Source organism: Cedecea neteri (assembly GCF_000758325.1).
In the GTDB taxonomy this organism is placed as follows: domain Bacteria; phylum Pseudomonadota; class Gammaproteobacteria; order Enterobacterales; family Enterobacteriaceae; genus Cedecea; species Cedecea neteri_B.
This window is the reverse complement of the sequence record NZ_CP009459.1, coordinates 1,833,801-1,891,471: the sequence shown is the minus strand read 5'-3', so window position 1 is coordinate 1,891,471 and position 57,671 is coordinate 1,833,801. Positions and strand designations below refer to the sequence as shown.

Genomic DNA, 57,671 nt, shown 5'->3' with positions numbered 1-57,671 from the left:
ACGCCTTTGCCGCTCAGTGCGTTTAGATAAGCTGGCAGCGTAGCCGTCAGGGTTTTACCTTCACCAGTACGCATTTCCGCGATGCAGCGATCGTTCAGGACCATGCCGCCCAACAGCTGCACGTCGAAGTGACGCATACCGAAGACGCGCTTACTTGCTTCACGAACAACGGCGAAAGCTTCCGGGATCAGGTTTTCCAGCACTTCACCTTTTTCCAGGCGCGCGCGGAACTCACCGGTTTTAGCCTTCAGCTCATCATCCGTGAGCTTTTCCATCTGCGGTTCCATGCTGTTGATCACGGAAACAACTTTGCGCATGCGGCGCAGTGTACGATCGTTACGACTACCGAAAACTTTAGTTAATAATTTGATTAGCATAATAAATTCTCAAACGCCTGCCGTCAGTACGGTCAATAAATTGTTGTTAGTCTGGAAGATGAATTAGCTGAGGCAAAGCGGGCCAGCGCGGATGCCCTGTACCTGACGGATCCACACTACGGTGCTGAAAACGTCTCCTACAGGAGATGCCCTAAACGCTGTCTGGCGGACAATAACGGGAGGTTTACTTTCCTGCGTTAACAGCGCGCTAAGCGTGTCCAGCAGGGCAAGGTGTTGTGCCTGAAGCGGCACGCTTTCCTGTGCAACAGGCAAAGCCTGAGGTGCCATAGCAAAGGAAAGATGACGGATAACGGTGCGGATTGCATGCTGGTGCCAATAGTCCACACTAAAGGAAGGACGGCGAGTGCTTTCTTGCAGTTGAACAAGGCTATCAAAACGCAGTTGCCGTGCCGAATCGTGACGGCTGGCGGAAGCTTCAGCGGGCACGCCGGTTTCTGTGTTACCGTTGAGCGCAGGCATGCCAAAACTCGCCGCGACCATCCCCAACAGGAGATGCGGCCAGAAATAACGTCTGCCAAATTGTCGCCAACGATTTAGAATACCAATCACTTTTTCCGCCGGAGCTTAATGTATGCGCGACAGTCGCCCGCAATCTTTAGAAAATCTATTTGACGATGCCGGTCAGGAAAGCATGCTGCAAAACGTGCAACAACGTGCCGTTGCTCTGCTACGCCTTAACCGGGCAGTGAAAGGCATTTTGCCTGCTCCACTGCATCCCTGGTGCCGGGTGGCTAACTTCCGTCAGGGCATTCTCGTCCTTGAAACCGCAAATGCCAGCTGGCTGATGCGCTTACGCTATGAACAAGCCACGCTGCTGAGTGCATTACGCGCCCAAATATTACCATCATTGACATCAATCGACATCAGGATTAATCCTTCGCTGGCGGTAAAAGGGCAGGAATTTGTTCAAGAAAACGCCACTCAAACAGGGACTGAGAAATACGAAGTTAATCGTCAACTGAGTAAGCAGAGTGCTGAAGTGTTGAGAGAGGTGGCTAAACGTAGCCCGGAGAAATTAAGAGCAACAATAGAACGACTGGCTTCACTGGCCGGAGAGGGTACCAGCAAAACCAGTCGTAATCGCTAATTTAAGCGTTACGCCAGCACCATTTTAGGTGCTTTAAACGCCAGCGGAAGTTCGGCTTCGTCTTCGAAGGTCGCCCATTCCCAGGCTTCCTGCTTAGCCAAAACAGCCTGCAGCAGTTTATTGTTCAGGGCATGACCAGATTTATAGGCGGTAAACGCGCCGATAATGTTGTGGCCACACATGAACAGATCGCCGATCGCATCCAGCATTTTGTGACGAACGAATTCATCTTCAAAACGCAGGCCGTCTTCGTTCAATACGCGATAATCGTCAACAACGATGGCACAATCGAAGCTGCCGCCCAGGCACAGGCCACGGGACTGCAGATATTCGATATCACGCATAAAACCGAAGGTACGCGCACGGCTAATCTGACGCATGAATGCTTCAGCAGAGAAGTTCATGGTGTAGCGCTGGGTGCTGGCATCAATCGCCGGATGGTTAAAGTCGATGGTAAAGTCCAACGAGAAACCATTAAACGGTGACATTTCAGCCCATTTATCGCCATCTTCCACGCGAACCGTCTCTTTCAGACGTATAAATTTCTTGGCCGAGTTCAGTTCGTCGATCCCTGCATCAAGCAGCAGATAGACAAACGGCGCCGCACTGCCGTCCATGATAGGGATTTCTGGCGCATCGACTTCAATAATAATGTTGTCAATACCCAGCCCTGCCAGGGCAGCGTTGAGGTGCTCTACGGTAGAAATCCGTACATCATGCTCGTTTACCAGACAAGTACAGAGCATGGTATCCCGCACGGATTTGGCATCAGCCGGAAAATCTACCGGAGGATTCAAGTCGGTGCGACGATAGATGACCCCGGTATTTGCCGGCGCAGGGCGCAGCGTCAGTGTGACTTTCTTGCCGGTATGTAAACCGACGCCAGTCGCCTGAACGATACGTTTAAGTGTCCTTTGTTTGATCATCGTATAATCCCGCCAAATTACTAAGCTAGCCGAGAGTGTATATCACTAACGGCAGGCCAGTTTAGCACAAAGAGCGAATATTCCCAACTTCCGGTTTATTCTTAATCAGCTTGCTTACGCAGGAACGCTGGAATATCCAGATAATCAGGCTCTTTCGCCGTCTGCGGTGTATTGTCGTTTACCACTTTAGCGGCCGGCTTTTGCTCTTGCGTCAGCGGAGCCATACCGTGCTGCTGGTAGCGATCCATCACCGGCTGCTGTACCTGCTTGTTAGTCACCAGGGTGATCTCAGGACGTTTGTCCATGCCGATCCCAGTAGCAACAACAGTTACGCGCAGTTCGTCGTTCATCTCTGGATCCAGAGAGGTACCGATAACCACAGTTGCATTGTCAGACGCGAACGCACGAATGGTGTTACCCACGGTTTCGAACTCATCCAGACGCAGGTCGAAGCCAGCGGTAATGTTAACCAGCACGCCACGAGCACCAGACAGGTCGATATCTTCCAGCAGTGGGCTGGAGATAGCCATTTCTGCTGCTTCTTCAGCGCGGTCTTCGCCGCTGGCAACGCCGGATCCCATCATGGCGTAGCCCATTTCAGACATCACTGTACGCACGTCCGCGAAGTCAACGTTCATGAGGCCCGGACGGGTAATCAGCTCGGCAATACCCTGCACAGCGCCTTTCAATACGTCGTTTGCCGCACCAAATGCGTCAAGCAGAGAAATGCCGCGACCCAGTACTTTCAGCAGCTTGTCATTCGGAATAGTGATCAAGGAGTCAACGTGCTTGGACAGCTCGGCGATACCCTGCTCCGCGAAAGCCATACGCTTCTTGCCTTCAAAGTTGAAAGGCTTAGTCACGACGGCAACAGTCAGGATACCCAAATCTTTAGCTACTTCGGCAACAACAGGAGCAGCACCCGTACCGGTACCACCGCCCATACCAGCAGCGATAAACACCATGTCTGCCCCGTCCAGCGCAGCGCGTAATGCTTCACGGTCTTCTTCCGCCGCGTTACGACCCACTTCTGGATTTGCGCCTGCGCCCAGACCTTTAGTGATCCCATTACCGATCTGGATCGTCTGGCCGACAGCGGTTTTACGCAGTGCCTGAGCGTCAGTGTTAACCGCAAAGAATTCAACGCCTTCGATGCGCTCACGCACCATGTGTTCAACGGCATTACCGCCGCCGCCACCGACGCCGATGACTTTAATCACCGCGTCGTTGGTCAGTTCCATAGGTTCAAACATAGTTTCTCTCCGTTTTGTGCCTGTCGCCTGAGACCGCTAATTGTCTCCGGTCTCTTATAAAAATTAAAATTCTTTTCTCAGCCAGCTGTTCAGTCGCTTAAACCATGAGCCAACAGAGGTCCTTTTTTCCACTTCAGCTTCACCACTGAGATGTGATTCTTTCCCGTAGTGCAGCAACCCTACTGCGGTCGAGTAATACGACTCCTGGGCATAATCAGTAAGGCCAGTAATATTCAACGGCTGGCCGATACGCACCTGCGTATGGAACACACGCTGAGCACAGGCTGCCAGGCCTTCAATTTGTGCCGCGCCGCCGGTTAACACAATCCCCGCCGCCAGGTGGTGTTTCACACCCTGCTGGCGAAGCTGTTCCTGTAACTGCAAAATCTCTTCGTTGACCAGGTTGAGCAGCTCTGTGTAGCGAGGCTCAATCACTTCGGCCAGCGTCTGACGCTGAAGGCTGCGCGGCGGACGTCCACCTACGCTAGGAACTTCAACGTTCTCGTCTTTACCGACGATAGATCCCAGGGCACAACCATGGCGAACTTTAATAGCCTCCGCATCGCTCGGTGGCGTCCCGAAGGCGTAGGCGATATCGCTGGTGACCACGTTCCCTGCATAAGGGATAACTTTGGTGTGGCGCAGCGCACCGCCGGTATACACCGCCATGTCCATGGTACCACCACCGATGTCTACAACACAGACACCCAGCTCGCGTTCATCTTCGGTCAGTACCGCATAGCTTGCGGCCAGACCGGCGAAAATTAATTGGTCAACTTTCAAACCACAACGTTCAACCGCTTTAACGATGTTTTTCGCCATATCGTTATGGCAGGTAATCAGATGCACTTTGGCCTGCATACGGACACCGGACAGGCCTACCGGATTTTTGATCCCTTCCTGGTAATCAATAGCGTATTCCTGTGGAATCACATGCAGAACGCGGTGTTCATCGCGAACACGCACTGATTTTGCCGTATGCACCACATTTTCAACATCTTCCTGCGTCACTTCCTCTTCCGAAATCGGCACCATGCCTATCTCGTTTTGGCAGCTGATATGCTTGCCGGACAGCGCCAGATAAACTGAAGATATCTGGCAGTCTGCCATCAATTCAGCCTGGTCAATCGCCCGTTGAACACATTTAACCACCGACTCGAGGTCGTTTACTCCGCCTTTGTCCATACCACGCGAAGGGCAACTCCCCACGCCAATAATATTGACCATACCGTCGGGCAGAACTTCCCCTACTAAAGCGGCAACCTTCGCGGTGCCAATCTCCAGTCCAACTACCAGTTTTCTGTCCGTCGCCTTGATCATTGTTGTTCTGCCTGTGCCTGATTCTGTTGCTGATTCGGATTAGGTACCGGAGGAGGAAGTGCCTCCCAACCTACCGCGGCGCCTGAATCGTATCGCAGGTCGACATAACTGATCCGTTTGTTATCAGCCTGCGCCTGCTGCTGCAGAACCGGGTACAGTTCTACAAAACGATCCAGACGTTTCATCGTGTCGCCCCGACCAAGGTTGAGCTTAATTCCGTTATTCAGCGTCAACTGCCAGGAGCGGCGAGCGGTCATAGCCGCTTGTTTCAACGTAAATTTATCCTTTGCCAGCACCATGCCCATGTCACGGTAACCTTGCAGAACTTCATTTTCGCTGCCTTCCGGGCCGGAAAGCATTGGCAAAGTCTGCTTGCTGGTGCGTTCTGCTGGTACGCTGAAGGAATTTCCCTCTGCGTCAACCATATGCTGGTCATTCCAACGTGCTATCGGCACATATTCAACCAGATGAATCTTCAATTCGTCCGGCCACTGCTTTCTAACGCTTGCCTGCTTGATCCAGGGCAAGCGTTCTATCTGCTGTTGGATGATATTCACATCCTGGGTCATAAAAGTACCCGGAGGCCCCAGGGCCAGAATCGACTGGCGTATATCATCATTACGTGTGTAGTGCCGCTCCCCGGTCACCACCAGCCTGGAGAGTGGTAAACGCTGGGCATCTTCCATCCAGCCCACCACAATCCAACCGCCGATAAACACGCTCAACAGTACCGCACACAGGAAAATCATCCCTGCCAGGCGGGACCCGTTGCTGCGCCGAGCGCTGGCATTTTCCTCGGCACGATTACGCGCATTCAGTGCAGCCTGCGACATATCAGTCCGCCAGTTCCAAAATACGTACAACTAATTGTGAGAAGCTCATCCCTGCCTGGCGAGCCGCCATCGGCACCAGGCTGTGGCTGGTCATCCCCGGAGAAGTATTCACTTCTAACAGGTAAAACTGACCATCGCTATCCAGCATCACATCGACCCGGCCCCAGCCGCTACAGCCGAGAATCTGCCAGGCCTGCAGAACTAATGCCTGCAATTCCTGCTCTCTTTGTTCAATTAATCCGCCAGGGCAGAAATATTGAGTTTCATCAGAGAGATACTTCGCCTCATAATCATAGAAGGTTCCAGCGGGTTGGATGCGAATAGACGGTAAAATTTCCTCGCCTAAAATCGCAACCGTATACTCCGGGCCACTCAACCATTTTTCAATCAGCACTTCTTCGTCATGCTCAAAGGCCAGTTCAAGCGCGGCTGGCAGCACATCTACGCTGTCCACCTTAGACATACCTACGCTGGAACCTTCACGGCTCGGCTTGACGATAACCGGCAAACCTAATGCAGTAATACGCTCAACCAGCGCTGCGCTCAGGCCTGCTGCGAAATCCTGACGATTGACGGCAACCCATGGCGCAACGGGTAAACCTGCTCCCTGCCACAGCAGTTTGCTGCGCAGCTTATCCATCGTTATCGCCGAGGCCATAACACCACTACCGGTATAAGGCAGTTGAAGGAACTCCAATAGCCCTTGCAACGTCCCGTCTTCACCACCGCGACCGTGCAGCGCGATAAAAACCTTGTCAAAACCCTGAGCCTTTAGCTCAAGTACAGACTCGTTTTGTGGATCAAAAGCATGCGCATCAATACCCGCTTCTTTTAATCCCGCCAGCACCGCGCTGCCGGATTGCAGAGAAACCTCGCGCTCAGCAGAGGTTCCTCCCAGAAGAACGGCGATCTTATCAGCCATGACGCCCTTCCTCTTTAGTTTGAGGCTGCAATTTGATTTCAGCCAGGTTTCGGGCGATTTTGCCGATATTCCCGGCACCTTGAACGAGGATCAAATCATTTCCCGTCAACACAGGGGCTAAAATTTCCGCCACTTCCGCGTGATCGGAAACCAAAATTGGATCAACTTTGCCACGGCCGCGAATAGTGCGGCATAAAGAACGGCTATCCGCTCCTGGGATAGGTGCTTCACCTGCGGGATAAACCTCCAGCATCACCAGGGAGTCAACCTGGGACAGCACTCCAGCAAAGTCATCATACAAATCACGCGTACGTGTATAGCGGTGCGGCTGGAAAATCATCACCAGATTCTTATCTGGCCAGCCTGCGCGCGCTGCCTTAATGGTGGCATCCACTTCCGTTGGGTGGTGGCCATAGTCGTCCACCAGCATAGCGGTGCCCGCTTTGCCATTTACCGGCGCCAGCGGATATTCGCCCAGGAAATCGAAACGACGCCCCGTCCCCTGGAAACTTTCCAGCGCACGCAAAATAGCATCGTCTTCGATACCCTCTTCCGTCGCAACGGCAACAGCGGCAGCTGCATTCAGTGCGTTGTGACGGCCAGGTGCATTCAGCACCACATGCATCTCAGGCTTGTCCTGGCGCACGATGGTGAAAAAGCCCTGAGCGCCTTTCTGCTGATAATTTTCAACGCGGACATCTGCATCGTCGCTAAAGCCATATGTGGTGATTTGACGGCCCACGCGCGGCAGAAGCTCACGAATCACCGGATCGTCTACGCACATCACCGCACGTCCATAAAACGGCAAGTTGTGCAGGAAATTAATAAACGTCTGCTTTAAATTTTCGAAGTCGCCCTGGTAAGTATCCATGTGATCGGCTTCGATATTGGTCACAATTGAGACCATCGGCTGCAGGTGCAGGAACGAAGCATCGCTTTCGTCAGCCTCTGCAATCAGGTAGCGGCTGTTGCCCAGACGAGCATGGACACCTGCGGCTTTCACCAGCCCACCATTTACAAACGTTGGGTCCAGGCCCGCTTCGGCATAAATGCTCGATACCATCGCCGTTGTCGTGGTTTTGCCATGCGTCCCCGCAATCGCAATGCCGTGACGGAAACGCATCAATTCAGCCAGCATTTCAGCACGGCGGATGACCGGAATACGTGCTTCATGGGCAGCAACAATTTCCGGGTTATCCGCAGAAATTGCCGTAGAAACAACAACCACGCTTGCATCGCGCACGTTTTCCGGGCGATGGTTGAAATAAATCGTGGCACCCAGTGCCGACAACTGCTGCGTGACCGGGTTCGGTGCCAGATCGGAGCCGCTGATCTGGTAGCCTTCATTAGCCAATACTTCAGCAATACCGCCCATACCGGCGCCGCCGATGCCAACAAAGTGAATGTGCCGGACGCGACGCATCTCGGGCACAATTGAACGCAGTTTCGCCAGTTGTTGTGTATTCATTCTCTAAACCTGCAAGCGGCATGCCGCCATTACATCAAATTTACGGGCGACAATTTGCCACCCACAAGTATTACGCGCGCGCTGCGGCGCTGACTTCGTTTGCTACACGTTCAGTTGCATCAGGAATGGAGGCAGCTCGCGCTCGCTCGGCCATTGCCAGCAGCGTTGCTCTGTCCCACCCGGCCAGGGTACGGGTAACGGCATCCACGGTAAACTGCGGTTGCTCCAGTATTTTCGCAGCGCCTGCCTTTTCAAGCGGCAGGGCATTCCAGTACTGCTGCCGATCTTTGTGCTGGAAAGGAACGAACAAGGCTGGTAACCCTGCAGCCGCGATTTCACTCACGGTTAATGCCCCGGAGCGACAGACCACAACATCAGCCCATTCGTAGGCTGCTGCCATATCATCAATAAACTCGGTGACCTTGTGCTGAGGCTGTCCTGCTTCAGCGTAAGCCTGCTGCACAACTGCCTGGCCGCCCTTTCCGGTTTGGTGCCAGATAGTCACGGATTCACCTAAACGCCCAGCAGCCTGCGGCATGGTTTGGTTCAACACTCGAGCGCCCTGAGATCCACCAACAACCAGCACGCGAACCGGGCCTTCTCTTCCGGTAAAACGCACTTGCGGAAGCGGTAAAGCAAGCACATCTGTCCGCACCGGGTTGCCAACCACGTCCGCTTTAGGGAATGCGCCAGGAAAGGCTTGCATTACCTTGGTGGCGATCTTTGCCAACCATTTATTCGTCAGACCGGCAATGCCGTTCTGTTCATGCAAGACAACCGGAATGCCAAGAGACCACGCAGCCAGGCCACCAGGCCCGGAAACATAGCCGCCCATGCCCAGCACTACATCCGGCTTCCACGCTTTCATGATGGCGCGAGCCTGGCGCCACGCGTTAAAAATACGCACAGGAGCCATCAACAAGGCCTTTAGGCCCTTACCGCGCAGGCCAGAAATACGGATAAAGTCGATCTCAATCCCGTTTTTCGGCACCAGATCGGCTTCCATACGGTCCGCAGTACCAAGCCAGCGAATATCCCACCCTTCCGCCTGAAGGTGATGGGCAACGGCCAGGCCTGGGAAAACATGCCCACCTGTACCACCCGCCATCACCATCAATCGCTTCGCTTTGCCCGTCATTTGGCACTCCGTGTAAACGCCTGAGCCTTAGCCAGACGCGTTTCATAATCTATTCTCAACAGCAGCATGATTGCCGTGGACATAATCAGCAGGCTGGAACCGCCGTAACTGATAAGCGGCAGCGTCAGGCCTTTAGTGGGCAACATCCCCGCCGCAGCACCAACGTTAACCAGCGCCTGGAAGCTAAACCAGATCCCGATAGAACATGCCAGGAAACCGGAGAAACGCTGATCCAATTCCAGCGCACGTTTGCCGATGGACATCGCGCGAAAAGCGACGAAGAATACCATCAAAAGTGCAAGCACCACACCGATATATCCCAGCTCCTCACCGATGATCGAGAAGATAAAGTCAGTGTGTGCTTCGGGCAGATATTCCAGCTTCTGCACCGAGTTCCCCAGCCCTTGTCCCCACAATTCACCGCGCCCAAAAGCCATCAGTGATTGCGTTAACTGGTAGCCGCTGCCGAATGGATCTTCCCACGGGTTCCAGAACGACGTTACGCGGCGAATACGGTAAGGCTCAGCGAGGATCAACAGGATAACCGCCGAGATCCCCATCCCGATGATCGCGATAAACTGCCACAGTTTTGCTCCCGCGAGGAACAACATTGCCAGCGTAGTGACAAACAGCACAACTACGGTACCAAGGTCTGGCTGGGCCAGCAGCAGGACGGCCATCACCAGAATTACGCCCATTGGCTTCAGGAAGCCGCGCAGGTTATTTCGAACTTCATCCACCTTGCGCACAAGGTAGTTTGCGAGATAACAGAACAGTGACAGCTTGGAAAACTCTGCGGGCTGAATACGCAGCGGGCCGAAAGCAATCCAGCGCGATGCCCCGTTAACCGAGCTACCGACGACCAGTACAATCAGCAGCATCACGATCGAAGCCAGCAGCATGGCCGTACTGTGGCGCTGCCAGAAATCCATCGGCAAACGCAGCGTCACCATCGCCAGCACAAACGCAACAATGATGTAGAGCCCGTCGCGTTTGGCAAACAGGAACGGATCGTTTGCCAGACGCTGGCCTACCGGCATCGACGCCGAGGTCACCATAATAAAACCGATCGCGGCCAGGCCTAAGGTTAGCCAAAGCAGCGTGCGGTCATACAGCACCATGCTGTTGGCGTCGGCCTCGCGGGAACCCATTACCCACCCTTTTAACGCCGAAGCGACCCAGGCCAGGATACCAAATCCTGGAATGCGGGGGACGCGAAGGCGAGGGAGAGATAAACGCATCAGCCTAGCTCCTTCGCTAATTGAGTAAACATGTCACCGCGCTGTTCAAAGTTTTTAAACTGATCGAGGCTGGCACAGGCTGGAGAGAGCAGTACCATATCGCCAGATTCCACTCGGCCCGCGGCCAGCTTCATCGCCTGTTCCATGGTTTCTGTCTGCTCGGCAATATCCGGGCGTAACTCAGCCAGTTCAGCACCGTCGCGACCAAAGCAGTACAGGCGAACGCGATCACCTTGCAGATAGCGAGCTAAAGGTGAGAAGTCGGCAGACTTGCCGTCGCCGCCTAACAGCAAATGCAGCGTCCCTTCCACATGCAGGCCATTTAGCGCGGCTTCAGTACTGCCGACGTTGGTGGCTTTAGAGTCGTTAATCCAGCGAACGCCATTACGTTCCCAGGCCAGTTGGAAGCGATGAGCCAGGCCAGTATAGGTGGTCAACGCTTTCAGGCTGCTGGAACGAGGCAGATTCACCGCATCCGCCAGCGCCAGCGCAGCCAGCGCGTTGGTGTAGTTATGCTGCCCAACCAGTTTCATTTCTTTGGTGTTGAGGATTTTCTCCCCCTTCACCCGCAGCCAGGTGTCACCCTGCTGGCGATTAAGATGATAATCGCCGACATCCACACCGAAACTGATACAGCGCTCGTCCGCGCCGCGTACCGGCATCGTCAGCGCGTCATCTGCGTTGACCACGCAAACTTTGGCATTTTCATAAATACTCAGTTTTGCCGCACGATACTGCTGCATCCCAAACGGATAGCGATCCATATGATCTTCAGTCACGTTCAGAACGGTCGCCGCCGCCGCTTTCAAACTATGGGTAGTTTCCAACTGGAAGCTCGATAGCTCAAGAACATAAAGCTCACAGCCTTTGTCCAGCAGCATCAGCGCCGGTAGACCAATATTTCCGCCAACGCCCACATTCACACCAGCGGCTTTCGCCATCTCTCCCACCAGGGTGGTTACGGTACTTTTCCCGTTGGAGCCGGTAATCGCGACAATCGGAGCCTGGGCCTCACGGCAAAACAGCTCAATATCACCAATGACCTCAACCCCGGCATCAACCGCCGCGCTCAAGGCTGGAGTAGCAAGCGCCACGCCAGGACTGGCAATAATTAAATCCGCCGCCAGCAACCAGTCCTCATTCAGCGAACCGGTATGGCGATCAACGTTCTCAGGCAACTTATCAAGACCAGGAGGGGAGATACGGGAATCCATTACGCGTGGCGTAATGCCGCGCGCAATAAAGAAATCCACGCAGGACAGGCCCGTCAGGCCCAGTCCAATGATGACAACGTTTTTACCCTGGTAATCTGCCATGTTTAGCGAACCTTCAGCGTAGCCAGGCCAATCAGCACCAGCATCAGCGAAATAATCCAGAAGCGCACAATCACGCGCGGCTCCGGCCAGCCTTTCAATTCATAGTGATGGTGAATGGGCGCCATACGGAAGATACGCTGCCCTCTGAGCTTGAATGAGCCCACCTGCAGGATCACCGATAGCGTTTCAACGACAAACACGCCCCCCATAATCACCAGCAGGAACTCCTGACGCAGTAGCACTGCGATAGTCCCCAGAGCCCCGCCAAGAGCCAACGAGCCAACGTCGCCCATGAAGACCTGAGCCGGGTAAGTGTTGAACCACAGGAAGCCCAGGCCTGCGCCGACAATCGCCGTACAGACGATGACCAGTTCACCCGCATGGCGCAGGTAAGGAATGTGCAGGTAGCCCGCAAAGTTCATGTTCCCTGTCGCCCATGCCACCAGTGCAAAACCAGCGGCAACAAACACGGTCGGCATAATCGCCAGGCCATCAAGGCCATCGGTCAGGTTGACCGCATTACCGGTACCGACAATAACGAAGTACGCAAGCAGCACGTAGAACAGGCCAAGCTGTGGCATCACATCCTTGAAGAACGGCACAACCAGTTCGGTTGCAGGCGTCCCTTTTCCAGCGGCGTACATAGTGAAAGCAACAACCAGCGCAATCACCGACATCCAGAAGTATTTCCAGCGAGCAATCAGACCTTTGGTGTCCTTACGAACCACCTTGCGATAGTCATCGACAAAGCCAACGATGCCGAAGCCTATCAGCACGAACAGCACGCACCAGACGTAAGGGTTAGAGGGATAAGCCCACATCAGCACGGACACCACAATGGCGGTCAGGATCATGATCCCGCCCATGGTTGGCGTTCCTTTCTTGCTAAAGTGCGACTCCGGGCCATCGTTACGCACAACCTGTCCGAAGGAGAGTTGCTGTAAACGCGCGATCATCCGCGGGCCCATCCACAGGGAGATAAACAGAGCGGTCAGCAGGCTGACGATGGCGCGAAACGTCAGATAGGAAAAGACGTTAAAGCCGGAATAATATTTGACCAAATGTTCGGCCAGCCAAACTAGCATGCTTGTTTCTCCTGTAATGCGCGAACCACCTCTTCCATGGCCGCACTACGTGAACCTTTCACCAAAATGGTTAAAATTGAATGTTCCGCGATAAGCGCTTTCAAACGCGCGACCACGGCCTGTTTATCGGCAAAATGTTCACCAACTTCTGATGCGTCACTCAGCGTCTTGCTTAACACGCCGACGCTCAAAACACGGTCAATACCTGCAGCTTTTGCCGCTTCCCCCACCTGACGATGGCAGGCTTCAGCTTCATCACCCAGCTCGCCCATGTCGCCAACGACCATCACGCGGTAACCCGGCATTTCTGACAGAACCTGCGCCGCCGCGGTCATTGAACCCACGTTAGCGTTGTAGCTGTCGTCCAGCAGCAGCTGATTCTCTGCAAGCTGGATAGGGAAAAGGCGGCCCGGTACGGCTTTAAGCTCAGCAAGCCCTGCTTTTACGGCTTCGAGCGGCGCGCCAACGGCCATCGCTAATGCGGTAGCCGCCAGCGAGTTAGCAATATTGTGACGACCCGGCAACGGCAGCACGACATCAACATCGCCTTGAGGCGTATGCAGAGTGAATTCGGTACCGTGGGAGGTAATATGGATATTCGTCGCGGTGAAATCGCTTCCTGCCGCGTTGGGCGAGAACCGCCAGGTTTTGCGATCGCCAATGATCGCCTGCCAGTTCAGCCAGTCGTTGTTATCTGCGTTAAGGATCGCCGTGCCGTTTGCCGCGAGGCCGGTAAAGATCTCGCCTTTGGCTTTCGCCACACCGGCCAGGGAACCAAACCCTTCAAGATGCGCGGCCGCCAGGTTATTCACCAGCGCAGCTTCTGGCCGTGTCAAACCTACGGTCCAGGCAATTTCGCCCTGGTGATTTGCACCCAGTTCGATAACGGCATAATCGTATTCCGGCGTCAGGCGCAGCAGCGTCATTGGCACGCCAATATCGTTATTCAGGTTGCCAGCGGTATAAAGCGTGTTGCCGCACTGGCGCAGAATAGATGCCGCCATTTCCTTCACGGAGGTTTTGCCGGAAGAGCCGGTTAGCGCCACAACGCGAGTAGGCACCTGCTGGCGAACCCACGCGCCTAGTTCGCCAAATGCAAGGCGGGTATCGGCCACAACCAATTGGGGAACATCAATATCAAGCTTGCGGCTAACCAGTAACGCGCCTGCCCCGCCTTTCACCGCATCGGCGGCAAAGTCATGGGCATCAAAACGTTCGCCTTTCAGCGCAACAAACAGACAGCCAGCTGTCAGCTTACGGGTATCCGTTGTGACATCAATAATGTCCGCGTCTGCGCCATGTAGCTGCCCATTAAGAATGGATGCCAGTTGCTTCAGGGAGACGCGAATCATGCCACAACTCCTAGCAGACGCGCTGCGGTGACGCGGTCGGAGTAATCCAGACGACGGTTGCCAACAATCTGATAGTCCTCGTGGCCTTTACCCGCCAGCAGAACCACATCATTTTCTTTGGCCTGCATAATCGCGTTGGTCACCGCTTCTGCGCGGCCCAGTACAACGTGCGCGCGGCCAGCATCCAGCATACCGGTCAGGATATCGTCGACAATGGCCTTCGGTTCTTCAGTGCGTGGGTTGTCGTCGGTCACCACCACCACATCGGCATATTGCTCGGCAATACCGCCCATAATTGGCCGCTTACCTTTATCGCGGTCGCCGCCGCAGCCGAATACACACCACAGTTTGCCGGAACAGTGCAGGCGAGCTGCCTGTAGCGCTTTTTCAAGCGCATCCGGCGTGTGGGCATAATCCACAACCACGGTCGGTTTGCCGGCAGAGCTGAACACTTCCATTCGCCCACAAACAGGTTGCAGACGTGAGCCAGTTTCAATTAATGCTTCGAGCGGATAACCCAGCGCCAGCAGCGTGGCTAAAGCCAACAGCAGGTTACTGACGTTAAACGCGCCCATCAGCCGGCTTTCAATTTCGCCATTGCCCCACGATGAGCTGAAGCGAATCGTCGCCCCACCATCGTGATAAACCACTTCATCAGCTTTCAGCCAGCGCCCATGCCCCCCCGGCTCAAGGTTATTTTCCATGGTGACCGCTACGGCATCCGGCAGGCGCGCCAGCCAGCGGTGACCCACTTCGTCATCGGCGTTGATGATCGCCTGACCGCAGTCATGCTCGGAAAACAACAGCCACTTAGCGGCTTCGTAATTCGCCATGTCACCGTGATAATCAAGGTGATCGCGGCTTAAATTGGTAAACACCGACGCAGCAAACTTCAGAGCCGCCACGCGGTGCTGAACCAAACCATGAGATGAAACTTCCATGGCGCCAAAGGTTGCGCCTTGAGTCTTCAGGCTCGCCAGCACGTGCTGCACGTCTACCGCAGAGCCCGTGGTATTTTCTGTCGGCACAACCTGCCCGAGCAGGCCATTGCCTACGGTCCCCATCACGGCACCGGTTTCACCCAACAGCTGCGCCCACTGTGCCAGCAGTTGAGTCGTTGTCGTTTTGCCGTTGGTGCCGGTGACACCAACCAGACGTAAGGATTCAGAAGGCTGATGATAGAAACGGCCAGCCAGCGCAGACAGCCGTTGATGCAGTTGGCTCAGGTAAATGACCGGTACGCCGTGCATTTCGCGGACTTCACCATCCGCCGCTTCACCGTCCGCTTCTGCGATCACGGCAGCCACACCCTGTGCTATCGCCTGCGGGATATAACGACGCCCGTCCGCCTGATGACCGACCACGGCCACAAAAAGATCGCCCGCAGCCGCCACGCGACTGTCGAGTGTCATCTCTCGCAGCGCTCTCGCAGGTAGCCCGGCTACCCACGGAGCAAGAAGGTCGCTCAAATTACGATCTGCCACCTGATGCCTCTTTCTGATTAATTACAAATTCGCTTTTCTCACCGGTTGCCAGCGCATCCGGCTCGATGTTCATGGTGCGCAGTACGCCGCCCATGATGGCACCGAACACAGGTGCAGATACGGCACCGCCGTAATACTTACCGCCCTGCGGGTCATTGATAACCACCACCAGCGCAAATCGCGGCTGGCTGGCTGGCGCAACGCCTGCGGTGTAAGCAATGTATTTGTTGATGTACTTACCGTCCGGCCCGACTTTTTTCGCAGTACCGGTTTTAATCGCAATACGGTAGCCCTTAATGGCCGCCTTCACGCCGCCGCCGCCGGGCAGCGCCACGCTTTCCATCATGTGCACCACGGTGCGGACGGTTGATTCAGCAAAGATACGCTCGCCGGGAACCGGCGGGTCAACTTTGGTTATCGACAGCGGCCGATAAATGCCGTAGCTGCCGATCGTTGCGTAGACTCGCGCTAACTGTAACGGGGTTACCATTAGCCCATAGCCGAAAGAGAAGGTGGCCCTCTCTATGTCAGACCACCGTTGTTTTTGAGGATATAAGCCACTGCGTTCCCCGACCAACCCCAAATTGGTCGCTTTTCCCAGTCCAAAACGTGAGTAAGTATCTACCAACGCTGAGGAGGGCATCGCTAACGCCAGCTTAGAAACACCGACGTTACTCGACTTCTGTAATACCCCGGTAAGGGTCAATTCGCTGTACCGCGCCACATCTTTGATCTCATGACCATTAATGCGGTACGGAATCGTATTCAGTACGGTATTTTCATTCACCACACCCCGCTGCAGCGCGGTCATCACCACCATTGGCTTAACGGTGGAACCCGGTTCGAAGACGTCGGTGATGGTACGGTTACGCATTACGTCTTTTGCCGTGCCGGTCAGATTATTCGGGTTGTAGGACGGGCTGTTCGCCATCGCCAGGACTTCACCAGTGTTCACATCAACCAAAACAGCGCTGCCCGATTCGGCTTTGTTGAAGGCAACGGCGTTATTCAGTTCACGGTAAACCAGCGCCTGCAGGCGTTCATCAATGCTCAAAGCCAGGTTATGGGCGGCCTGGCTGTCGGTAGAGGAAATGTCTTCGATAACGCGCCCGTAGCGATCTTTACGCACAATGCGCTCGCCAGGCTGACCGGTGAGCCATTTATCAAAGCTTTTTTCCACCCCCTCGATCCCTTCGCTGTCCACGTTGGTGAAGCCGATGAGGTGAGCGGTCACTTCGCCGGATGGATAGTAGCGACGAGACTCCTGCCGCAGGTGAATTCCCGGAAGCTTAAGCTTTTTGATGTAATCGCCAATATCCGGGTTAACCTGACGCGCGAGATAAATAAACCGCCCATTGGGATTACTGTTCACGCGAGATGAAAGCTGGTCGAGAGGAATTTTTAGTGCATCTGCCAGCGCCTTCCAGCGGTTATCCAGCGTCACTCCGCCAGCATCATGCAATTCTTTCGGGTCAGCCCAAACGGCATTTACCGGCACGCTAACTGCAAGAGGGCGTCCCGCGCGATCGCTTATCATGCCGCGGGAGGTAGAGACCTCCTGTACGCGCAGTGAACGCATGTCACCCTGACGTACCAGCATGTCCGGATTAATGATTTGCAGCCAGGCGACACGGCCCAGAAGGAAAGCCAGCGCCAACAGAATGCAACCGCAGAGCAACGCAAAACGCCAACTCACAAAGTTGGCCTGTTCTTCCTGACGTTTTGGTTTAAGCGTTTTTGCCGCTGCTCTCATCTGCCGCACGATTCCTTATTGCTGAACTACGATGTTTTCCTGTGAAGGATCGACATGCTGCAGTTGCAGCTTCTCCGTCGCGATCCTTTCTACCCGGCTATGATCGCCGAGCGCGTTTTCTTCAAGAATCAGGTTGCGCCATTCAATATCCAGCGCATCACGTTCGAGTACCATCTGCTCACGCTGTGCGGTAAGCAGACGGGTATGGTGCGCCGTTGTGACCACGGAAACCGCGGTCACGATAATGGCAACGAACAAGCAAAGTGCCAGTTTCCCATGGCGCAGAAGATCGCCACCAATCACGGCAGGCAACGCATGTCGCTCGTTGCTGCCGAGCTGCGTCACTCTGCTGAGGGTTTCTGTCACCCGATTGATCATGCGTTAGTCCTCTCCGCAATACGCAAAACAGAACTACGGGCGCGTGGATTTTCCGCCACTTCTTCTTCACCTGGCATCAGCTTACCTAGCGCCTTCAACTGGCGACCGCCCAGCTTATTCAATTGTGCTTCCGTCATCGGTAAACCAGCTGGGACCTGTGGCCCCCGGCTGTTTTCACGCATGAAGCGTTTAACAATGCGATCTTCCAGAGAATGGAAGCTGATGATCGATAACCGACCGCCGGGAGATAACGCCTCCAGCGAGCCATTCAGCGCTTTTTCAATTTCATCCAGCTCGCTGTTGATCCAGATCCGGATGGCCTGAAACGTTCGGGTTGCCGGGTGTTTGAATTTATCTTTAACCGGCATAGCGGCAGAGACGACGGCCGCCAGCTCTTTGGTACGCGTCATCGGCTCTTCGCGGTTACGCTCCACGATGGCGCGTGCAATGCGCTTACCAAAACGTTCTTCACCAAAGGTTTTAATAACCCAGGCAATATCGGCTTCTTCCGCCGTCATCAGCCATTGGGCAGCGGATTGACCTCGCGTTGGGTCCATACGCATATCCAGCGGCCCATCACGCATAAACGAGAAACCACGTTCTGCATCATCCAGTTGAGGAGAAGAGACGCCGAGATCCAGCAAAATGCCGTCGATCTTGCCGTCCAGTTCGCGCTCACGTGCGTAATCTGCAAGCGCAGAGAATGGGCCATGAATGATGGAGAAGCGTGGGTCATCGATAGCGGCAGCCGCAGCAATCGCCTGCGGATCGCGGTCGATCGCCAGCAGCCGTCCTTGCTCACCGAGCTGGGACAGAATCAGGCGTGAATGGCCACCGCGACCAAAAGTGCCATCAATGTAGATGCCGTCGGGACGAATATTCAGGCCATTTACGGCCTCGTCCAGCAGCACCGTAGTGTGTTTAAAATTTTCCATCATTTCTAAAGTGACAAGTCCTGCAGACGATCCGACAAGGTGTTTGTCGAACCCTGCTCAGCGTCGATATCTTCCTTGACCTGTTGATGCCAGGTCGCTTCATCCCACAGCTCAAACTTATTGAACTGGCCGACCAGCATAACTTCTTTGGTAAGCCCGGCGTGCTGCCGTAAAACGGGCGCCAGCAGCAATCGCCCGGCGTTATCCATCTGACATTCACTGGCATGCCCTAATAACAGACGCTGTACGCGGCGTTCTGCGGGGTTCATGCTCGACAGACGGGCAAGCTTTTGTTCAATGATTTCCCACTCAGGAACGGTATAAAGCAGCAGGCAGGGGTGATGGATGTCGATGGTACAAACCATCTGACCTTCTGAGGTTTCGATCAGCTTTTCCCTGTAACGGGTAGGTACGGCAAGCCGCCCCTTGCTGTCGAGATTGACTAACGTTGCCCCACGGAACATGCCAGCCTCACCCTTTAATGACCCATTTCACCACTTTAACCCACAAATTCCCACATAAAGGAGTTTACGGAGGGGAGGAAAACCTTGTCAAGCCAGCCAGGCCGCTTACGGGAATAAATTCCCGCGCCTAAGCGATTGATAAATGGCTGGCGTGAAAAAGCCCGCAATAGCGAGGCAAAATTAACGTTATGAATATTTGAAAGAAAAAGACCAATAAACATCAACAGCGTTAAAACGACCGAATACTTGTCAGGAGAAATATTAAGTACCCAGTTTGCGACGCGGGCGGCATTTTAAGGTATTTCAAAGCGAGTGAACAGCGCCAGATGCCCGTCTGGCGCTGGCTCTGCGCAAGACAGACGTAAAGAGAGGTTGCTAATGATTAATAATCCAACATTTCTTAACAGCGGGTGTGTAACAAAATAATACAAAGAAGAGATTTATTTCTCGATGGGGATTTTTTTACCCGATTTTTCCCGCCTAATTAATTGCCTTAAAAAATAAGGGTAAATATACGGGAAAAATCTTAATTAACTTTAAGTGGCTGATAATGATCTCTTTATCAGTAACGACTTAAGCTACCCCGGCGATAAAGATTGCGGCGAATTCGGGTTAACCCAGGCTTCGGCTTACGCGGCTCATCAAGGCTTGCCAGCACCAGTTCCAGCACACGCTCAGCAACATCGCGGTGACGCTGTGCCACCGCTAATACCGGACACTGCAGGAAATCCAGCAGCTCATGATCGCCAAAGGTGGCTATCGCCAACTCCGAAGGCAGCCGCCCCTGACGGCGCAGCGTGACATCCATAACACCCTGCAGCAGTGCGAAGGAGGTTGTGTACAGCGCATCAGGCATCTCGTGAGTTTCCAGCCACTTTTCAAAAAGCTGAGCGGCAGCCTCACGCTCATAGCTGTTAGCGTAGAGATAATTGACGGTACGAGGATCGTCTTTCCAGGCAGTACGGAACCCTTGCTCACGCAGGAAGCTCACGGACAGTTCAGGTAACGCACCGAGATAAAGGATATTTTCACCGGGGAATTTCCGCAGCTCTTCAGCCAGCATTTCTGCATCGTCCTGATCGGCACCGACAACGCTGGTGAAGTGTTCGCGATCTAACGCACGGTCGAGCGCAATAATCGGGAACGAATCGTTTGCCCAACGCTGATAAAAAGGATGCTCCGGCGGCAACGAGGTAGACACAATAATGGCATCAACCTGCCGCTGCAGAAGGTGTTCAATACAGCGCATTTCGTTGTCGGGTTGATCCTCAGAGCAAGCGATCAGCAACTGATAGCCGCGCTGGCGAGCCTGACGCTCAAGGTAATTTGCTATACGGGTGTAGCTGGTGTTTTCCAGGTCTGGGATCACCAGCCCGATAGAACGCGTGCGTCCTGCACGTAGCCCGGCGGCTACCGCATTAGGGTGGTAGTTATGCTCACGTACCACCGCCATGACTTTCTCAACGGTTTTATCGCTGACGCGATACTGTTTTGCTTTTCCGTTGATAACATAGCTTGCCGTGGTGCGCGACACGCCAGCCAGACGCGCGATTTCATCCAATTTCACTGTAGCCCCTTACTCTCCAGGTGATCCATAACCATGCCCTGGCTATGGTTAACGACATTCACATCTAAGCGCAGAATAATAACTCCGGCAACCGCTTTTGCGGGGAGTTGTTTTCTAATTTGCAAAAAAAAGCCCGGCGGTGATTGCCGGGCATGTGAATTAGATCACATTAGTGACTAGCGCATGATCTTATCGCCGCGCGAAACGCCAACAATGCCCGAACGGGCCACTTCGACGATTTTGGCAACGTCGCGGATCGTATCAAGAAACGCGTTGAGTTTATCGCTGGTGCCGGCAAGTTGGACGGTGTAAAGCGTTGGCGTCACATCAATGATTTGCCCACGGAAAATTTCCGCGCTGCGCTTCACCTCTTCTCGACCGTATCCGCTGGCCTGCACTTTCACCAACATGATTTCACGCTCAACGTAGGCCCCCTGCCCCAGCTCGCTGACGCGTAACACATCCACCAGCTTATGCAGTTGCTTCTCAATCTGTTCCAGTACCTTCTCATCACCCACGGTTTGGATAGTCATACGGGAAAGCGTGGGATCGTCCGTAGGCGCTACGGTAAGGCTTTCAATGTTGTAACCGCGCTGGGAAAACAGACCAATAACCCGGGACAGCGCACCTGATTCATTTTCCAGTAATACAGATAATATCCGGCGCATAATCAGGTTCTCTCCGTTTTGCTTAGCCACATTTCATCCATACCGCCACCGCGAATCTGCATCGGATAAACGTGTTCAGTACCGTCAACTGTTACATCGACAAACACAAGTCGCCCGCCGCGCACGGTTTCCAGCGCTTCGGCAAGTTTGCTTTCCAGTTCTTCTGGCTTAGTGATACTAATCCCCACGTGGCCATAAGCTTCAGCCAGGCGAACAAAGTCCGGGAGCGACTCCATATAAGACTGAGAGTGACGGCCCGAGTAAATCATGTCCTGCCACTGTTTCACCATGCCGAGGTAGCGGTTGTTAAGGTTCAAAACCAGAACCGACAAGCCGTACTGCAGTGCGGTGGAAAGCTCCTGAATATTCATCTGGATACTGCCGTCACCGGTAACGCAAATGACCGTCTCATCCGGCAATGCCATCTTCACGCCAAGCGCGGCAGGAAGACCGAAGCCCATGGTGCCTAAACCACCGGAATTTATCCAACGGCGTGGTTTATCGAATGGATAATAAAGTGCGGCAAACATTTGGTGCTGGCCCACATCGGAGGTGACATAAGCATCACCGTTCGTCAGGCGATAAGCGGTTTCAATAACAGCCTGCGGCTTGATAGCCTGGCTATGGCGATCGAACTCAAGGCAGTGACGAGCACGCCACTGTTCAATCTGTTGCCACCAGTCCCGAATATCATCCCCGGATTGCTGAATGTCTTCCTGAGCAAGCAAGTCCAGCATTTGTGCCAGAGCTTGACGCGCATCCCCCACAATAGGGATATCCGCCGCTACTGTTTTGGAGATAGACGTAGGGTCGATGTCAATATGCAACACCGTCGCATTCGGGCAATACTTAGCGAGATTGTTAGTGGTTCGGTCATCAAAGCGAACGCCAACGGCAAAGATAACGTCCGAATAATGCATCGTCATGTTGGCTTCGTAGGTGCCGTGCATGCCCAGCATACCCAGCGACTGCCGATGTGTAGCCGGGAATGCACCCAGTCCCATCAGCGATGAGACAACCGGAATATTGAGCTTTTCAGCAAGCGTCAACAATTCTGTTTCGCAGGCTGAATTGATCGCCCCGCCACCTACATACATCACCGGTTTTTTAGCCGCAATCAGCGTCTGCAGGGCGCGCTTGATCTGCCCTTTGTGGCCCTGCGTCGTTGGGTTGTAAGAGCGCATACTGACAGCATCTGGCCAGGCATACGGCAGCTTATTCAGCGGACTCATGATGTCTTTGGGTAAATCGACCACAACAGGTCCCGGACGGCCGCTGGAAGCAAGCCAGAAGGCCTTTTTGATAATACCCGGAATGTCCTCGACCTGTTTCACCAGGAAGCTATGTTTAACGACAGGTCGGGAGATACCGACCATATCGCATTCCTGAAAGGCGTCGTAACCAATCAATGAAGTTGCGACCTGCCCGGACAACACAACCATCGGAATAGAATCCATATAGGCGGTTGCGATGCCGGTAATAGCATTTGTAGCACCAGGTCCTGAAGTCACCAGCACAACGCCGGTTTCCCCCGTAGCACGCGCCAGGCCGTCGGCCATATGCACGGCAGCCTGTTCATGGCGCACAAGCACATGATCGATCCCACCCATAGTATGAAGCGCATCGTAAATATCGAGTACTGCGCCTCCCGGATAGCCGAATACCTGCTTTACGCCCTGATCGATTAACGACCGGACGACCATCTCGGCTCCTGACAACATCTCCATGGTTTTGCCTCCAGGCTCACGTTTTTGACCGCATGCAGAAGTCATTTCCGCACCGTCGTTGCGACAGGTTGTGTCTCTGCCTGTATCATTTTTATAGGTTTAGCCCATTAACATAACCGCTCAAGATCCGTCAGGCAATTGCCCGCCAGAGCAACCTGAAGAGAAGAAATTGCACTCACCTCTATAAAAATCAGGCATAGCGGAGCGATCGACTAAATAGAGAGGGTGACTAATGACAAATATGCCAAAGATGCGGGTAAACACAGTGCATTATGTATTAATTTAGAATTAATACGCTGTGAGGGAGGGGCCACCAGAAAATGCTAAAGTACAAAATACTGCCCTTCTTACATAAGAAAGTGAAAATGGGCTGTTTAGGCCCGAGATTCCATAATACTGGTAACGTTATTGACATAAGCTTTTTGCTATCTGATTTTGCATCCACAAATGCCCCTTGTCTTGCCCGGCTGAGCCATACCAGGATAAATAACAAGTACGCTGCCTTTTGATAAAAGGCACAGGAAACACTCTTAGATTCAATTCATTAGGAACACTATCAACAAACCAGCGTGGTGTAACAGCCACCAGCCGTGTTTGTGAAACCACGTTTAATACACAGGTCATTGTCATTCCCAGGTAGACAATAGCGTTTTGCTTATTCAACGTGTCATACCATGGCGAACTGAAGGAACCAAAGCATTCAGGGGAAGCCACCGCATGTTGCTGATTATAGAAATCACGCGTCGTTAGCGGAGAAAAAAAACCAGGATGATCCTGACCAGTGACTAAAACTATTTCATCCTCAAACAGTGGGATTTTTTTAAACTCAGGCCGCGAGATTTCATCATAACAAATCAAAAAATCAACTTCCTGATAGCGCAACTGCCGCTCAATATCTTCATTGAAATAAGATTTGAAAATTAATTGAACATTCGGCACCGTATATTTCATAGTATCTAAAATACGTGACATTATTTTACTGTCCAAAGGACTGGCAACGCAAAGCGTAAACTGCCGCTTGCTCCTCAGAGGATCAAAGTCCCCTTCCGGTAGCTCATTCTGGACCATCTGTAAGGCGTCACGAATCACGTCATAAAGCTGAACCGCTCTGGCTGTTGCCTGTATATTCCGCCCATTGCGAACAAATAACTCATCGTTAAAGGTCATTTTCAACCGGGACACGGCGTTGCTGACGGCAGGCTGAGACATCCCCAACAGCCTGGCGGCACCGGTAATACTTTGTGCTCTCATCACCGTATCAAAAACAGTCAGCAGGTTTAGGTCTACATTACGTAGTCGAGGTTTTATTGCATCCAGAGTCTCCCGACTCTTATTTATTTTATGTTCCATGTTTACTCCAGTAATGAATTGAAGTCCATTCCACAATGCATAAGTTGCAAATTCCATCTTAATATTTATCAGGCAAACATCTTTTATAACGATTCAGTTAACCAGAACACTTATAATTGAAGTAATAAAAAACCTCCCAAAATCGCCAGATAAAAACCTGTAACGCATTTAGCTAATAATAAAAAACATGTCATACCAGGAACAATACATCAGTTCTATCATGCTCATAAGATAAATTTTTAAATTCAGCCTATTATCAGACGATATTGTGATCTTTAATATTAATTAATATATTAAGAAAAGGCACTTTCTCGGCATCTTTCACTGAACAAACACAACTAACCCGTCGACCCAATGCTCACCCATCCTGCCTAAAGGTTGACACCTGCGTTGAGATCAAGTACCAATAAATACATCACGAAATTGCACAGGGCTTGAAACATGAATCGCACCGTCCGCCTACTTGGTCTACTACTAAACGCATCTTATTTGCGCGGTAGACTGGTGGGCGACAATCAGCGTTGATTCAAGCCTCCAGACAGAAAAAACCCGCGCCAATGCGCGGGTTTTTTTATGCTCGTCGCGAAGGCACCCAAAGAGATAAAGGACCGAACCATGAGCCAGCAAGTCATTATTTTTGATACTACATTGCGCGACGGCGAACAGGCTTTACAGGCAAGCCTGAGCGTAAAAGAGAAGTTGCAGATCGCTATGGCGCTGGAGCGTATGGGCGTCGACGTCATGGAAGTCGGCTTCCCCGTCTCTTCCCCTGGCGATTTCGAATCCGTACAGACTATTGCCCGCAATATCAAAAACAGCCGTGTTTGCGGCCTGGCTCGCTGCGTTGAGAAAGATATCGATGTTGCCGCTGAATCCTTAAAAGTCGCTGAAGCCTTCCGTATTCATACTTTCATCGCCACCTCTCCAATGCACATCGCCACCAAGCTGCGCAGTACGCTGGACGAAGTCATTGAGCGCGCCATTTATATGGTGAAGCGCGCCCGTAACTACACCGATGACGTAGAATTTTCCTGTGAAGATGCTGGCCGTACGCCGATTGCCGACCTGGCTCGCGTAGTCGAAGCCGCGATCAACGCCGGTGCTACAACCATTAATATCCCTGACACCGTCGGCTACACCATGCCGTTTGAGTTCTCCAACATCATCACCGGTTTGTATGAGCGCGTGCCGAACATCGATAAGGCGATTATTTCCGTGCACACACACGACGATTTGGGGCTGGCCGTAGGTAATGCCATGGCGGCAGTTCACGCGGGTGCTCGCCAGGTGGAAGGCGCAATGAACGGCATCGGTGAACGGGCGGGTAACTGCTCACTGGAAGAAGTCATCATGGCTATCAAGGTGCGCAAGGACATCATGAACCTGCACACCAATATCAATCATCAGGAAATCTGGCGCACCAGCCAGATGGTTAGCCAAATCTGCAACATGCCAATTCCGGCCAACAAAGCTATCGTCGGCACCGGCGCCTTCGCCCACTCCTCCGGTATTCACCAGGACGGCGTGCTGAAAAATCGCGAAAACTACGAAATCATGACACCGGAATCCATCGGCCTGAATCAGGTACAGCTGAACCTGACCTCACGCTCCGGCCGTGCTGCGGTTAAGCACCGTATGGACGAGATGGGTTACAAAGAGGCTGATTACAACCTGGATAACCTGTACGACGCCTTCCTGAAGCTGGCAGATAAAAAAGGCCAGGTGTTTGACTACGATCTGGAAGCGCTGGCCTTCATCAACAAGCAGCAGGAAGAGCCGGAGCACTTCAGTCTGGATTATTTCAGCGTGCAGTCGGGTTCTAACGGTATCGCGACGGCATCCGTGAAGCTGGTTTGCGGCGAAGAGGTCAAGGCTGAAGCAGCAAACGGCAACGGCCCTGTGGATGCGGTCTACCAGGCCATTAACCGCATCACCGATTACAACATTGAGCTGGTGAAATACAGCTTAACCGCCAAAGGTCAGGGCAAAGACGCCCTGGGCCAGGTAGATATCGTGGTGGATTACAACGGCCGCCGCTTCCACGGCGTAGGGCTGACAACTGACATTGTCGAGTCATCGGCCAAAGCCATGGTCCACGTGCTGAACAACATCTGGCGTGCCGGTGAAGTCGAAAAAGAATTGCAACGCAAAGCTCAACATCAGAATAAAGAACAAAATCAGGAAACCGTGTAATGTCGAAAAATTACCATATTGCAGTTTTGCCGGGTGACGGTATTGGCCCGGAAGTGATGGCTCAGGCCCTGAAAGTACTGGATGCAGTTCGCAATCGCTTTGATATTCGCATCAGCACCAGCACCTATGACGTCGGTGGGGCCGCCATTGATCGCCACGGCAGCCCGCTGCCGCAGGCTACGGTCGAAGGTTGTGAACAGGCCGATGCGATTCTGTTCGGTTCAGTAGGTGGCCCAAAATGGGAACATCTGCCGCCAGCAGAACAGCCTGAACGCGGTGCCCTGCTGCCGTTGCGTAAACATTTCAAACTCTTCAGCAACCTGCGTCCAGCTCGCCTGTACCAGGGCCTGGAAGAATTTTGCCCGCTGCGCGCCGACATTGCGGCAAACGGCTTCGACATTCTGTGCGTTCGCGAACTGACAGGCGGGATTTACTTCGGCCAGCCGAAAGGCCGTGAAGGTAGCGGCATGCACGAGAAAGCTTTCGATACCGAGGTTTACCACCGCTTTGAGATCGAGCGCATTGCGCGTATCGCCTTTGAATCTGCCCGCAAGCGCCGCAGCAAAGTGACCTCCATTGATAAAGCAAACGTGCTGCAAACTTCACTGTTGTGGCGCGAAATAGTCAACGAAATCGCTAAAGAATACCCGGATGTGTCGCTGTCCCACATGTATATCGACAACGCCACCATGCAGTTAATTAAAGATCCATCGCAATTCGACGTTCTGCTGTGTTCCAACCTGTTCGGCGACATCCTGTCCGACGAATGCGCCATGATCACCGGATCTATGGGCATGCTGCCTTCCGCCAGCCTCAACGAACAAGGCTTTGGCTTATACGAACCTGCGGGTGGTTCAGCACCGGATATCGCCGGGAAGAACATTGCCAACCCTATCGCGCAGATCCTGTCGCTGGCGCTGCTGTTGCGCTACAGCCTGGATGCCGAAGAGGCCGCGCAGGCTATCGAAAGCGCCATTAATCGCGCGTTAGAAGAAGGCCACCGTACCGGCGATTTAGCCCGCGACGGTCAGGCAGTCAGCACCGACGAAATGGGCGACATCATCGCCCGCTACATCGCTCAGGGGAAATAATCATGGCCAGAACTTTATATCAGAAGTTATACGACGCCCACGTCGTGTATGAAGCCCCGGAAGAGACACCGCTGCTGTATATCGATCGCCATCTGGTGCATGAAGTGACTTCCCCGCAGGCCTTTGACGGATTGCGTGCCCATGGCCGCCCGGTTCGCCAACCGGGGAAAACCTTCGCCACGATGGACCATAACGTGTCGACCCAAACTAAGGACATCAACGCCTCCGGCGAGATGGCCCGTATTCAGATGCAGGAACTGATGAAGAACTGCAAAGAGTTTGGCGTTGAGCTGTACGATTTGAATCACCCTTATCAGGGCATCGTTCACGTTATGGGGCCTGAACAAGGGATCACCCTGCCGGGCATGACCATCGTGTGCGGCGACTCCCATACCGCGACTCACGGCGCATTCGGCGCGCTGGCTTTTGGGATTGGGACTTCCGAAGTTGAGCATGTCCTGGCAACGCAGACCCTGAAACAGGGTCGCGCGAAAACCATGAAAATTGAAGTTCAGGGCAAGGCAGCTTCGGGGATCACGGCCAAAGATATCGTGCTTGCCATCATCGGCAAAACCGGCAGCGCAGGCGGCACCGGTCACGTGGTTGAATTCTGCGGCGATGCTATTCGTGCGCTGAGCATGGAAGGTCGCATGACGCTGTGCAACATGGCTATCGAAATGGGGGCAAAAGCCGGGATTGTTGCGCCGGATGAAACCACCTTCGAATATGTAAAAGGCCGTCTGCATGCGCCAAAAGGGGCTGACTGGGATGAAGCCGTCGAGTACTGGAAAACCTTCAACACCGACGAAGGCGCGAAATTTGACACTATCGTCACCTTAGACGCCGCCGACATTGCTCCGCAAGTGACCTGGGGAACCAACCCAGGCCAGGTGATTTCTGTTACCGACAATATCCCTAACCCAGAATCTTTCAGCGATCCGGTTGAGCGTGCATCGGCAGAAAAAGCGCTGGCTTACATGGGCCTGAAACCAGGTATCCCGCTGACCGAAGTGGCTATTGATAAAGTATTTATCGGCTCCTGCACCAACTCACGTATCGAAGACCTGCGTGCAGCAGCTGAAGTCGCCAAAGGCCGCAAAGTCGCGCCTGGCGTGTTAGCTATGGTTGTGCCAGGCTCCGGACCGGTAAAAGCTCAGGCCGAGTCTGAAGGGCTGGATAAGATCTTTATCGAAGCCGGTTTTGAGTGGCGTTTGCCGGGTTGCTCCATGTGCCTGGCCATGAACAACGACCGCCTGAATCCTGGCGAGCGTTGCGCCTCCACCAGCAACCGTAACTTTGAAGGCCGTCAGGGCCGCGGTGGGCGTACTCACCTGGTCAGCCCGGCGATGGCAGCCGCAGCCGCCGTTTCCGGTCATTTCGCCGATATTCGTACACTGAAATAAGAGGAACCACCATGGCAGAGAAATTTATCCAACATACCGGCCTGGTCGTTCCGCTGGATGCGGCGAACGTCGATACCGATGCCATTATCCCGAAGCAGTTTTTGCAGAAGGTCACCCGTACCGGTTTTGGCGCACATCTGTTTAACGACTGGCGTTTTCTGGACGATGCAGGACAAGTCCCTAACCCGGAATTCGTGCTGAACTACCCGGAATTTAAAGGTGCCTCAATTCTGCTGGCGCGCGAAAACTTCGGCTGCGGTTCATCTCGCGAGCACGCCCCGTGGGCATTAACCGACTACGGTTTCAAAGTGGTGATTGCGCCAAGCTTTGCGGACATTTTCTACGGCAACTCGTTTAATAACCAGCTGTTGCCGGTTATCTTGAGCGATGAGCAGGTGGATGAGTTGTTCAAACTGGTCGACGCCCAGCCTGGCATTAAGTTTGTCGTCGACCTGGAAGCCCAGACGGTTCAGGCGGGCGAGAAGCGTTATACCTTTGAGCTGGATAGCTTCCGCCGTCACTGCATGTTGAACGGCCTGGACAGCATCGGCCTGACGCTGCAGCACGAAGCCGCTATTTCTGGCTACGAGCAAAAACTGCCGGCATTTATGCGGTAGTACATTTTCCCCTCTCACCCATGAGAGGGGAAACTCTTAAACGTTCTTAACCCGGCTAGTCAGGAACAGCGCGACCACCGCAAGCGCCGCCATCAGCCAGTAAACGGAATAGTGACCAAAACCTTCTGCCAGCGCCCCTTGCAGTATCCCGGCCAGAATCACGCCCGTTGAAATACTGTTGGTGAATAACGTCGTCGCAGAACCGGGCCTTCCCGGCATCAAATCCTGGAACCACAGCATACCTATCCCGGCGATGATCCCGATAAACACCGCATTGAACAACTGTAAGACCACCAGCGCCGCTTTAGAGTGAAACAGGGTCAGCCCGACATAAAACAGGACACCCGCAGCCACGGCCGCGACCATCATGTTACGTTTTCCAAAGCGCTTCACGTAGTAGCCAGCGAGGATCATCGCGGGGATCTCCAGTCCTGCCGCCGTGCCCATTAATAATCCCGCCAGCTCATCCGGCAGCCCGAGATCCTGGCTTATCCACAGCGGCATATCGATGATGTACATGGTGTTGCAGGTCCACATCAGCATTGAGGCGATAAACAGCATCCGTACATTGCTGTCTTTCCAGCCGCTGACCTGCGTTATCGCCACCTCTGCGGGCTGTTCAACTCTCGGCACGGACGGCAACGCGAAAATAATCAGCGCCAGTGAAATGACAAATATTCCGGCAGCGATAAGGAACATTGTGGTAAAGCCGTATTTCAGCGCCAGCATAAAAGAGAGCGGCGGCCCGATAACCCACGCCAAAGAAAGTTGCGCACGCATGATCGAGCTAAACATCACGACTTCACGGGCGGAACGATCGGCGTATTCACGCGCCAGGGCAAAGATCTGCGGCATTGCTGTATTGGCTACCGAAGCAAACATCACGCCAAGCGTAATCAGCGTCAGATAATGACGATTGAAGGCAAAAAGAACGCTGTTTGCCACCGCCATCACGCAGCACACCATAATCAGCCTGCGCCGGTCGCCCCGACTGTCCGACCTTTTGGCCAGCAGCAAACTGACGCCAATCCCGGCAATCGCATTCACGGTATAAAACAAACCTACCCAAAACGGCCTCACTTCGACTTCTCGAGTTAAAAAGAGGCTAAGCGTCGGAGCTTGTAGCGCCCCGGCCACGCCAATCATAAAAGAGACGGCCATAAAGGCGGCGTATACAGGGTTAAAACGGCGTGCGCGGGTCAAAAACCAGAGCATGGAATGTCCTTAAAAGGAGATGTAGTCCGAGGTATTTGTTAAATGCGTAAAGATTAAACGAAAAAAGCCAGCAGTAAACAGCTGCTGGCCGGTGAAAAGCACCAATACTCAGTCACACATGAGTCGGCGCGTTGGCGTTCTCGGGCATCGGGGTTGTAACCTCCCACTGCATCAAGTCTTCGAGCATCCTTAGTCTTTGCTCCACCGTCAGGCGAGCCAGCCATCCAGAGCAAACAAACTGTGTTGCGGCAAAGTACTGTTGGAAAAACTTCGCAGGTGATGACCGCTTCATAAACACCTCCTCGCTTCATCGAGGATGATTATTGGCGTAATATAGGGAAAGTTAAATTGATGAGTTTCCGCCAGGAGTTCCTCTTTTATGTCTTCGTCTCGCCTGCAACAACAATTCATCCGCCTGTGGCAATGCTGCGAAGGCAAACCTCAGGAAACCACGCTGAATGATTTAGCGGATTTGCTGAGCTGTTCCCGCCGCCATATGCGTACGCTGCTTAATGCTATGCAGGAAAAAGGCTGGCTTAGCTGGCAGGCGGAAGCCGGACGAGGCAAGCGCTCGCAGCTCACTTTCCTCTATACCGGGCTGGCGCTTCAGCAGCAGCGGGCGGAAGATCTGTTGGAGCAGGATCGCATCGATCAGCTAGTCCAAATCGTCGGCGATAAAGCCGCTGTCCGCCAGATGCTCATTTCTCATCTTGGCCGCAGCTTTCGCCAGGGTCGACACATTCTGCGTGTCCTTTACTATCGGCCGCTGCTGAATCTGCTGCCCGGCTCGGCGCTTAGGCGCTCCGAAACCCACATTGCCCGCCAGATTTTTAGCGGCCTGACGCGTATAAATGAGGAAAATGGGGAACTCGAAGCGGATATTGCTCACCATTGGCAACAAATATCCCCTTTACGCTGGCGTTTCTTCCTGCGCCCCGGCATCCATTTTCACCATGGGCGTGAGTTGGACATGCTGGATATTATCTCTTCCCTACAGCGCATCAACGCCCTGCCGCTTTTTGCTCATATCACGCAAATCACTTCACCGACGCTCTGGACGCTGGATATTCACCTTAGCCAGCCGGATGACTGGCTGCCGTGGCTGCTGGGCAGCGTCAACGCCATGATCCTGCCGCGAGAATGGACAACGATGACAAATTTCGCCAGCCAGCCTATCGGCACAGGCCCCTATTCCGTCGCGAGAAACAATCGTAACCAGCTAAAGATCCACGCGTTTGATGATTACTTTGGCTTCCGGGCGCTCATTGACGAGGTCAACTTTTGGGTATTGCCGGAAGTTGGCGAGGAGTCCAGCTGCGGCGTGCAACTCCAGGGCATGCCGGACAGCGAAAAAGCCGTGGAAAGCCGCCCGGAAGAAGGCTGCTACTACCTGCTGTTCGACAGCCGATCCAGCCTGGGCATCAATGAAGACGTGCGCCAGTGGATTGGGCATATCCTCTCCCCGGTTAACCTTATCTACCGCGCTACCGAGCAGTATCAGCAATACTGGTTCCCGGCTTATGGATTGCTCCCGCGCTGGCACCATTCGAGGCCCGGGCCATTGCTCCCTAAACCTGCTGGACTTGAGAGCATTACGCTCACCTACTACCGTGACCACGTCGAGCACCGGGTGATCAGTAGCATCATGACCGAATTACTGGCGGAACAGGGCGTGAAGCTGGTTGTACAGGAGATAGACTATGCTGAATGGCATCAGGGCGAGGCCGAGAGCGATATCTGGCTGAACAGCGTGAATTTCACCATGCCGCTGGAATACTCCCTGTTTGCCCAGCTTTACGAAGTCCCACTGATTCAAAAATGCATCCCTGGCGACTGGCAGGGCGATGCCCGTCGCTGGCACAGCAAAACGCTGGCCCTGCCGGAATGGTGCAAGCAAATGCTGGAGCGCAATGATGTTATCCCATTGATTCACCACTGGTTGCGCATTGAAGGCCAACGCAGTATGCGCGGGGTGCGGATGAACACGCTAGGCTGGTTTGATTTCAAGTCCGCCTGGTTTGCCCCACCGGGCCCATAACGCTTTCGTAACATGACTTCCGTAACCCAAAGGAAATCAGTAGAATCCTCCCTGCTCAACGGGGTGCCAGGACAGTTTGTCCGCGCTGAGATAATACCCGTCGAACCTGATCCGGATAACGCCGGCGAAGGGATTTGAGACACTCAACTCAATTCCTTTGCCCCCTTTTACTGAGGTGCAAAGTGTTCAAAAAGTTTCTGCCGCTGCTGGCGCTCGCCGCCATGCCCGTTTTCGCTAAACCTGTATTAACCGTCTACACCTACGACTCATTCGCCGCCGACTGGGGCCCTGGCCCGGCGGTGAAGAAAGCCTTTGAGGCCGACTGTAACTGCGAGCTGAAATTTGTGGCGCTGGAAGACGGCGTTTCTTTGCTAAACCGCGTGCGCATGGAAGGCAAGAACAGCAAAGCAGATGTCGTGCTGGGGCTGGACAACAACCTGGTAGAGGCCGCCACGCAAACCAAACTGTTTGCGCCCTCTAACGTCGAAAACGCCACTCTTCAGGTACCCGGCGGCTGGAAGAACAGCACCTTCGTACCTTACGATTACGGCTACTTTGCTTTCGTTTATGACAAAAACAAGCTAAAAAACCCGCCAAAGAGCCTGAAAGAACTGGTTGAAAGCGACCAAAAATGGAAGGTGATTTACGAGGATCCGCGCACCAGCACCCCAGGACTTGGCCTGCTGCTGTGGATGCAAAAAGTGTACGGCGATAAAGCCCCGGAAGCCTGGCAAAAGCTGGCGAAAAAAACCGTCACCGTCACCAAAGGCTGGAGCGAAGCCTACGGCTTGTTCCTCAAAGGGGAAGCCGACCTGGTGTTGAGCTATACCACCTCCCCGGCCTACCACATCATTGAAGAGAAGAAAGACAACTACGCCGCCGCGGATTTCAGCGAAGGGCATTACCTGCAGGTTGAAGTCGCGGGCCGGCTGGCGAACAGCAAACAGCCTGAACTCGCCGAGAAATTTATCAAATTCATCGCCACACCGGGTTTCCAGAACACCATTGCTACCGGCAACTGGATGTATCCGGTAACCAACGTGGCGTTACCGGCTGGCTTCGACAGCCTGGTGAAACCGCAAACCACGCTGGAATTTACTCCTCAGCAGGTAGCCACCCAGCGCGCAGCATGGATCAATGAATGGCAACGCGCCGTCAGCCACTAATACCAGGCTGGCTGTATCCAGGGCTATTTGCCGCGACGCTGGTCGTGGCGGTAGCCCTGGCGGCTTTTCTGGCGCTCTGGCTTAACGCTCCGCAGACGGATGTCTTTGCCCTCTTACAGGACGGCTATCTTTGGCACGTCCTGCGTTTCTCCTTCTGGCAGGCCTTTCTTTCCGCCGCACTTTCCGTTTTCCCGGCAATATTTTTAGCCCGTGCGCTCTACCGCCGCCGTTTTCCTGGCCGGTTGGCGCTGCTGCGGCTTTGCGCCATGACGCTGGTGCTACCGGTGCTGGTCGCCGTCTTCGGCATTCTTTCCGTTTATGGGCGAGAAGGCTGGCTGGCAACGCTCTGTGGCCGGCTGGGCTTTGAATGGCACTTTTCCCCTTATGGCCTGCAGGGCATTCTGCTGGCGCACGTCTTCTTTAATATGCCGATGGCGACCCGCCTTCTGCTGCAGGCGCTGAACAATATCCCTTCTGAACAGCGCCAGCTGGCGGCACAGCTGGGGATGCAGGGCTGGCATTTTTTCCGTTTCGTCGAATGGCCCTGGCTGCGTCGACAAATACTCCCGGTTGGCGCCCTGATTTTTATGCTTTGCTTCGCCAGCTTCGCCACCGTGCTTTCTCTGGGCGGCGGCCCGCAGGCCACCACCATCGAACTGGCCATTTTCCAGGCACTCAGTTACGACTACGATCCGGCCAAAGCGGCGCTGCTGGCGCTGCTACAAATGGCGTGCTGCCTGGGGCTAGTGTTGTTGAGCCAGAAGTTAAGTAAAGCGATTCCTGTCGGCGTCAGCCAGCTTCAGGGCTGGCGCGATCCGCAGGATTCTCTGCGCCGAAAACTTAGCGATGGCCTGCTTATTCTGCTCGCCCTGCTGCTACTGCTCCCGCCGCTGCTGGCGGTAATGGTCGATGGGATTAACGGCAGCATGGGCAGCGTGCTGCGGCAGCCTGCGCTCTGGAACGCGCTCTGGACTTCACTGCGCATTGCTATTGCTGCCGGGCTTATCAGCGTGATCCTCACGCTGATGCTGCTTTGGAGCTCGCGTGAACTTCGGCTTCGTAACCAACGCTTCGCCGGGCAGGCCATTGAACTTAGCGGCATGTTGATTCTGGCGATGCCGGGTATCGTCCTCGCCACCGGCTTCTTCTTGCTGCTAAACAATACCGTGGGCTTGCCGCAATCCGCCGATGCGATTGTTATTTTTACCAATGCGCTGATGGCGATTCCTTACGCCCTGAAAGTGCTCGAAAACCCCATGCGAGACGTGGCGGAACGCTACTCCCAGCTTTGCCAGTCGCTGGATATCAGCGGCTTTAATCGCCTGCGATTTATTGAGCTAAAAGCGCTGAAACGCCCGATAGCCCAGGCGCTGGCCTTTGCCTGCGTCCTGTCCATTGGCGATTTCGGCGTGGTGGCGCTGTTCGGTAATGAAGACTTCCGCACGCTACCCTTCTGGCTGTATCAGCAGATCGGCTCTTACCGCAGCCAGGACGGCGCGGTCACAGCGCTGCTCCTGCTACTGCTTTGTTTTCTGCTGTTTACCTTGATTGAAAAACTTCCGGGGCAAGATGCTAACTCTGACTGATGTAACCTGGCTGTACCAGCACTTACCCATACGCTTTTCCCTGAAGGTTGCGGCGGGGGAACGAATCGCCATCCTGGGGCCAAGTGGGGCGGGAAAAAGTACGTTACTGAGCCTGGTCGCCGGATTCCTGGCGCCTGCCAGCGGCAGCATCGTCATCGACGGCGTGGATCACACCCGGACACCGCCTTCAGCTCGCCCGGTTTCCATGCTCTTCCAGGAAAATAATCTGTTTAGCCATTTGACCGTCCGGCAAAATATCGCCCTGGGCATGCATCCGGGCATGAAACTTGATGAAGCCCAGAAGCTGCGGTTGCAGGAAATAACGGAACGCGTGGGGTTAACTGACATGCTGGATCGTCTGCCGTCTCAGCTTTCCGGCGGCCAGCGGCAGCGCGTTGCCCTGGCCCGCTGCCTGGTTCGTCAGCAGCCCGTTTTACTGCTGGACGAACCTTTCTCGGCGCTGGATCCGGCGCTGCGCAAAGAGATGCTGCAGCTGCTCGACGAGCTGTGCCGGGAGCAACAGCTGGCGCTGCTGATGGTCTCTCACAGCATTGAAGATGCCGCCCGCATTGCCAGCCGCAGCATCGTGATAAAAGACGGGCGCATTGCATGGGACGGCGAAACGGGCACGTTGCTTAGCGGGGAGGCAAGCGCCTCCGCGCTGTTGGGGATCGGTAGTTAGTGCGACAGCACCTTCCGCAGGATGTCCCAGTAAACCGGCATCAAGGGATGCTGCAGCAAGGCCACAAAACTGCCAATGCCCACCACAAGCATAAGCGGAGCCAGCCAGTTTAGTCGGGCCTGCGGTAAATAGCGGGCCAGTCGATCTGAGCCACGCTTACCGCTGCGATACCAACGCCAGCACAGCCACACGGCCAGCCAAAGCAGTAAAGCCACCGCCAAAAGCAGCCACTTGAAGCTGGCGCTTTTCATATCCGCGGGAATATCTATAGCTGCTCCGGCAAGGATCCCCGGCAAAAAGTAGAGCGGCGGCCAGAGCAGGCAACCGATGATATTCGGCGGCAGAAACTTGGCCAGCGGTAAATCCAGCATGCCTGCAACCATCGGCACCAGCGGGCGCGTAGGGCCAACAAAGCGCCCAACCAGGATCGTAAACATGCTGTGCTGATGCAGCGCGTGTTCGGTTTTATCCAGCAGGGCCTTATTCTTCTTCATAAATGACCAGCGGTGCAGCGGCCCTTTGAAACGCTGCCCAAGCCAGAATGAGATCCAGTCGCCCAGCAGACAGCCGACGATCCCGGCGCCCCAGGCATAATAAAAGTTCACCTGGCCACTGCCGATCAACGCCCCCAGTCCGGCCATCATCACCGTGCCCGGCAGGATGAGTCCTACCAGCGCCAGCGACTCAAGAAAAGCCACCAGCATCACCGCGATAAGCGAATATGCCACTGACTGTGTAATAAAGTGTTCCAGCAAGGATTCCATAGGCTTTCCGTCGATGAGCGAGCGGGCGATTCTCCAGAATTAACGTGACAGGCGTCAAGGTCTCATTTCTATGAATAAAGAATAGACGGTAAAGTTCCGGACAATTCGCACGCCAGGCCAACAACACTGTATATAAATGCAGTAAATAACGGTTGTTTGCGCTATAATCGAAACACTTTTCCTGAGAGAGAATGCAGCGTGTCTCAAGCTCGTCAGGGGTTTCTGCTGACCAGGCACTGGCGAGACACCCCGCGCGGTACCGAAGTCGATTTCTGGCTGGCCACGGACGATGGCCCGCTTAAGGTGCGCCTGCCGCCTCAGGAATCCGTGGCCTTTATTCCCCAGCCGCAGCTAGCCCAGGCGCAGCGTCTGTTAGCCGGTGAAAACCAGTTCCGCCTTACGCCGCTTGAACTCAAAGACTTCCATCGCCAGCCGGTGGCGGGCCTGTATTGCCAACAGCACCGCCAGTTAATGCGTCTGGAAAAACTGCTGCGCGACGGCGGCGTGACGGTTTATGAGGCGGATATTCGCCCCCCGGAGCGCTTCCTGATGGAGCGCTTTATTACCGCGCCAGTCTGGTTCAGCGGCCATCCTCAGGGCGACGTGCTGCTGGATACCCGCCTGAAGCCCGCCCCGGAATACCGCCCGCCGTTGAAATGGGTCTCGCTGGATATCGAAACGAATCGACACGGCGAGCTGTACTGCATCGGCCTTGAAGGCTGCGGGCAGCGCCACGTCTATATGCTGGGGCCTGAAAACGGCGATGCTGCTGGCCTGGACTTTACGCTGGAATATGTCGCCAGCCGCCCTTTGCTGCTGGAGAAGCTGAATAGCTGGTTTGCCGAGCACGATCCCGATGTGCTGATCGGCTGGAACGTCGTGCAGTTTGACTTGCGCGTGCTGCAAAAAATGGCCGAGCGCTACCAGGTTCCGCTTCGTCTGGGCAGGGGTAACAGCCTGCTAGAATGGCGTGAGCACGGCTTTAAGCAAGGCGTTTTCTTTGCCCAGCTTGCGGGCCGGGTGATTATCGACGGCATCGAAGCGCTAAAATCGGCGTTCTGGAATTTCTCTTCGTTTTCGCTGGAAACGGTCTCCCGTGAACTTCTCGGTGAAGGGAAGTCGATTGATAATCCCTGGGATCGTATGGATGAGATCGACCGCCGCTTTGCCGAAAACAAACCCGCTCTGGCTACCTATAATCTCAAAGACTGCGAGCTGGTAACGCGCATTTTCCACAAAACGGAGCTGATGCCTTTCCTGCTGGAGCGGGCGACGGTCAACGGGCTCCCGCTGGATAAACACGGCGGCTCGGTAGCGGCTTTCAGCCACCTTTATTTCCCGCGTATGCATCGCGCAGGCTATGTCGCCCCCAATCTGGGTGAGGTTCCACCTCAGGCAAGCCCCGGCGGCTATGTGATGGATTCGCGCCCAGGGCTGTATGACTCAGTGCTGGTGCTTGATTATAAAAGCCTGTATCCGTCGATTATCCGCACTTTCTTAATCGATCCGGTCGGCCTCGTCGAAGGTACAGCCCAGCCAGACGTGGCGCACTCCGTGGAAGGGTTTATTGGCGGCTGGTTCTCCCGCGACAAGCACTGCCTGCCCGAGATCGTGAGCCAGATCTGGCATGGCAGGGACGAGGCAAAGCGCCACGGTAACAAACCACTCTCTCAGGCACTCAAGATCATCATGAATGCTTTTTACGGCGTACTGGGCACCAGCGCCTGTCGCTTTTTCGATCCCCGTCTGGCCTCGTCGATCACCATGCGTGGCCACGAGATCATGCGCCAGACGAAAGCCCTGATTGAGTCCCAGGGCTATGACGTCATCTACGGCGATACGGACTCCACCTTTGTCTGGCTGAAAAAGCCCCATAGCGAAGAAGACGCCGCGCAAATTGGCAGGAAGCTGGTTGAACACGTAAACGGCTGGTGGCGCGAACACCTGAAAACGACGCAGAGCCTGGAATGCGCCCTGGAGCTGGAGTACGAAACACACTTCTGCCGCTTCCTGATGCCTACCATTCGGGGAACGGACCAGGGCAGCAAAAAGCGCTACGCCGGGCTTATTCAGGAAGGCGAAGAACAGCGCATGATATTTAAAGGGCTTGAAACAGTGCGCACCGACTGGACGCCCCTCGCCCAACAGTTCCAGCAAACGCTCTATTGGCGAATTTTCCGCGGCGAGCCCTATCAGGACTACATCCGCGAGACCATTGCCAGCCTGATGGCGGGTGAGCTGGATTCACAGCTCATCTATCGCAAGCGTCTGCGTCGCCCGTTAAGCGAGTACCAGAAAAACGTGCCGCCTCACGTTCGCGCGGCAAGGCTTGCCGATGAGCATAACCAGCGTCTGGGCAGGCCTGCGCAATACCAGAACCGCGGCACGATAAAATACGTCATGACCCTGAGCGGCCCGGAACCGGTTGATTATCAGCAGTCTCCGCTGGATTATGACCACTACCTGACTCGCCAGCTGCAGCCCGTCGCAGAGGGGATTTTGCCCTTCCTTGAGGACGACTTTGCTACACTGATGACGGGGCAGATGGGGCTATTTTAAATAATCCTCAACATAACTCAGCTTACGGCGAGGCGCTAAGAGCGTGCTGCCAGCGCCGCCGTAATTTGAAGCATGACGAGTGCGTGACGAATCCGTTGCCATCCAGTACCATAGCGCCCTTTCTTCGAATCCTTAGACCCAATTTTAAACAACTGCGCCGCCTGTGCGCGGTTGCCATGCTATTGCCTGCAAATTTAAGTCACTGAAATAGAGCCGAAAACTTATGCCTTTTACACTTGGTCAACGTTGGATCAGCGATACCGAAAGCGAACTGGGACTGGGAACCGTTGTGGCGCTGGATGCGCGTATGGTCACCCTGCTCTTCCCGGCAACGGGTGAAAATCGTCTGTACGCCAGAAATGACTCCCCAATCACCCGCGTGATGTTTAACCCAGGCGACGTGATTACCAGCCATGAAGGCTGGCAGCTGAAAGTTGATGAAGTTAAGGAAGAAAAGGGTTTACTCGCCTACCTCGGCACCCGTCTCGATACCGAAGAGTCTGACGTCCTGCTGCGCGAAGTGTTTCTCGACAGCAAACTGGTCTTCAGCAAACCACAGGATCGCCTGTTTGCCGGGCAAATCGACCGTATGGACCGTTTTGCGCTGCGTTTCCGCGCCCGCAAATATCAGAGCGAACAGTCGCGCCAGATTTGGAGTGGCCTGCGCGGGATGCGCACCAGCCTGATCCCTCACCAGCTAAACATCGCCCATGATGTTGGCCGTCGCCATGCGCCACGCGTATTGCTCGCGGATGAGGTTGGTCTGGGTAAAACCATTGAAGCCGGGATGATCATCCACCAGCAGCTGCTGGCCGGTAGCGCCGAGCGCGTGCTGATTGTGGTCCCGGAAACCCTGCAGCATCAGTGGCTGGTCGAAATGCTGCGCCGCTTTAACCTGCGCTTCGCGCTGTTTGACGATGAACGTTACGCGGAAGCTCAGCACGACAGCAGCAATCCGTTTGACACCGAACAATTGGTCATTTGCTCGCTGGACTTCGTGCGTCGCAACAAACAGCGCCTGGAAAACCTCTGCGAAGCGGAGTGGGATCTGCTGGTTGTCGATGAGGCCCATCATCTGGTGTGGAACGAAGACGCGCCTAGCCGTGAATACCAGGCGATTGAACAGCTGGCCGAGCATGTTCCTGGCGTCCTGTTGCTGACCGCCACGCCTGAACAGCTGGGCATGGAAAGCCACTTCGCGCGCTTACGCCTGCTGGACCCAAATCGCTTCCATGATTTCGCCATGTTCGTCGACGAGCAGCAGAATTATCGCCCGGTCGCAGACGCAGTTGCTTTGCTGCTGGCGGGTGACCGTCTGACCGATGAGCAACTGAATACCATGGGTGAGCTGATCGGCGAGCAGGATATCGAACCGCTGCTGCAAACCGCCAACAGCGATCGCGAAGGCAGTGAAGCCGCGCGCCAGGAGCTCGTCTCCATGCTGATGGACAGACACGGCACCAGCCGCGTGCTGTTCCGTAACACCCGTAACGGCGTGAAAGGTTTCCCGAAACGCGAACTGCACACCATTCGCCTGCCGCTGCCAACCCAGTACCAAACGGCGATTAAAGTCTCAGGCATTATGGCCGCGCGTAAGTCAGTGGAAGATCGCGCCCGCGACATGCTGTACCCGGAGCAGATTTATCAGGAATTCGAAGGCGACACCGGCACCTGGTGGAACTTCGACCCACGCGTTGAATGGCTGATGGGCTACCTGACCAGCCACCGCTCGCAGAAAGTGCTGGTGATCTGCGCCAAGGCTGCGACGGCACTTCAGCTTGAGCAGGTTCTGCGTGAGCGCGAAGGCATCCGCGCCGCCGTCTTCCATGAAGGCATGTCCATCATCGAACGCGATCGCGCTGCAGCCTGGTTTGCGGAAGAAGATACCGGCGCTCAGGTCCTGCTGTGCTCCGAGATTGGCTCAGAAGGCCGTAACTTCCAGTTCGCCAGCCAGCTGGTGATGTTTGACCTGCCGTTTAACCCAGACCTGCTGGAGCAGCGTATTGGCCGTCTCGACCGTATTGGCCAGGCGCACGACATCCAGATCCACGTTCCGTACCTGGAAAAAACCGCTCAGTCGGTCCTGGTGGACTGGTACCACGCAGGTCTGGACGCCTTCGAGCATACCTGCCCGACCGGCCGCACCATTTATGACAGCGTCTACCCGCAGCTGATCGAATATCTTGCGGCCCCGGAAAATACCGAAGGCTTTGACGCGCTGATCAAGCAGTGCCGCGAGCAGCACGATGCCCTTAAGCAGCAGCTTGAGCAGGGCCGCGACCGTCTGCTGGAAATTCATTCCAACGGCGGTGAGAAAGCGCAGGCGCTGGCAGAAGCCATTTCCGCGCAAGATAACGACACTAACCTCGTTAGCTTTGCCATGAACCTGTTTGATATCGTCGGCATTAACCAGGACGATCGCGGCGACAACATGGTCGTTATTACGCCGTCCGACCATATGCTGGTCCCGGACTTCCCGGGCCTGCCGGAAGACGGCTGCACAATCACCTTCGAGCGTGACGTAGCCTTGTCCCGCGAAGACGCGCAGTTTGTGACCTGGGAACATCCGATCATCCGCAATGGCCTGGATCTTATCCTGTCCGGCGATACCGGTAGCTGCGCCCTGTCTCTGCTGAAAAACAAAGCACTGCCGGTGGGTACGCTGCTGCTGGAGCTGGTGTACGTTGTCGAGGCTAAAGCGCCGAAACAGCTGCAGCTCAACCGCTTCCTGCCGCCGACGCCGGTGCGCATGCTGGTGGATAAAAACGGTACGAACCTCGCAGCGCAGGTGGAGTTTGAAAGTTTCAACCGCCAGCTCAGCGCGGTTAACCGTCATACCGGCAGCAAGTTGGTGAATGCGGTGCAGTCCGACGTGCACGCCATTCTGCAGGTAGCGGAAGAGAAAGTTGCCGATGCGGCACAGGCGCTGATCGACGCAGCTCGTGAAGAAGCCGATGAGAAGCTGAGTGCTGAGCTGTCCCGTCTGGAAGCGTTAAAGGCCGTTAACCCTAACATTCGTGACGACGAGCTTGTGGCTATCGAAACCAATCGCCAGCAGGTGATGGAAGCGCTGAGCCAGGCTAACTGGCGTCTTGATGCTCTGCGTTTGATTGTTGTGACGCACCAGTAAATATACGTCGCTTTACTCAAATCATTCGAGTTGCAGCAAGGCGGCAAAAGAGAGAATTCCCAGGAGCTTACTAAAGTAAGTGACTGGGATGAGTGAGAGCAGCCAACGCGGCTGTAGCTTGAAGGATGCAGAGTAAATGCTGATGGAACCCTACAATCCGCCTCTCAATCCCTGGCTGGTTATCCTTTACCAGGATGAGCACATCATGGTGGTTAACAAGCCCAGCGGCCTGTTGTCCGTTCCGGGGCGTCTTGACGAGCACAAAGACAGCGTGATGACGCGTATTCAGCGCGACTTCCCGCTGGCGGAATCGGTCCATCGGCTTGATATGGCGACCAGCGGGGTGATCGTGGTGGCGCTGACCAAAGCGGCAGAGCGCGAGCTGAAGCGCCAGTTCCGTGAACGCGAGCCGAAAAAGCAGTATGTGGCTCGCGTTTGGGGCCATCCGCAGCCGGAAGAAGGTTTGGTGGATCTGCCGCTGATTTGCGACTGGCCTAACAGACCAAAGCAGAAGGTGTGCTACGAGACAGGGAAATCCGCGCAAACCGAGTATCTGGTGCTGGAATACGCTGCGGATAATACCGCTCGTATACAGCTCAAGCCTATTACCGGGCGTTCGCACCAGCTTCGCGTGCATATGCAGGCGCTGGGGCATCCGATTCTCGGTGATCGCTTCTACGCGACCCCAGAAGCGCTTGCCATGGCGTCACGCCTTCAGCTCCATGCCGAGATGCTCACCATCACGCACCCAAGCTACGGTACGCCAATGACGTTTAAAGCGCCGGCGGACTTCTAAAGAAAAGCCTCTCATTTGAGAGGCTTTTTTCTATTTAAACCCTTTTGCGGTTTTAATCAGATCGTAAGCGCCCTGAATCTCCTGGGCCTTTTGCTTCGCCATCTGCATCATTTCCGGCGGCAGACCTTTTGCCACCAGTTTGTCCGGATGGTGCTCACTCATCAACTTACGGTACGCACGCTTAATCACCGTTGGCTCATCGCTGCTTTTTACCCCAAGTACCTTGCAGGCGTCCTCCAGCGTCGGGCCTCTTTGCTGCTGCGCGAAACCGCCTTGCGATTGCCGGTATTGGTACTGGCCACCACCAAACTGTTGCCCGCCCTCCATCATGCGCAAGAACTGGTCGAACTGGGCACGCGAGATCCCCAGCTCTTCGGCAATCACATACAGCACCTGACGCTCATTAGGGTGCAGCGAGCCATCCGCAAACGCGGCCTGGATCTGTATTTCCAGAAACATCCGAATTAAGTCAGAGCGGCCAAAACAGACGCTTCGCATCTGCCCCATCTTTTCTCTGAGCGGGTAGTTATTTTCTTTCCCCGCGCGAAACGCGCGCTGGGCTGCAGCTCGCGCCTCCCCATGAAGCTGCATTCGGTCCATCAATAAAGAAGCAATTTGAATATCGGCTTCAGTTACCCGACCTTTCGATTTGGTAAGGTGCCCCATCACTTCAAAAGTGGTAGAAAAAAAGATCGCCTGACGCTGCTGTTGGTTAGCAAACCAGGCCCCGCGACGGCTGCGGGCCTTATCAAACATATGGCCGATAAGAAAACCTATCACCACGCCCCAAAAGCCGCCGCCCGAGATTAAACCCAGAGCAACACCGAGTACTTTTCCCCAATACTGCATATACTCCCCAAATCGTCATGCTGTCGTCTAGAATTTGCTTTATCATACCCGCCATTGATAGCGCTGCCTAACGGCATACTGCTAATGGGCTGGATTAACACTAGCGCTGTGGTGATGAGTACGTTAGTCTCTGACCGTTTGCCTTCGCTATACCCTGATGACGGAACAACAAATAACACGTATGAAAAAACGTATTCCCACCTTGCTGGCCACCCTGATTGGTTCAGCCCTTTATAGCCAGCAAGGTATGGCTGCCGACCTTGCCTCGCAGTGTATGCTGGGTATCCCAAGCTACAATCGTCCATTGGTTAAGGACGACGGCAATAGCCTGCCGGTGACAATCCAGGCCGATCACGCCAAAGGTGATTACCCGGACAATGCCGTGTTTACCGGGAATGTTGACGTTCAGCAGGGCAACAGCCGCCTGCAGTCAGACGAAGTTCAGCTTCACCAGAAGCAGGTCGACGGTCAGCCCGACCCTGTCCGCACCGTGGACGCCTTAGGTAATGTGCATTACGACGACAACCAGGTCATCCTGAAAGGTCCGAAAGCCTGGTCAAATTTAAACACCAAAGATACTAACGTCTGGGACGGTGATTACCAGATGGTTGGTCGCCAGGGTCGCGGCACCGCGGACCTCATGAAACAGCGCGGTGAAAACCGCTACACGATTCTTGAAAACGGGACGTTCACCTCCTGCCTGCCCGGCTCCAATACCTGGAGCGTGGTCGGCACTGAGGTTATCCAGGACCGACAGGAAGAAGTGGCCGAAATTTGGAATGCCCGTTTTAAACTGGGCCCGGTACCGGTCTTCTATAGCCCTTACCTGCAGCTTCCCATCGGCGATAAACGCCGTTCAGGCTTCCTGATCCCCAGCGCTAAATACAGCACCAACAACGGCATTGAGTTTACCCTGCCGTATTACTGGAACATTGCGCCAAACTTCGATGCCACTATCACGCCTCACTACATTGATAAGCGTGGGGGTACCCAGTGGCAGAATGAATTCCGTTATCTGACCCAGGCAGGTTTGGGCCTGATGGAGTTTGACTATCTGCCGTCGGATGATGAATACAAGAACGAACCGGGTGTGGCGCAGGGTGAAAAAGACCGCCGCTGGCTGTTCTACTGGAGCCACAGCGGGGTGATGGATCAGGTGTGGCGCTTTAACGTCGACTACACCAAGGTTAGCGACTCACGCTACTTCAACGATTTTACCTCAAAGTACGGTAGTAGTACCGACGGCTACGCCACGCAGAAATTCAGCATTGGCTATGCAGTTCAAAATTTCGATGCCACCTTGTCGGCTAAACAGTTCCAGGTCTTTGCTAACCAGTTAGGTGCAGGCACAAGTTCCTACCGCGCTGAGCCACAGCTGGACGTCAACTTCTACCAGAACGACGTTGGCCCGTTTGATACCCGTATTTATGGCCAGGCCGTGAAGTTCACCAATGTGAATGACAACATGCCTGATGCAACGCGCCTACACATTGAGCCAGTTATCAACCTGCCGCTGTCCAACGGCTGGGCGAGCCTGAATACCGAAGCCAAGCTGATGATGACCCATTATCAGCAGGATAATCTTGATAGGTACAAAACCTACACAACTTACTTATATAACAACGCTCCTGCGTATGCTCCATATCAGCAAGCTCGAGATTCAGCTAATAATCTGGAGTCTTCTGTAAACCGCACGCTGCCGCAGTTTAAAATGGACGGTAAGCTGATTTTCGATCGTGATATGGACTCTGTTGCTGGCTGGACGCAGACCCTGGAGCCGCGCGCTCAGTACCTGTACGTGCCGTATCGCAACCAAAGTGCTATCAACAACTACGACTCATCGCTGCTGCAGTCTGACTACAGCGGGTTGTTCCGCGATCGCACTTATGGTGGTCTGGACCGTATCGCCTCCGCCAACCAGTTGACGACAGGGGTAACTTCCCGCGTTTATGATGACGCTTCGGTTGAACGTTTTAACATATCCGCTGGTCAAATCTACTATTTCACCCAGTCCCGTACCGGGGATGACAACATCAACTGGGAGAAAGATAAGAAAACCGGCTCTATGCTTTGGGCCGGTGATACTTACTGGCGTATGACCGATCGCTGGGGCCTGCGCGGTGGCGTACAGTATGATGCTCGCCTGGGCAACGTGGCTAACGGCAGCGGTGCCATTGAGTACAGCCGTGATGCCGACCGCGTAGCGCAGTTGAGCTATCGTTATGTGAGTCCAGAGTATATTCAGGCAACATTGCCAGCATATTCTACAGCCGATCAGTATAAAGAAGGGATTTCACAGGTTGGTATGGTCGCCAGCTGGCCAATCGTGGATCGCTGGTCCGTCGTCGGCGCGTACTACTACGATACCAATGCCCGACAGTCCGCTGACTCTATGTTCGCCGTGCAGTACAGCTCATGCTGTTACGCCATTCGCGTGGGCGTCGAACGTAAAATCAACGGTTGGGAAAATAACCAAAGCAAATACGATAACGTAATCGGCTTTAACATCGAGTTGCGTGGCCTGAGCTCCAATTACGGCTTGGGTATTCCGGAGATGTTGCGTTCAAACATTCTGCCGTACCAAAGCTCGATGTAATTCACTTTGACGAATACTCTAAATAATCCGCTTTGCGGCTAAGTAAAATGGAAAAAGTATGAAGAACTGGAGAACGCTGCTTCTTGGTGTCGCCCTTGTAGCGAACACGACATTTGCAGCCCCACAGGTTGTCGACAAAGTAGCTGCCGTAGTCAATAACGGCGTAGTCCTTGAAAGCGATGTTGACGGCTTAATGCAGTCCGTCAAAATGAACTCACGCGACGCAGGGCAACAGCTTCCCGACGATGCGACGCTTCGCCATCAAATCATTGAACGTCTGATCATGGATCAAATCATCCTGCAGATGGGCCAGAAGATGGGCGTGAAGATCACCGACGATGAACTCGATCAGGCCATCGCCAATATCGCCAAACAGAACAACATGACCATGGATCAGATGCGCAGCCGTCTGGCCTATGATGGCGTGAATTACAACACCTACCGCAGTCAGATCCGTAAAGAGATGACGATTTCAGAAGTGCGTAACAATGAAGTCCGTCGTCGCGTCTCAATCCTGCCGCAGGAAGTTGATGCCCTGGCACAGCAGGTAGGCAACCAGAACGACAGCAGTACGGAACTGAACCTGAGTCACATCCTGATTGCGCTGCCAGAAAACCCAAGCTCTGCTCAGGTTGATGACGCAGAAAAACAGGCGCGTAACGTTGTCGATCAGGCACGTAACGGAGCAGACTTCGGCAAGCTTGCGATCAGCTACTCTGCAGACCAGCAGGCGCTGAAAGGCGGCCAAATGGGCTGGGGTCGTATTCAGGAACTGCCTTCTATTTTTGCCCAGGCATTGAGCACGGCGAAGAAGGGCGACATTATCGGGCCTATCCGTTCAGGCGTTGGCTTCCACATCCTGAAAGTTAACGATATGCGTGGCCAGAATCAGAATATTTCTGTGACTGAAGTGCATGCCCGCCACATCCTGCTGAAAACGTCGCCTATCATGAACGATACTCAGGCACGCCAGAAGCTGGAGCAAATTGCCGCTGACATTAAGAGCGGGAAAACCACCTTTGCCGCGGCTGCGAAATCCTTCTCGGACGATCCAGGTTCAGCGAACCAGGGCGGCGATCTGGGCTGGGCGGCAACGGATATTTACGATCCTGCTTTCCGCGACGCACTGCAGAAGCTGAACAAAGGCCAGATGAGCGCCCCGGTGCACTCTTCCTTCGGCTGGCACCTGATCGAACTGCTGGACACACGTAAAGTCGACAGAACCGATGCGGCGCAAAAAGACCGTGCTTACCGCATGCTGTTCAACCGCAAGTTCTCCGAAGAAGCGCAAACCTGGATGCAGGAACAGCGCGCCAGCGCTTACGTGAAAATCATAGGTAGCAATGGCTAACATCTTTCGTGTGACCATCACTCCCGGCGAACCCGCCGGGATTGGTCCCGACCTGGTCGTCGCGTTAGCGCAACGCGACTGGCCCGTTGAACTGGTCGTCTGCGCTTCCCCTGAATTGTTACTCGCCAGAGCCTCTCTGCTCGGCCTCCCCCTGACGCTCCAGCCTTTCGAGGCAAATCAACCGGCAAAACCGCAGGCTGCAGGGACGTTGACCGTGCTACCCGTTGAGCTACGCGCACCGGTCGTTCCAGGGCAATTGGATGTACGTAACAGTGCTTATGTCGTCGAGACGCTCGCTCGGGCATGCGATGGCTGCCTGAGCGGGGAGTTTGCCGCGCTGATCACCGGGCCGGTACACAAAGGCATTATCAACGATGCCGGTATTCCGTTTATTGGTCACACCGAGTTCTTCGAAGAACGTTCGCACAGCGAAAAAGTGGTGATGATGCTGGCTACGGAAGAGCTGCGCGTTGCGCTGGCTACAACGCATCTGCCGCTGAAAGCAATTTCTGACGCCATTACGCCGGATTTACTACGCCAGATTGTCACCATCCTGTATCATGACCTGCAAACCAAATTTGGTATCCCGCAGCCGCATGTGCTGGTTTGCGGTCTGAATCCGCACGCCGGGGAAGGTGGCCATATGGGCACCGAAGAGATAGACACCATTATCCCGGTGTTAAATGAGATGCGCGCTTTAGGGATGCACCTTTCTGGCCCATTACCGGCAGATACGCTATTCCAGCCTAAATACCTCGATAGTGCTGACGCCGTACTGGCGATGTATCACGATCAGGGTCTGCCCGTGTTGAAGTACCAGGGCTTCGGCCGCGCGGTAAATATCACGTTGGGATTACCTTTTATCCGTACCTCGGTTGACCACGGCACGGCTCTTGAGCTGGCAGGCCAGGGAAAAGCCGACGTCGGCAGTTTTATTACGGCGCTTAATCTCGCCATTAAAATGATTGTAAATAGTCAATGAATACTCGAGTCCACCAGGGCCACCTTGCCCGCAAACGTTTTGGACAAAACTTCCTTAATGACCAGTTCGTTATCGACAGTATTGTCTCCGCAATTAACCCACAGCCAGGCCAGGCGATGGTCGAAATTGGTCCAGGTCTCGGTGCACTGACCGAGCCCGTGGGTGAACGCATGGATAAAATGACCGTTATCGAACTGGACCGCGATCTTGCCGCCCGCTTGCAAACGCATCCGTTCCTGGCCCCTAAGCTGACGATTTATCAGCAAGATGCCATGACTATGGATTTCGGCGATCTTTCGCAGAAAATCGGCCAGCCGTTGCGCGTTTTCGGTAACCTGCCGTATAACATCTCTACGCCGCTGATGTTCCATCTCTTTAGCTATACTGATGCCATTGCAGACATGCACTTCATGCTGCAAAAAGAGGTGGTTAACCGCTTAGTCGCCGGGCCAAACAGTAAAGCGTATGGTCGCCTGTCGGTGATGGCGCAGTATTACTGCAACGTCATTCCTGTACTGGAAGTACCGCCAACGGCGTTTACACCGGCACCAAAAGTGGACTCTGCCGTTGTGCGTCTGGTACCCCACGCAACTTTACCGCATCCGGTTAAAGACCTGCGTGTGCTGAGCCGTATCACGACAGAAGCATTTAACAAGCGTCGTAAAACTATCCGTAATAGCCTTGGCCATCTGTTCAGTGCCGACGTGCTGGCGGAGCTTGGCGTCGATGCGACACTGCGTGCGGAAAACATTTCCGTTGAGCAGTACTGTAAGCTTGCAAACTATCTGGCTGACAACCCACAACAGCCGTCGGAGAGCTAAACCATGCTTGATTCGCCCCGCGTATGCGTGCAGGTACAAAGCTTTTATATTGAGTCGCAGTCCTCGCCTGAGGATGAGCGTTTCGTATTTGCGTACACAGTCACTATTCGCAATCTGGGGCGAACAGCAGTTCAGCTACTTGGCCGTTACTGGCTAATTACCAACGGTAACGGCCGCGAAACAGAGGTTCAGGGCGAAGGTGTCGTCGGCGAACAGCCGCACATTGAACCGGGTAACGACTACCAGTACACCAGCGGAGCGGTGATCGAAACGCCGCTCGGCACCATGCAGGGCCATTATGAAATGGTCGATGCGCAGGGAGAGGCCTTCAGGGTCGAGATCCCCGTATTCCGTCTGGCCATTCCAACTTTCATTCACTGATACCATGTCTACATATCTGATTGGCGATGTTCACGGCTGTTACGATGAACTGATCGCGTTGCTGCAGCAGGTTAATTTCAACCCTGAAGACGATACGCTGTGGCTGACGGGCGATCTGGTGGCTCGTGGGCCAGATTCTCTGGAAGTGCTGCGCTATGTTCGCAGCCTGGGTGACAGCGTAAGAGTGGTACTCGGCAACCATGACCTGCATCTGTTGGCCGTCTTTGCCGGCATCAGCCGCAACAAACCTAAAGATCGTGTTACGCCGCTGCTGGAGGCACCTGATGCCGACGAGCTTCTCAACTGGCTTCGTCGCCAGCCGCTCATTCAGGTGGATGAAGAGAAAAAGCTGGTGATGTCACATGCGGGGATCACGCCGCAGTGGGATATCAATACCGCAATGGCCTGCGCGCGCGATGTCGAAGCCGTTCTGTCCAGCGACAGCTACCCGCTGTTCCTGGATGCAATGTATGGCGATATGCCCAACAACTGGTCCAGCGATCTCTCAGGTCTCGCTCGCCTGCGTTTCATCACTAACTCGCTCACCCGAATGCGCTATTGCTTCCCCAATGGCCAACTGGACATGTACTGCAAAGACACGCCGGAAAAAGCGCCTTCGCCGCTGAAGCCCTGGTTTGCGATTCCTGGCCCCGTTACCGCCGAATATTCTGTGGCTTTTGGTCACTGGGCGTCACTGGAAGGGAAAGGCACGCCGGAAGGGATCTATGCCCTGGATACGGGTTGCTGCTGGGGAGGAGAACTGACCTGCCTGCGCTGGGAAGATAAAGCCTGGTTCGTACAGCCTTCAAATCGTCAGCAGGATAGCGGCGAAGATCAAACCGCTGCCGCCTCTTAGAAGTTAACCCTCTCTCTGCCGAGAGAGGGTTAAAACTTAACGACGCTCCAGAATTTCGAAGCAGTAGCCGTGGGAGTTATTCTCGTCGGCATCGTGGAATTCACTGAAGGTTGACTGCCACTCATCCGGATCGTAATCCGGGAAATGCGTGTCCCCTTCCACTTCCGCATCAATATGGGTCAGATACAGACGCTGCGCCTTAGGCAGGAACTGCTCGTAAACGCGTCCCCCGCCAATCACCATGATTTCTTCGGCATCACCACAGGCTTTGATAGCCTCTTCCACCGATTTCACCCACTCAACGCGCTCGTCATTTCCGGCCTGGCTGCTGATCACGATGTTTTTACGTCCCGGCAGCGGGCGGCCAATAGACTCCCAGGTCAGGCGCCCCATAACGACAGGTTTGTTGAGCGTATTGCGCTTGAACCAGGCCAGGTCGCCAGGCAAATCCCATGGCATGGCGTTTTCCATGCCGATAACGCGATCCACCGCCAAAGCAGCAATCAGACTGATCATTTATATAACCTAAGGATGATGAAAAAAATTGCCGCCACTATACGGAAAGCGCAATCTTTCGTCGACAGCAGGCGATGGGCGTAACGAGAATTTTTTTTATTCTGCTGCGGCCATCGCGCCCTGATTTTCAACTGCGGGATATGGAACAAGGGGTTAGCGTTAACCCCGTTCACTATAAGGAAAAGTAAATATTTTTCAGCAAGTTCACTCTGCTGGCCTGACAGGCGGTTCATCAGAAAGTTTACCGCTGTGAAGACCCTCTTTTGTTCCCTGCCAGCCATCACGTTGAATAACGTGCAGGTGCGCACGATCCTCGTTGATAACCTCTGTCAGCATCGCGCTATTACGCTTAAAGACATCAGCCCGTTCGGCGGTCTTGTCGTCCGTCGGCACCATTTCTTCAAGCATTTGCAGGTTAAAGCGGCGGAAGTGGTCGGCCCGTTCACGCGCTTCGTATTTGCCGACGCCCAATCCCTCCAGCGCACGACGGCCAATCTTCAGCGAGCTTTCGAACGTTTCACGTTCCGGCATCTCAACCCCCACCTGGCGCAGGCGGATGTAGTGATTAATATCGCGCGCGCGGGCAAGGATCTGCAGATGCGGGAAGTGCTCCTTCGCCAGTTCAGTGAGCTGCATGCTGGCTTCGGGATCGTCAATGGCGTTAATCAGCACTTCGGCTCCTGCGGCCCCGGCTGACTCAAGCAGGTCAACACGGGTGGCGTCCCCGTAAAAGACTTTGGTACCAAATTTTCGTAACGTCTCAATATGATCGGGATCGTGATCCAGAATGACCACATTCACTCCGCTGCTCAGTAACAGACGACCGGCAATCTGCCCAAAGCGCCCGAAGCCCGCGATGATGACCCGGGGCTGCTCTTCATCAATTTCGTCGGCCTCTCCAGCCTGCTCGCTGCCCGTTTTCTCCAGCCTGTTCAGCAGAACAAGTAATAAAGGCGTTGCTGCCATGGATAGCGCCACGGCAAGCGTCAGCGACTTCGACCAGTCGTCGTCAAGCACCTGCGCCATATGAGCCGCGCCGAAGATAACAAAAGCAAATTCACTTCCCTGCCCCAGCAAAACGGCAAACCAGCGGCGCTGCTTGCGTGGCACTTTTAAAGGCTTAGCGACCAGCCAGAGCACCAGCGTTTTGATGACCAGAAAACCGACCAGCAGGACGAGAATACGCAGCGGGTTGTCGAGCAAAGTCCCGAAGTCAATAGACATCCCAACCCCGATAAAGAACAGCCCCAGCAGCAAGCCTTTGAACGGCTCAATGTCGCTTTCCAGCGCGTGACGATATTCGGAGCTGGCTAACAGCACCCCGGCAAGAAACGCTCCCATCGCCATCGACAGCCCGGCCTCTTCAAGCAACAGGCCAAAGCCAAACACCAGGAATAGCGCCACGGCGCTGAACACTTCACGTAACCCCGAACGCGCCACAAATCGCAGCACTGGCCGGGTGACATAGCGCCCAAGCAGTACAACCAAAGCAAGCGCCGCCGCTACCTTAAGCGCGGAAATTAAAAACGTCGCAAAGGTCATCGTCCCACCGCTGCTCGCCAGCAGCGGGATCATCGCCACCAGAGGAATCGCGGCAATATCCTGGAACAGCAGCACGGCAAACGCGCCTCGCCCCATCGGCGTGACGGTCAGGTTACGCTCGTTCATCGCCTGCATGGCAATCGCGGTGGATGAGAGTGCCAGCGTCAGGCCAATAAGCAAGGCTACCTTCCAGTTTAGCCCCATCACGATACAAAACGCACCGAGAGCCAGCCCGCAGGCCGCCATTTGCAGAAAACCACCGCCGAACACCGAGGCGCGCAGCGTCCATAGCCGCTGCGGATCAAGCTCAAGCCCGATAACGAAGAGCATCAGCACCACGCCAATTTCAGCAAAGTGCAGAATGGTTTCGGCATCGGTAACCAGCCCCAGCCCCCATGGCCCAATAATGCAGCCGGCAATCAGGTAGCCCAGCACGGAACCTAACCCGAGCCGCACGGCGATAGGCACGATCAGTGCGGCCGAACCGAGGTAAATCAATGCCTGAATTAAGCTATGGCTATCCACGATGAGCCTCCTGCCAGTCAATTAAGCGCTGCTTATAGTCGTCCGCCTGGCGGGCAAGCGTCAATTCATCGCAAACAAAGGTGAAATGAATTGCGAAGGCCGGAAGCCACTGCATTCCGCAGTAGAGCGCCGTGGCCTGCAGAGGCTGGGCGAGAACGTCAAATCCAGGGTGATCGCCCAGTTCGAAATGTTTTTCGCTACCGCCGGTTGTCACGGCCCACATCACTTCTTTACCGTGCAGGGCATTCCCGCCTTTGCCGTATGCCCAGCCGTGCGAAAGCACTTTGTCTATCCACAATTTCATCAGCGGCGGCATGCTGTACCATTGCATCGGATGCTGCCAGATAACCAAATCAGCGCGGCTTAACGCCTGCTGCTCAGCGGCGATGTCGATATTAAAGTCGGGATAAAGTTCATAGAGGGAGCGAATCTCTACCCCCGGAAGCGCTTTGGCTCGCTCGAGCATTTGCCGGTTGGCATGGGAATGCTGGGGATAGGGATGCGCATAAATTATAAGAATCATTGTTAAGCCTGTCTTCACTACTGCCTTTAATGACAGTGAGTTTAGTCAGTTAATCGACAGGCTAACAGTCAATATTGCTGAGCGTGTTGTTGGATATTTCTTAACTAGTTATCCAGCTCGCTCATCTCTTTCACCTGGTCACGATTGATCTGCTCGGTTTTACCCGTTTCGGCATTTTTGTACGACACCAGGCCCGTGTCTTTGTCGACCTGCGGTTTACCGTCGGTCACGATCGTTTTGCCATCGTTGGTTTTAACCGCCTGATTGGACGAGCAGCCCGCCACGGTCAACAGCGTTGCGGCAGTGAAGAGGGAAGCAAGTAAAGTTCGTTTCTGCATGGTGTTCTCCCAGCGTGTTTAGTCATTTTCAGTTGTGTGCTGGTTAACTGTAGACTATCTCGCTGGGCATAAAGTAAAACGGCCTCTTTTCAGAGGCCGTTGGCGTTATTTTCGGAGCATTCTTTCAGGTTGCGAAAGATTAGCCCTTAATTTGGGCATGCATTTCCTGCACCGAAATCACCTTCTCGGTAGCATCGGCATTCAGCGCCATCGCCGTGGCGAAACCGCCGTTCAGGGTGGTGTCATAATGCACTTTGTACTGCAGCGCGCTGCGGCGAATCAGCTTGGAATCTTCAATCGCCTGGCGGCCCGCGGTGGTGTTGATGATGTAGGTGTATTCGCCATTCTTGATACGGTCCTGAATGTGCGGACGCCCTTCATGCACCTTGTTCACCAGGCGTGGGTTAATGCCAGCCTCGCCCAGCACAATCGCTGTACCGTGGGTCGCATCCAGCTCGAAGCCCTGTTTTAGCAGCTTCGCGGCCAGGTCAACTACGCGCTCTTTGTCGCCTTCACGCACGGAGAGAAGCGCGCGGCCAGGCTTACGCATGGTGGACTGGCTGCCCAGCATCGCTTTAGAGAAAGCTTCTGCAAAAGTACGGCCCACGCCCATCACTTCGCCGGTAGAGCGCATTTCTGGCCCTAACAGCGGGTCAACGCCCGGGAATTTGTTGAACGGCAGCACCACTTCTTTCACCGAGTAGTAAGGCGGGATGATTTCTTTGGTGACACCCTGCTCAACCAGCGTTTTGCCTGCCATGACGCGAGCGGCAACTTTCGCCAGCGGCACGCCCGTCGCTTTAGAAACGAACGGTACGGTACGCGCGGCACGCGGGTTCACTTCAATCAGGTAAACTTCGTTGTCCTTCACCGCAAACTGCACGTTCATCAGGCCACGCACCTGCAGCTCGAAGGCCAGTTTCTGCACCTGCTGGCGCATCACATCCTGGATTTCCTGGCTCAGAGTGTAAGCTGGCAGAGAACATGCGGAGTCACCAGAGTGAACGCCCGCCTGCTCGATGTGTTCCATGATGCCGCCAATCAGCACGGTTTCACCGTCACAGATGGCATCCACGTCCACTTCAACCGCATCGTCAAGGAAGCGGTCAAGCAGCACCGGCGCGTCGTTGGAAACGCTAACCGCGGTCTGGAAGTAACGGCGAAGGTCTGCTTCGTCGTAGACGATTTCCATCGCGCGGCCACCCAGCACGTAGGAAGGACGAACCACCAGCGGGTAGCCAATCTGCACGGCTTTCTCTACCGCCTGCTCGATAGCCGTTACGGTGGCGTTAGCAGGCTGCTTCAGCTTCAGGCGCTCAACGGCGTGCTGGAAGCGCTCACGGTCTTCTGCACGGTCGATAGCATCCGGGCTGGTACCGATAACCGGCACACCAGCCGCTTCCAGCGCACGAGCCAGCTTCAGCGGAGTCTGGCCGCCGTACTGCACAATGACGCCTTTTGGTTTCTCAACGCGGACGATTTCCAGCACGTCTTCAAAGGTGACAGGCTCAAAGTAGAGGCGGTCGGAGGTGTCGTAGTCGGTAGATACGGTTTCCGGGTTACAGTTAACCATAATGGTTTCGTAACCATCTTCACGCAGCGCCAGCGAGGCGTGTACGCAGCAATAGTCGAACTCAATGCCCTGGCCGATACGGTTTGGCCCGCCGCCCAGCACCATGATTTTATCGCGATCATGGTTCGGGTTCGCTTCACACTCTTCTTCATACGTGGAGTACATGTAAGCGGTGTCGGTCGCGAATTCTGCCGCACAGGTGTCTACGCGTTTGTAGACAGGGTGCAGGTTATATTGCTCGCGCAGTTTGCGAATTTCAGCTTCACGAACGCCAGCCAGTTTAGCCAGGCGCGCATCCGCAAAACCTTTGCGCTTCAGAATACGCAGGAAGTCATGGTTCAGGCCGGTGATACCCACTTCGGTCACCTGCTCTTCCAGACGCACCAGCTCTTCAATCTGCACCAGGAACCAGCGGTCGATATTGGTCAGATTGAACACGCCATCTACGGACAGGCCCGCGCGGAATGCGTCAGCCACATACCAGATACGCTCTGCGCCAGCGTCTTTCAGCTCGCGGCGGATTTTGGTCAGTGCTTCCGGGTCATCCAGGCTGACTTTCGGGTCAAAGCCGGTGGCGCCCACTTCCAGGCCACGCAGCGCTTTCTGCAGTGATTCCTGCTGAGTACGGCCGATAGCCATGACTTCACCCACGGATTTCATCTGGGTGGTCAGACGGTCGTTTGCGCCAGCAAATTTCTCGAAGTTAAAGCGAGGAATTTTGGTCACAACATAGTCGATGGAAGGCTCAAAGGAAGCCGGAGTGCGGCCACCGGTGATGTCGTTCATCAACTCGTCGAGGGTGTAACCGACTGCCAGCTTCGCGGCAACTTTAGCAATCGGGAAGCCCGTGGCTTTAGACGCCAGCGCGGAAGAACGGGACACACGCGGGTTCATCTCGATGATGATAAGACGA

Annotated in this window: 50 protein-coding genes and 1 riboswitch (2 of these 51 cut by a window edge); of the genes, 19 read left to right on the top strand and 31 right to left on the bottom strand. The window is 54.4% G+C overall.

What is annotated here, in order from left to right; genetic code table 11:
• Positions 1–377 carry the start of a preprotein translocase subunit SecA gene (gene secA / locus LH86_RS08955; protein WP_039300436.1) on the bottom strand. It extends 2,329 nt beyond the left edge of the window, so the window shows 377 of its 2,706 coding nt (coding positions 1–377); its start codon is at positions 375–377; its stop codon lies beyond the left edge, outside the window.
• Positions 378–440: 63 nt separating this feature from the next.
• The gene (gene secM / locus LH86_RS08950; RefSeq protein ID WP_071842820.1) at positions 441–947 is read right to left on the bottom strand and encodes a secA translation cis-regulator SecM; all 507 of its coding nucleotides are present in this window, start codon (positions 945–947) and stop codon (positions 441–443) included.
• A gap of 22 nt (positions 948–969) precedes the next feature.
• On the opposite strand from secM, the gene LH86_RS08945 reads away from it, so the two are divergent.
• Complete coding sequence (locus tag LH86_RS08945) at positions 970–1,485, top strand: DUF721 domain-containing protein (RefSeq protein WP_039300433.1); 516 nt, start codon at positions 970–972, stop codon at positions 1,483–1,485.
• A gap of 8 nt (positions 1,486–1,493) precedes the next feature.
• Here the strand turns inward: LH86_RS08945 and lpxC are convergent, their stop codons facing one another.
• From lpxC to leuO, 20 genes are all read right to left on the bottom strand, one after another.
• Positions 1,494–2,411, bottom strand: coding sequence for a UDP-3-O-acyl-N-acetylglucosamine deacetylase (gene lpxC, locus LH86_RS08940; RefSeq protein WP_039300430.1), 918 nt, complete (start codon positions 2,409–2,411; stop codon positions 1,494–1,496).
• 101 nt (positions 2,412–2,512) lie between these two features.
• Complete coding sequence (gene ftsZ, locus LH86_RS08935) at positions 2,513–3,664, bottom strand: cell division protein FtsZ (protein ID WP_008461800.1); 1,152 nt, start codon at positions 3,662–3,664, stop codon at positions 2,513–2,515.
• 63 nt (positions 3,665–3,727) lie between these two features.
• Entirely contained in the window at positions 3,728–4,984 is a 1,257-nt protein-coding gene (ftsA, locus tag LH86_RS08930) for a cell division protein FtsA (RefSeq protein ID WP_008461798.1), read from the bottom strand.
• Positions 4,981–5,817 (bottom strand): cell division protein FtsQ, encoded by an 837-nt coding sequence (gene ftsQ, locus LH86_RS08925; RefSeq protein ID WP_039300427.1) that lies wholly within the window; start codon positions 5,815–5,817, stop codon positions 4,981–4,983. Before ftsQ ends, ftsA begins: the two co-directional genes overlap by 4 nt.
• 1 nt (position 5,818) lies before the next feature.
• On the bottom strand, positions 5,819–6,739 hold the full coding sequence (locus tag LH86_RS08920) for a D-alanine--D-alanine ligase (protein ID WP_039300424.1): 921 nt from the start codon (positions 6,737–6,739) through the stop codon (positions 5,819–5,821).
• Positions 6,732–8,207 (bottom strand): UDP-N-acetylmuramate--L-alanine ligase, encoded by a 1,476-nt coding sequence (gene murC / locus LH86_RS08915; protein ID WP_039300422.1) that lies wholly within the window; start codon positions 8,205–8,207, stop codon positions 6,732–6,734. Before murC ends, LH86_RS08920 begins: the two co-directional genes overlap by 8 nt.
• 70 nt (positions 8,208–8,277) lie before the next feature.
• The gene (gene murG, locus LH86_RS08910) at positions 8,278–9,345 is read right to left on the bottom strand and encodes an undecaprenyldiphospho-muramoylpentapeptide beta-N-acetylglucosaminyltransferase (protein WP_039300418.1); all 1,068 of its coding nucleotides are present in this window, start codon (positions 9,343–9,345) and stop codon (positions 8,278–8,280) included.
• On the bottom strand, positions 9,342–10,586 hold the full coding sequence (gene ftsW, locus LH86_RS08905) for a cell division protein FtsW (RefSeq protein ID WP_039290282.1): 1,245 nt from the start codon (positions 10,584–10,586) through the stop codon (positions 9,342–9,344). Before ftsW ends, murG begins: the two co-directional genes overlap by 4 nt.
• Positions 10,586–11,902, bottom strand: coding sequence for a UDP-N-acetylmuramoyl-L-alanine--D-glutamate ligase (murD, locus tag LH86_RS08900; protein WP_039300415.1), 1,317 nt, complete (start codon positions 11,900–11,902; stop codon positions 10,586–10,588). The genes ftsW and murD overlap by 1 nt, the downstream gene beginning before the upstream one ends.
• Before the next feature lie 2 nt (positions 11,903–11,904).
• On the bottom strand, positions 11,905–12,987 hold the full coding sequence (gene mraY / locus LH86_RS08895; RefSeq protein ID WP_039290277.1) for a phospho-N-acetylmuramoyl-pentapeptide-transferase: 1,083 nt from the start codon (positions 12,985–12,987) through the stop codon (positions 11,905–11,907).
• A complete protein-coding gene (murF, locus tag LH86_RS08890; protein WP_039300412.1) occupies positions 12,981–14,339 on the bottom strand; it encodes a UDP-N-acetylmuramoyl-tripeptide--D-alanyl-D-alanine ligase in 1,359 nt (452 codons plus the stop codon). Before murF ends, mraY begins: the two co-directional genes overlap by 7 nt.
• The gene (murE, locus tag LH86_RS08885) at positions 14,336–15,823 is read right to left on the bottom strand and encodes a UDP-N-acetylmuramoyl-L-alanyl-D-glutamate--2,6-diaminopimelate ligase (RefSeq protein WP_039300410.1); all 1,488 of its coding nucleotides are present in this window, start codon (positions 15,821–15,823) and stop codon (positions 14,336–14,338) included. The genes murF and murE overlap by 4 nt, the downstream gene beginning before the upstream one ends.
• The gene (locus LH86_RS08880) at positions 15,810–17,576 is read right to left on the bottom strand and encodes a peptidoglycan glycosyltransferase FtsI (protein WP_039290269.1); all 1,767 of its coding nucleotides are present in this window, start codon (positions 17,574–17,576) and stop codon (positions 15,810–15,812) included. The genes murE and LH86_RS08880 overlap by 14 nt, the downstream gene beginning before the upstream one ends.
• A gap of 15 nt (positions 17,577–17,591) precedes the next feature.
• Positions 17,592–17,954, bottom strand: coding sequence for a cell division protein FtsL (ftsL, locus tag LH86_RS08875; RefSeq protein WP_008461776.1), 363 nt, complete (start codon positions 17,952–17,954; stop codon positions 17,592–17,594).
• Complete coding sequence (rsmH, locus tag LH86_RS08870; protein ID WP_039300407.1) at positions 17,951–18,892, bottom strand: 16S rRNA (cytosine(1402)-N(4))-methyltransferase RsmH; 942 nt, start codon at positions 18,890–18,892, stop codon at positions 17,951–17,953. The genes ftsL and rsmH overlap by 4 nt, the downstream gene beginning before the upstream one ends.
• A 2-nt stretch (positions 18,893–18,894) precedes the next feature.
• Positions 18,895–19,353: a division/cell wall cluster transcriptional repressor MraZ gene (gene mraZ, locus LH86_RS08865; RefSeq protein ID WP_008461772.1), complete on the bottom strand. Its 459-nt coding sequence runs from the start codon at positions 19,351–19,353 to the stop codon at positions 18,895–18,897.
• A 562-nt stretch (positions 19,354–19,915) separates the two neighbouring features.
• Entirely contained in the window at positions 19,916–20,920 is a 1,005-nt protein-coding gene (cra, locus tag LH86_RS08860) for a catabolite repressor/activator (protein WP_008461770.1), read from the bottom strand.
• Between the two features lie 176 nt (positions 20,921–21,096).
• Positions 21,097–21,588: an acetolactate synthase small subunit gene (ilvN, locus tag LH86_RS08855; protein ID WP_039300404.1), complete on the bottom strand. Its 492-nt coding sequence runs from the start codon at positions 21,586–21,588 to the stop codon at positions 21,097–21,099.
• Between the two features lie 2 nt (positions 21,589–21,590).
• Positions 21,591–23,315 carry an acetolactate synthase 3 large subunit gene (gene ilvI, locus LH86_RS08850; protein WP_039300401.1) on the bottom strand — a complete coding sequence of 575 codons (1,725 nt, stop codon included), beginning with the start codon at positions 23,313–23,315 and terminating at the stop codon, positions 21,591–21,593.
• 405 nt (positions 23,316–23,720) lie between these two features.
• A complete protein-coding gene (leuO, locus tag LH86_RS08845; RefSeq protein ID WP_039300398.1) occupies positions 23,721–24,665 on the bottom strand; it encodes a transcriptional regulator LeuO in 945 nt (314 codons plus the stop codon).
• Between the two features lie 441 nt (positions 24,666–25,106).
• Here leuO and leuL point away from each other — a divergent pair, with 441 nt between their 5' ends.
• The 5 genes from leuL to leuD all read left to right on the top strand — a co-directional run bounded on the left by leuL (position 25,107) and on the right by leuD (position 29,969).
• Complete coding sequence (leuL, locus tag LH86_RS23015) at positions 25,107–25,190, top strand: leu operon leader peptide (RefSeq protein WP_139827388.1); 84 nt, start codon at positions 25,107–25,109, stop codon at positions 25,188–25,190.
• Positions 25,191–25,280: 90 nt separating this feature from the next.
• The gene (gene leuA, locus LH86_RS08840) at positions 25,281–26,858 is read left to right on the top strand and encodes a 2-isopropylmalate synthase (RefSeq protein WP_008461762.1); all 1,578 of its coding nucleotides are present in this window, start codon (positions 25,281–25,283) and stop codon (positions 26,856–26,858) included.
• Positions 26,858–27,949, top strand: a complete 1,092-nt coding sequence (gene leuB / locus LH86_RS08835; RefSeq protein ID WP_039300394.1) for a 3-isopropylmalate dehydrogenase — start codon at positions 26,858–26,860, stop codon at positions 27,947–27,949. Before leuA ends, leuB begins: the two co-directional genes overlap by 1 nt.
• A gap of 2 nt (positions 27,950–27,951) precedes the next feature.
• Positions 27,952–29,352: a 3-isopropylmalate dehydratase large subunit gene (gene leuC, locus LH86_RS08830; protein WP_039300391.1), complete on the top strand. Its 1,401-nt coding sequence runs from the start codon at positions 27,952–27,954 to the stop codon at positions 29,350–29,352.
• A gap of 11 nt (positions 29,353–29,363) precedes the next feature.
• Positions 29,364–29,969 carry a 3-isopropylmalate dehydratase small subunit gene (leuD, locus tag LH86_RS08825; RefSeq protein ID WP_039300388.1) on the top strand — a complete coding sequence of 202 codons (606 nt, stop codon included), beginning with the start codon at positions 29,364–29,366 and terminating at the stop codon, positions 29,967–29,969.
• 36 nt (positions 29,970–30,005) lie between these two features.
• Here the strand turns inward: leuD and LH86_RS08820 are convergent, their stop codons facing one another.
• The gene (locus LH86_RS08820; RefSeq protein WP_039300385.1) at positions 30,006–31,184 is read right to left on the bottom strand and encodes a sugar efflux transporter; all 1,179 of its coding nucleotides are present in this window, start codon (positions 31,182–31,184) and stop codon (positions 30,006–30,008) included.
• A 112-nt stretch (positions 31,185–31,296) separates the two neighbouring features.
• Positions 31,297–31,476: a glucose uptake inhibitor SgrT gene (gene sgrT, locus LH86_RS08815; protein WP_008461749.1), complete on the bottom strand. Its 180-nt coding sequence runs from the start codon at positions 31,474–31,476 to the stop codon at positions 31,297–31,299.
• An 87-nt stretch (positions 31,477–31,563) separates the two neighbouring features.
• Between sgrT and sgrR the strand changes: the two genes are divergently transcribed.
• The 4 genes from sgrR to thiQ all read left to right on the top strand — a co-directional run bounded on the left by sgrR (position 31,564) and on the right by thiQ (position 36,656).
• On the top strand, positions 31,564–33,222 hold the full coding sequence (gene sgrR, locus LH86_RS08810; protein WP_039300383.1) for an HTH-type transcriptional regulator SgrR: 1,659 nt from the start codon (positions 31,564–31,566) through the stop codon (positions 33,220–33,222).
• A gap of 49 nt (positions 33,223–33,271) precedes the next feature.
• Positions 33,272–33,373: riboswitch (TPP riboswitch) on the top strand.
• 31 nt (positions 33,374–33,404) lie between these two features.
• A complete protein-coding gene (gene thiB, locus LH86_RS08805; protein ID WP_039300378.1) occupies positions 33,405–34,388 on the top strand; it encodes a thiamine ABC transporter substrate binding subunit in 984 nt (327 codons plus the stop codon).
• Positions 34,364–35,974: a thiamine/thiamine pyrophosphate ABC transporter permease ThiP gene (thiP, locus tag LH86_RS08800; protein ID WP_039300375.1), complete on the top strand. Its 1,611-nt coding sequence runs from the start codon at positions 34,364–34,366 to the stop codon at positions 35,972–35,974. Before thiB ends, thiP begins: the two co-directional genes overlap by 25 nt.
• On the top strand, positions 35,958–36,656 hold the full coding sequence (gene thiQ / locus LH86_RS08795) for a thiamine ABC transporter ATP-binding protein ThiQ (RefSeq protein WP_039300374.1): 699 nt from the start codon (positions 35,958–35,960) through the stop codon (positions 36,654–36,656). Before thiP ends, thiQ begins: the two co-directional genes overlap by 17 nt.
• Here the strand turns inward: thiQ and LH86_RS08790 are convergent.
• The gene (locus LH86_RS08790) at positions 36,653–37,420 is read right to left on the bottom strand and encodes a DedA family protein (protein WP_039300371.1); all 768 of its coding nucleotides are present in this window, start codon (positions 37,418–37,420) and stop codon (positions 36,653–36,655) included. The two genes, thiQ and LH86_RS08790, sit on opposite strands and share 4 nt — an antisense overlap.
• 198 nt (positions 37,421–37,618) lie before the next feature.
• On the opposite strand from LH86_RS08790, the gene polB reads away from it, so the two are divergent.
• The 3 genes from polB to rluA all read left to right on the top strand — a co-directional run bounded on the left by polB (position 37,619) and on the right by rluA (position 43,905).
• A complete protein-coding gene (gene polB, locus LH86_RS08785) occupies positions 37,619–39,979 on the top strand; it encodes a DNA polymerase II (RefSeq protein WP_039300368.1) in 2,361 nt (786 codons plus the stop codon).
• Positions 39,980–40,202: 223 nt separating this feature from the next.
• Positions 40,203–43,109, top strand: coding sequence for an RNA polymerase-associated protein RapA (gene rapA, locus LH86_RS08780; protein ID WP_039300365.1), 2,907 nt, complete (start codon positions 40,203–40,205; stop codon positions 43,107–43,109).
• Positions 43,110–43,245: 136 nt separating this feature from the next.
• A complete protein-coding gene (rluA, locus tag LH86_RS08775) occupies positions 43,246–43,905 on the top strand; it encodes a bifunctional tRNA pseudouridine(32) synthase/23S rRNA pseudouridine(746) synthase RluA (protein WP_039300362.1) in 660 nt (219 codons plus the stop codon).
• A gap of 30 nt (positions 43,906–43,935) precedes the next feature.
• Here the strand turns inward: rluA and djlA are convergent, their stop codons facing one another.
• Entirely contained in the window at positions 43,936–44,754 is an 819-nt protein-coding gene (gene djlA, locus LH86_RS08770; RefSeq protein ID WP_039300358.1) for a co-chaperone DjlA, read from the bottom strand.
• Between the two features lie 181 nt (positions 44,755–44,935).
• Here djlA and lptD point away from each other — a divergent pair, with 181 nt between their 5' ends.
• The 6 genes from lptD to apaH are packed head-to-tail and all read left to right on the top strand — an operon-like array spanning position 44,936 to position 51,741.
• Positions 44,936–47,350, top strand: a complete 2,415-nt coding sequence (gene lptD / locus LH86_RS08765) for an LPS assembly protein LptD (RefSeq protein WP_039300355.1) — start codon at positions 44,936–44,938, stop codon at positions 47,348–47,350.
• Between the two features lie 58 nt (positions 47,351–47,408).
• On the top strand, positions 47,409–48,701 hold the full coding sequence (gene surA / locus LH86_RS08760; RefSeq protein WP_008461725.1) for a peptidylprolyl isomerase SurA: 1,293 nt from the start codon (positions 47,409–47,411) through the stop codon (positions 48,699–48,701).
• Complete coding sequence (gene pdxA, locus LH86_RS08755) at positions 48,694–49,683, top strand: 4-hydroxythreonine-4-phosphate dehydrogenase PdxA (RefSeq protein ID WP_039290222.1); 990 nt, start codon at positions 48,694–48,696, stop codon at positions 49,681–49,683. The genes surA and pdxA overlap by 8 nt, the downstream gene beginning before the upstream one ends.
• Positions 49,680–50,504: a 16S rRNA (adenine(1518)-N(6)/adenine(1519)-N(6))-dimethyltransferase RsmA gene (rsmA, locus tag LH86_RS08750; RefSeq protein ID WP_039300352.1), complete on the top strand. Its 825-nt coding sequence runs from the start codon at positions 49,680–49,682 to the stop codon at positions 50,502–50,504. The genes pdxA and rsmA overlap by 4 nt, the downstream gene beginning before the upstream one ends.
• A 3-nt stretch (positions 50,505–50,507) precedes the next feature.
• Positions 50,508–50,885: a Co2+/Mg2+ efflux protein ApaG gene (apaG, locus tag LH86_RS08745; protein WP_008461718.1), complete on the top strand. Its 378-nt coding sequence runs from the start codon at positions 50,508–50,510 to the stop codon at positions 50,883–50,885.
• A gap of 4 nt (positions 50,886–50,889) precedes the next feature.
• Complete coding sequence (apaH, locus tag LH86_RS08740) at positions 50,890–51,741, top strand: bis(5'-nucleosyl)-tetraphosphatase (symmetrical) ApaH (RefSeq protein WP_039300349.1); 852 nt, start codon at positions 50,890–50,892, stop codon at positions 51,739–51,741.
• Positions 51,742–51,777: 36 nt separating this feature from the next.
• Here the strand turns inward: apaH and folA are convergent, their stop codons facing one another.
• The 5 genes from folA to carB all read right to left on the bottom strand — a co-directional run.
• A complete protein-coding gene (gene folA / locus LH86_RS08735) occupies positions 51,778–52,257 on the bottom strand; it encodes a type 3 dihydrofolate reductase (RefSeq protein WP_039300346.1) in 480 nt (159 codons plus the stop codon).
• 204 nt (positions 52,258–52,461) lie between these two features.
• Positions 52,462–54,324: a glutathione-regulated potassium-efflux system protein KefC gene (gene kefC, locus LH86_RS08725; RefSeq protein ID WP_039300340.1), complete on the bottom strand. Its 1,863-nt coding sequence runs from the start codon at positions 54,322–54,324 to the stop codon at positions 52,462–52,464.
• Positions 54,317–54,847, bottom strand: coding sequence for a glutathione-regulated potassium-efflux system oxidoreductase KefF (gene kefF / locus LH86_RS08720; RefSeq protein WP_039300337.1), 531 nt, complete (start codon positions 54,845–54,847; stop codon positions 54,317–54,319). The genes kefC and kefF overlap by 8 nt, the downstream gene beginning before the upstream one ends.
• 104 nt (positions 54,848–54,951) lie before the next feature.
• On the bottom strand, positions 54,952–55,185 hold the full coding sequence (locus LH86_RS08715; protein ID WP_039290203.1) for a YgdI/YgdR family lipoprotein: 234 nt from the start codon (positions 55,183–55,185) through the stop codon (positions 54,952–54,954).
• A 139-nt stretch (positions 55,186–55,324) separates the two neighbouring features.
• On the bottom strand, positions 55,325–57,671 hold the 3' portion of the coding sequence (gene carB, locus LH86_RS08710) for a carbamoyl-phosphate synthase large subunit (RefSeq protein ID WP_039300334.1). It continues 878 nt past the right edge of the window; only the last 2,347 of its 3,225 coding nucleotides appear in the window; its start codon lies off the right edge, out of view; it ends in the stop codon at positions 55,325–55,327.

Coding starts and splice junctions, on each gene's coding strand:
- apaH (WP_039300349.1), top strand. CDS start 50,890: ATGTCTACATATCTGATTGGCGATGTTCACGGCTGTTACGATGAACTG.
- rapA (WP_039300365.1), top strand. CDS start 40,203: ATGCCTTTTACACTTGGTCAACGTTGGATCAGCGATACCGAAAGCGAA.
- LH86_RS08820 (WP_039300385.1), bottom strand. CDS start 31,184: ATGCTCTGGTTTTTGACCCGCGCACGCCGTTTTAACCCTGTATACGCC.
- leuO (WP_039300398.1), bottom strand. CDS start 24,665: ATGGAACATAAAATAAATAAGAGTCGGGAGACTCTGGATGCAATAAAA.
- thiP (WP_039300375.1), top strand. CDS start 34,364: ATGGCAACGCGCCGTCAGCCACTAATACCAGGCTGGCTGTATCCAGGG.
- murG (WP_039300418.1), bottom strand. CDS start 9,345: ATGACGGGCAAAGCGAAGCGATTGATGGTGATGGCGGGTGGTACAGGT.
- thiQ (WP_039300374.1), top strand. CDS start 35,958: ATGCTAACTCTGACTGATGTAACCTGGCTGTACCAGCACTTACCCATA.
- ftsQ (WP_039300427.1), bottom strand. CDS start 5,817: ATGTCGCAGGCTGCACTGAATGCGCGTAATCGTGCCGAGGAAAATGCC.
- LH86_RS08880 (WP_039290269.1), bottom strand. CDS start 17,576: ATGAGAGCAGCGGCAAAAACGCTTAAACCAAAACGTCAGGAAGAACAG.
- mraY (WP_039290277.1), bottom strand. CDS start 12,987: ATGCTAGTTTGGCTGGCCGAACATTTGGTCAAATATTATTCCGGCTTT.
- murC (WP_039300422.1), bottom strand. CDS start 8,207: ATGAATACACAACAACTGGCGAAACTGCGTTCAATTGTGCCCGAGATG.
- folA (WP_039300346.1), bottom strand. CDS start 52,257: ATGATCAGTCTGATTGCTGCTTTGGCGGTGGATCGCGTTATCGGCATG.
- leuL (WP_139827388.1), top strand. CDS start 25,107: ATGAATCGCACCGTCCGCCTACTTGGTCTACTACTAAACGCATCTTAT.
- rluA (WP_039300362.1), top strand. CDS start 43,246: ATGCTGATGGAACCCTACAATCCGCCTCTCAATCCCTGGCTGGTTATC.
- djlA (WP_039300358.1), bottom strand. CDS start 44,754: ATGCAGTATTGGGGAAAAGTACTCGGTGTTGCTCTGGGTTTAATCTCG.
- leuA (WP_008461762.1), top strand. CDS start 25,281: ATGAGCCAGCAAGTCATTATTTTTGATACTACATTGCGCGACGGCGAA.
- kefF (WP_039300337.1), bottom strand. CDS start 54,847: ATGATTCTTATAATTTATGCGCATCCCTATCCCCAGCATTCCCATGCC.
- leuD (WP_039300388.1), top strand. CDS start 29,364: ATGGCAGAGAAATTTATCCAACATACCGGCCTGGTCGTTCCGCTGGAT.
- murD (WP_039300415.1), bottom strand. CDS start 11,902: ATGGCAGATTACCAGGGTAAAAACGTTGTCATCATTGGACTGGGCCTG.
- mraZ (WP_008461772.1), bottom strand. CDS start 19,353: ATGTTCCGTGGGGCAACGTTAGTCAATCTCGACAGCAAGGGGCGGCTT.
- murF (WP_039300412.1), bottom strand. CDS start 14,339: ATGATTCGCGTCTCCCTGAAGCAACTGGCATCCATTCTTAATGGGCAG.
- ftsL (WP_008461776.1), bottom strand. CDS start 17,954: ATGATCAATCGGGTGACAGAAACCCTCAGCAGAGTGACGCAGCTCGGC.
- rsmH (WP_039300407.1), bottom strand. CDS start 18,892: ATGATGGAAAATTTTAAACACACTACGGTGCTGCTGGACGAGGCCGTA.
- sgrR (WP_039300383.1), top strand. CDS start 31,564: ATGTCTTCGTCTCGCCTGCAACAACAATTCATCCGCCTGTGGCAATGC.
- leuC (WP_039300391.1), top strand. CDS start 27,952: ATGGCCAGAACTTTATATCAGAAGTTATACGACGCCCACGTCGTGTAT.
- surA (WP_008461725.1), top strand. CDS start 47,409: ATGAAGAACTGGAGAACGCTGCTTCTTGGTGTCGCCCTTGTAGCGAAC.
- ilvI (WP_039300401.1), bottom strand. CDS start 23,315: ATGGAGATGTTGTCAGGAGCCGAGATGGTCGTCCGGTCGTTAATCGAT.
- LH86_RS08945 (WP_039300433.1), top strand. CDS start 970: ATGCGCGACAGTCGCCCGCAATCTTTAGAAAATCTATTTGACGATGCC.
- ftsA (WP_008461798.1), bottom strand. CDS start 4,984: ATGATCAAGGCGACGGACAGAAAACTGGTAGTTGGACTGGAGATTGGC.
- leuB (WP_039300394.1), top strand. CDS start 26,858: ATGTCGAAAAATTACCATATTGCAGTTTTGCCGGGTGACGGTATTGGC.
- LH86_RS08920 (WP_039300424.1), bottom strand. CDS start 6,739: ATGGCTGATAAGATCGCCGTTCTTCTGGGAGGAACCTCTGCTGAGCGC.
- ftsZ (WP_008461800.1), bottom strand. CDS start 3,664: ATGTTTGAACCTATGGAACTGACCAACGACGCGGTGATTAAAGTCATC.
- lptD (WP_039300355.1), top strand. CDS start 44,936: ATGAAAAAACGTATTCCCACCTTGCTGGCCACCCTGATTGGTTCAGCC.
- LH86_RS08715 (WP_039290203.1), bottom strand. CDS start 55,185: ATGCAGAAACGAACTTTACTTGCTTCCCTCTTCACTGCCGCAACGCTG.
- rsmA (WP_039300352.1), top strand. CDS start 49,680: ATGAATACTCGAGTCCACCAGGGCCACCTTGCCCGCAAACGTTTTGGA.
- LH86_RS08790 (WP_039300371.1), bottom strand. CDS start 37,420: ATGGAATCCTTGCTGGAACACTTTATTACACAGTCAGTGGCATATTCG.
- apaG (WP_008461718.1), top strand. CDS start 50,508: ATGCTTGATTCGCCCCGCGTATGCGTGCAGGTACAAAGCTTTTATATT.
- sgrT (WP_008461749.1), bottom strand. CDS start 31,476: ATGAAGCGGTCATCACCTGCGAAGTTTTTCCAACAGTACTTTGCCGCA.
- ilvN (WP_039300404.1), bottom strand. CDS start 21,588: ATGCGCCGGATATTATCTGTATTACTGGAAAATGAATCAGGTGCGCTG.
- pdxA (WP_039290222.1), top strand. CDS start 48,694: ATGGCTAACATCTTTCGTGTGACCATCACTCCCGGCGAACCCGCCGGG.
- ftsW (WP_039290282.1), bottom strand. CDS start 10,586: ATGCGTTTATCTCTCCCTCGCCTTCGCGTCCCCCGCATTCCAGGATTT.
- lpxC (WP_039300430.1), bottom strand. CDS start 2,411: ATGATCAAACAAAGGACACTTAAACGTATCGTTCAGGCGACTGGCGTC.